This window comes from Tenacibaculum sp. MAR_2010_89, from assembly GCF_900105985.1.
Taxonomy (GTDB): domain Bacteria; phylum Bacteroidota; class Bacteroidia; order Flavobacteriales; family Flavobacteriaceae; genus Polaribacter; species Polaribacter halocynthiae.
Window position 1 is genome coordinate 57672 of record NZ_FNUB01000005.1, and the last position, 57671, is coordinate 115342.

The window sequence follows — 57671 nt, forward strand, 5'->3', positions numbered from 1 at the left end:
AGTTAAACAATGTAACTTCATTGAAACAAAAGGATTAAAAATTGAAGAAAGAAAAAAACTAAAACAAAAAGTATTTACCCTGACTTATAATGAATTAAAAAATGATAAGTTATATATGAAAGACACTAACAAATTAAATAATGAGTGAAAAATTAAATTACCGTTATAGTAAAAAAGAAGAGTGGTTAAATGTAGCTACTCATGGTTTCGGATTATTATTAAGCATAATAACATTTCCTATTTTAATTACTAAATCATTAAATTATACTAATTTTTGGGAATTAATAAGTTTCATCATTTATGGAGTTAGTTTAATCGTTTTATATAGCGCTTCTACCTTTTACCATGCTGCCAAAGATCCTAAAAAGAGAAGAAGCTTAAATATTTTTGATCATGCTGCCATATATATACTAATAGCAGGAAGTTATTCTCCTTTTTGCTTAATTACTCTTCCAAAAGAATTGGGTTGGTATATGTTTGGTTTTGTTTGGCTATTTGCTCTTACTGGAGTTATTTTAAAACTTTTTTTCACTGGTAAATTTGATAAATTATCTACTGCACTATATTTATTAATGGGCTGGCAAGTAATTTTTTTCATAAAACCTCTGGCTGCAAGCTTACCAGAAAATGGATTACTCTTTTTAATTTTAGGTGGTGCTTTTTATACAATAGGTGCCATACTGTATTCTATAAAAAAAATAAAATACAATCACGCAATATTTCATGTTTTCGTTCTTTTTGGTAGCATCAGTCATTTTGTAACAATATTTTATTATATTTAAGAACTTTCTTTTCATAAACACCTTATTAGACAAGTTGATTTGTTTAGTTTTTAACGACTAAACAAATAATTAATTAACTATACATCAATTTCTTCCCCCATTCAGAAATTGATACAAGAAGGGCATTATGATGAAAATTATTTTAATTGATGATGAAAAAGATGCATTAGAAGCATTGGAGTGGAAAATTAAAAAATGTATAGTAAATGACGATTTAAATATTGTAAAATGTAGTTCTCCTATTATTGGCGTAAACCTAGTTAAAGAATTAAACCCTGATTTAGTTTTTTTAGATATTCATATGCCAGAAATGGATGGTTTTACTTTCCTTGAAAAATTTCCTGAAAGAAACTTTAGAGTTGTATTTACAACTGCTCATGATGAATATGGCATTAAGGCAGTAAAGGCAAATGCAATTGACTATCTTCTAAAACCTATAGACATTGATGAATTACAACTTACTTTTGTTAAAGTTAGTAAACAATTGCATGAAAAAGCGATTGGGAACAACCTCATCAATAGGATTAATGTTTCTGCTGACAGAAAAGTGTATTTAATAGCTAAAGAAAATGTTATCTATTTAAAATCCGATAAAAGCTACACAACAATTTTTCTAAATACAGGAAAAAAAATTATAGTAACAAAAACATTAAAAGAAGTACAAAAAAAGTTCGACTACCCTGACTTTTACAGAGTTCATAATTCTTATGTAATAAATCTTAATTATGTAACAGAGTACAACAAAGGGGGAAATGAAATAACTTTAAGTAATGGAGTAGTTGTTAGTGTTAGCAGAAGAAAAAAAAATCTTTTAATCGATAAGTTGAGGCTAGACAAATAATGCTGTTAGATATTTCTTCTACATTTTATCAATGGATACGAGGTGGCTTAATTGTTCTTTTTGTATATCATATAATATTCTATGCACAAAACAAGGATAAAATCCATAAGTTTTATAGTGGATATCTCTTTTGCTTAACAGTTTATCTTTTAAGAGATATTTTTGAACATCAATCTGTTCAATACTGCTACCAATACATAAGTTTTTCAATTCAATACATAGGCTATGTCTTTTTTATTTATTTCTGTAGAGAGTTAACAAAAAGCAAAAAAAGATTTCCTAAACTAGATTATGGGGTTTTATTACTATCCAGAACACTTATACTGTTTTCTATCGTACTAATTATAATTGAATTTTTCTACGGATACGAAGCTCAAAAAATGGCAGTTGCTTATTCGTTACCCATAGCCACGCTATTTGCATTTTATGTGTTTTATTTACTATCAAAAATTAAAACAGCTCAAGTTTTATACTTACTCTTAGGTTCTATTTTGTTTTTAGTCTTTGCTAATATTAGTTCTTTAAAGATGATAAAAGGTGATCAGTACTTAATAAATCTCCCTGTTCATAGAATGTTCTATTATTTTGTTGGAGCAATTATTCAAAGCACATTTTTTGCTATTTTAATAGGAACACATTTTAGAAAAATCTTAGAAAAGAAAAGAGAAGTTGAAATAAATCTTCTTAAACAAAGTAATCAAATATCTCAATTAAAAATAATTGCATTAAAAAACCAAATGAACCCTCATTTTTTATTCAACTCTTTAAACTCAATAAACAACTTTGTTATTCAAAATAAAATAGATGAAGCCTCAAATTTTATAACCAAGTTTTCTTTTTTAATAAGAAAAGTTCTTGATGTTACAAACGAAAACGCTATAAGCCTAACTAAAGAACTTGAGATTCTATCAATATATGTGAAACTAGAACAAATGAGATTAAAAAAAGGATTTGAATTTAATGTTTTAATTAATAAAAATATAGATAGCTCAAAGCTAAAAGTAGTTCCTTTATTCTTACAACCTTTTATTGAAAACGCCATTTGGCATGGCTTACAATTAGAAGAGAAAGAAAAAAAAATATCACTTGAAATAACAGCTGTAAAAAACCACATAAAAGTATTAATTACTGATAATGGCATAGGAATTAAGAAAAGTAAGAGCATAAAAAACAAACAGATGCACATTAAAGAATCTTACGGAATAAACATTGTGAAAGAAAGAATGGAATTAATGTATGGAAACAAAATTCAAATTCAAATTAAAGATCTTTTAGATGAAGGAAAGAACGGAACTAAAGTTAGCTTAACTTTTCCTAAAACTGACTTATAAAACCAATCAATTTACCAGTTATTGTTAAATACACATGTTTTATTTACGTTTTTCTTCCAGTTGTTTAATAACGAAAAATAACACTATATACTTTTGTAAATTAGAAGTATGAAAAGAAAGGGATTGTGAATTTTTAAGGGGGGCTCACAATTTATTCATGAAAAGACCAAGTTATCTTGGTCTTTTTTTGTTAAAAAAATAAATTAAACATACTATTAAAGTTAATTTATTATTAATTGATAATTTATTACCTATTTTGGTTAGTATTGTATTAATTTAAAATATTTCATAAGTGTAATTTTGAGTAATCAATTAAACAACAACACATTATGAAACAAAAAACTATTTTTTTACCCTTCTTATGCTTATTATTTTTTTACACAACAAAGCTATCTGCACAAGATTGTAAGGTAACCCGAGAAAATCAAAAAGTATTCTTAAAATACCCAAAATCTAAAATAGAATACGACAACTTTAACGTTTTAACTCAAAAAATGGTTAAAGAAAAAAAACACCACAAACACAACAGAGCTGGCGAAACATATACCATACCAGTAGTTGTTCATGTATATGGAGCTGTACAAAATGGAAAAACAGTGACCTATGATAAGGTTAAAGTAGCATTAGATAAACTAAATGACGACTTTAATGGATTAAACGATGACTTTAATTCAATTGACCCAGTTTTTAACGGAAGAAAATCAACTTTAAGTATTCGTTTTGCATTAGCTAAAATAGACCCTAATGGAGGTAGTACTAACGGAGTTGTTTTTCATACAGAAAAATCTGGATACGGAAACGGAGGAGGATATGATGAACAAATAGCCGCTGACGCATGGGACAACTATAAATATATGAATGTATATATAATGGGCGACCTTTACGCTGATGGTAAAACAACTAACTCTGGAGTTGCATGGTATCCTAATACAACAATGTCAGACAACAACACAGCTAGAGTTGTTTACAATGGCCAATATATTCATGGAAATACTAATAAAGAGTTTGCTTCGGTTTTTACTCATGAATTTGGGCATTGGTTAAACTTAATTCACACATTTGAAGGTGGATGTAATGACCCTAATGGAGATTATGTAAGTGATACTCCTAAAGAAGATGAACAATCAGGTGATGATGGCTGTGTAGTTGGTGCAAGTGATTGTGGAAATTTAATAAACTACGAAAACTATATGGGATATGACGCTGCTGCTGGATGCGGAAAAATGTATACTCAAGGACAAGTAAATAGAATGCTTGCAGCATTAGAACACCCAGCTAGAAAACCTTTATGGCAGCCTGCAAATTTAACAGCAACTGGAGTAAATTTAAACGGAAACACTTTAGTTGTAGATACAGCAACTGTTGAAGAAGCTTTAGCAAATAATGGTTCAATAGCGAATGAATCAAGAACTATTACACTACAAGGAGGTACTTTTACTCAAAGTTCTGGAAACTTAAACTTAGGAACTCATTTTGACACAAACTTACCTCAAGGAATCTCAGCGCAAATAACAGTTACCAATAACAATACTCTAAGTATTAGTTTTACTGGGCAAGCTTCATCACATTCAGTAGCCAACAATACTAGCGGAGCAATTACATTTAAAAATGCTGCTATTTCAGGTGGAACCTCATCTTTAAATTCCGACAAAGTAACATTTAATTTTTCTTTCTACGACCCATATAAAGTTGTGTACACAGACAATCAAGACTATACTGCAAACTCAGGTAAAACATGGACATTTTTTAGAATTGAAGGAGCTTCTAATAATAGATTTGGGACCTTTTTTGAAAACAATTCACTTAAACTAGAAACCTATCAAAAAGCTTTAGTTTGCCAATCTGGAACCAGAAATGTAACTCCTATTCAGTCAAACGGAGTAATTGACCAACAAAGCTCATGGGTAGATGGAGGTGCTTATCCTGACTTGCATGTTATTAGAGACGCAAACCATACTACCTGGGACAATCAAACTGCTTATATAGGTTTTCAATTAGAACTTTATCCTGGAAAAACTAATTATGGCTGGTTCAGAGTTAGAGTTAACAACAACGGAACCTCTTATAGTTTGTTAGATTATGCATATAGTACAGAACCTTTTGGCGCTATTAAAGCTGGAAGCAAGGTGTGGGATGGAAACACTGGAGCAACTTGTTCAGACGGTATTCAAAATGGAGACGAAACCGGCATAGATTGTGGTGGTTCATGTGAACCTTGTGCAGTTGTAATAAACTATTGTAACTCTAATGGTAAAAGTGTAAATGATGAATTTATCAGCAAAGTTGAATTAAATACAATTAATAATAGTTCATCAGGATCAAATAACGGATATGAAGATTATACTGGAAGTATATCAACCTCTCTATCCAAAGAAGGTAATTATTCAATTACCATAACTCCAAGCTGGAGAAGTACAGTATACTCAGAGGGGTATAGTGTTTGGATAGATTACAATCAAAATGGTGATTTTACTGATAGTGGCGAACAAGTTTGGAGTAAAGCTGCTTCAAAAGACACTTCTGTCACAGGTCAATTCACAATACCTACATCTGCTAAATTAGGAAACACAAGAATGAGAGTTTCTATGAAATACAATGGTACTCCAACATCATGTGAATCTTTTAGTTATGGTGAAGTTGAAGATTATAAAATAATTATTAATGGTGATGTAGCTCCAAGTTGTAGTGATGGAATCCAAAATGGTGATGAAACTGGTATTGATTGTGGAGGTAGTTGTGCACCTTGTAGCACAAATAACGATATTGTATATGTTGATATTCCAGATTTAACTGTCAATTCAAGTAATACATGGAAATTTTTCAGAATAGAAACTGGAGATGATACTGGATATGGAGCATGGTACAGTAGTAATTCAGTTAGACTTGTTACTTACAATAAAGACATTGTTTGCGAAGGGAATACCAAAAACGTATCTCTTTTAGCAGAAGGTGTAACCGTTGGCTCTTCTAGTAATTTTGTAGCAGAATCTAATAGTTACGTGGTAAGCTCTAATGATTATTCGACTTCTAATGGAAAAACTGGGTTTATAGGTTTTACATTTAAAATAAATGGAAACACTCATTATGGATGGTTTCATATAAATGTAGCTAATGATGGAAAATCATATTCAATAACAGATTATGCATATAACAAAACTGCTAATGGAAATATCACTACAGAAACAAGAGGTAGTGTTGGGCCAAACTACAATGAAAACAGTTTTGATTCTAGCATAACATCTGTCGTACCAAACCCATTTAAAACAGAAGCTAAAATTAACATATCAAACTTCAAAAATCAAGGTGAAATAAAATTAGAGATTTATGATTTACTAGGAAGATTTATTTACGAGAAAGCAATTCCATCATCTTCTAATTCAATTATTATTGATGATACTGTAATTAAAGATAAAGGAATGTATTTATTAAAGATTTTTTCTAATAAACATTCAAAAACGATAAGTGTAATAAAAGAATAACGGGGATAGTTTCTTTTTATTTCAAAACCTGCTTGGCATTCAAGCAGGTTTTTTTACCACTTATTAAAAGGTAATTTACTTATATTAGAATTATAGTACTTAACTATTCCTGTTACTTCTTTACCCAGCCAATTAGGCTTTTTAAAGTTTTCATCTTCACTTTTTAATTCAATTTCAGCAACAATAAGTCCTAAATTATCACCTAAAAACTCATCTATCTCATAAGTATGCGCATCTATATCAACTAAAAATCGATACTTTTCAATAATTCCTTCTTCACACAAACTCAATAAGTTTTCAGCTTCACTTTTAGTTATTTCTTTCTCCCATTCAAAACGAGTAGTGCCACTTTTATTTGAGGGTCCTTTTATTGTTAAAAACCCAAGATCATCTTTTATCCTAACTCTAACCACCCGGTGTTTATCAGAATTTAAAAATCCTTGTTTTATATAATTCTTCTTACGTGCTATAAATTTATAATCATCAGAAGCAACCAAAAACTTACGCTCTATTTCTAAAACCATAAAAATTGAAATCAAATTTGTACGAATGTACCTTTTTTTATCGTTAATAATAAATATCTTTGAGTTCTATTATGAAGAAAATAACACTGTTTTTTCTATTATTTATAAGCGTTAAGCTAATTTCTCAAACTGATTACAGTAATCAATGGGAGGATTTATTTTCATACACTAATGTAAAAGATTTTATAAAATCTGGAATATTAATTTATGCAGTAACTGACAATGCTGTATTTGTATATAATACTCAAACGAAAGAAATTAATAAAATATCTTCAGTTCAAGGATTATCAGGAGGAACTACCTCTACAATATATTATAATGAAACCTTTAAAAGACTAGTAGTAGGTTATGAAGATGGTTTACTACAAATAATTGACGAAAAAGGGAAAATCACAACATCTCCAGAAATAACAAATTTTAATCAAACAGGAGAAAAACGAATAAATCACATATACGAATACAACAACAAACTATACCTCTCTACTTCATTTGCTATTGTTGTATACGATATTGAAAACTTAGAATTTGGAGACACTTACTTTATTGGAGCTGGGTCATCTGATGAAAAAATAAATCAAATAGCCGTTTTTGACAATAGAATTTACGCTGCCACTTCAAGTGGAATTTACATTGCTAATGCCAATAACCCTAATTTAATTGACTTTAACAATTGGACATTAAGATTTCCTGGCAATTATACCAATATTACTGTATTTAACAACCAGCTATTGGCATCTAGAAATAATGAATTGATATTAGTACAAGGACCAACTATTTCTACCCTGAGAACTTTTAGTGAAGAAATTCAAGGTTTAAAAAGCTCAACAAGTAGTTTATCAGTAGCTCTAAAAACAAGTGCAGTAATTTTAGACAAAAGATTAACTCAAATTACACAAGTAAACCAAACTAGTAGTTTCAGTTTTAATTTACATGAAGCGTTAGAAGAAAATAATGATATTTATTTGGCAACTAATAAATATGGAATTTTAAAAACAACTACTACCTCGACAACTACCCTAGAAGAAATACATCCTAATGGACCATTATTAAATGATATTTTTTCAATTGAAGCCCACAACAACAATTTATGGGTTGTATACGGAGGATATGATGCTGCCTATACTCCATTACAAAAAAGAAATGGTTTTTCTCATTTTAATGGTAAAGACTGGCTAAATACGCCTTTCAACCCTAGTTTTCCTTTAGGTGATTTAACATCTATAAGCATTGACAAAACAAAAGATAACTCAGTATTTATTAGCTCTTATGGTGATATATCAGGAACTCAAATAAACACTCCTTTAACTGGAGGTTTGCTACATGTTGAGGATGACAATATAAAAACTTTCTTCAATCAACTAAATAGCCCTTTAGAAGACATAGAAAAAAGTTTACCAAATAGAGTTACCATAAGAATTGGTGGAACAGCATTTGACAATCAAGGAAATTTATGGGTTACTAACCTAGGAGCTTCAAAAAGATTAAAAAAACTATCCCAAACTGGGCAATGGACTAATTTTGATATTCAATCTATAGTTACCCTAAATAATAAGTTAGGAATGAATGAAGTTGTTATTGATAAAACCAATACCGTTTGGATAGGTACGCGTAGAAATGGTGTTTATGCTTTTAATGAAACTGGAGATAGAAAAAAAGCGCTAACTACTGAAGCTACTAAAGGAAGTTTACCAAATTTAAATGTACGTACAGTTGCTGTAGATAGAAATAACAGAATTTGGCTAGGAACTTTAACAGGCTTAGTTGTATTCACAAATGCTTCTGGAATTTTTGATAGCACTATAAATGATGCAGCTCCAATCATTATTTTAGATGAAGGTATTCCTAAAAAATTACTAGGTGATCAAACCATTAATTCTATTAAAGTTGATGGAGCAGATAATAAATGGTTTGGAACTGAAGCTGGAGGTGTTTTATACACAAACCCTAGTGGACAAAAAACTTTAGCCAAATTTAATAAAGACAACTCTCCTTTACCTTCAAATAAAATTATAAAAATTAGTGTAGATAACACTACAGGGAAAGTATATTTTGCTACAAACAAAGGTATGGTTGCTTATAACAGTAAGGTATCTCCTTTTGGTGAAGAATTAGGAGAAGTATATGCCTATCCTAATCCTGTATTAAAAAACCATGATATCGTAACCATTGATGGCCGTAACGGATCTCATTTACCTAAAGGTACTAATGTAAAAATCTTAGATGTTGCTGGAAATTTAGTATATGAAACAAATGTGGTAGAAGGACAACAATTAAAAGGAGGTAAAGTAACCTGGAATAAACGAAATTTAGCTGGAGTTAGAGTAGCCTCTGGAGTATATATTGTATTACTATCTACAGATGATAATTCAGAAACGTCTTCTACAAAAATTGCAATTATAAACTAATGTCAGTTATATCCACAAGAGCAATAGTTTTCAATACTATTAAATATGGAGATACCAGTTTAATTGTTAAATGTTTTACCCTTGAAGAAGGAGTCAAATCTTATATGATTAAAGGGGTTCTAAAATCTAAAAAAGGAAAATTAAAAGCTGCCTATTTCCAGCCATTAACCCAATTACAAATAGTAGCCAATCACAATAATAAAAACACCCTCAACTCAATTAAAGAAGCACAAGTTGTGTTTCCATATAATACTATACATACTTCTATCATAAAACAATCTATCATTTTATTCTTATCAGAAGTATTATCAAATATCGTACAAGAAGAAGAAAAAAACGACGCTTTATATACCTATATAGAAACTGCTATAATTTGGCTTGATACACATACTGATGTAGCTAATTTCCATCTACTTTTTTTACTTAACTTATCTAAATTTTTAGGATTTTACCCAGAAACATCTCAATCTAATAAAGAGGCCTTTAGCTTAACTGAAGGTAGTTTTACAGATAGTACTTATGAAAAATTAACACTTACTGGCAAAGAATTAACACTCTTTAAAAAACTATTAGGCATAAATTTTGATGCAATTAATAGTATATCTTTCAATAAAAACGAAAGACAAGCTATCCTTCGAATTATAATTCAATATTTTGAACTACATTTGGAAGGATTTAGAAAACCAAAATCATTAGATATTTTAGAAACTGTGTTTAGTTGATCATGAAGCAAGTAATAGTAGTACTTTTCTTAATAATAATCACCCCAATATTTTCACAAACATTAACCGTTATTGATGCCGAAACTGGTAAACCAATCGACGCTGTTGCTGTTTTTAATAAAGAAAAAACTAAATCGTCAATTAGTAATGAAGACGGTGTTCTAAATATTTCAAATTTTTCAAAAAATGAAATACTTGTTTTTTCACACGTAGCCTATGCTGAATACCAGGTAAAAAAAGCTACTTTAAAATTAAACAACTATCAAGTATATCTATCTAAAGAATCTGAACAGTTAGATGAAGTTGTTTTATCCGTTTTTAAAAACAGTGAAAAAACAAATAGAATTGCTGAGCAAATAGCAGTTATAACCTCTAAAGATATAGCTAAAGTTTCTCCTCAAACATCAGCTGATTTATTAGCCAATGTTCCTGGTATAAAAGTGCAAAAATCTCAATTCGGTGGTGGTAGCCCAGTATTAAGAGGAATGGAGAGTAATCGTGTATTATTAGTTGTAGATGGAGTACGAATGAATAATGCAATTTATAGAAAAGGACATTTACAAAACGCTATTACTGTTTCTCCTAATTTATTAGACAGAACCGAAGTTGTTTTTGGACCTTCATCAGTAATTTATGGTTCAGATGCCTTAGGTGGAGTTATTCATTACTATACCAAAACACCTAAACTATCAGATAAAAACCAAGTTAAAAACTCTTTATTTTCACGTTACAGCACAGTAAATCACGAAACAACAAATACTATATCTACTGAATTACAATTCAAAAATTGGGCATCTTTTACTAGTGTTTCACATAGTAATTTTGATGATTTGACCATGGGGCAAAATCGTTCTCACGGATTTAAAGACTGGGGAAAAGTTCCATTTTATTCCGATAATTTAAACGGAAACTATAGCGAAAACCCTATTGCAAATACTAATCAAAACTTACAAAAAAATACAGGATATAATCAAACAGATATCCTTCAAAAATTTTATGTTCCGTTATCAAAAAAAACTGATTTAAAATTAAACTTACAATATTCTACCTCATCTGATGTACCTCGCTTTGATAAGTTAATGGAATTAAAATCTGGAAACTTAAAATTTGCTGAATGGTATTATGGACCTCAACAACGTTTATTAATTTCTCCTCAACTAGAGATTAACCCAAATAAAAAATGGTTAAACAAAGGAGTTTTTACTCTTGCTTATCAAAATATAAAAGAAAGTAGAATCCAACGAAAATTTGGAAGCCTTGACAGATCTTATAGAGAAGAAACTGTAAATGTTTATAGTTTTAATGGAGACTTTACTGTTCCTTTGGCAAAACAACGCAATTTAGGATATGGGTTTGAGGTTGCCTATAACGATGTTGGATCTAACTCTTATGGTAAAACTTTAAATATAGTAAATGGAGAAATTAATGGCTTCAAGGGTGATTTTGGTGTACAATCTCGCTACGCTGATGGAGGAAGTAGCTATTTAAGTTCAGCTTTATATATTGATTATCGACAAGATGTTACAAGTAAATCTACCTTAAACACAGGAATTCGTTTAACAAACACTAATTTAACTGCAAAATGGGTAGACGAACAATTTATCAAATTACCTAATAATGATATTAGTGTAAATAATACAGCTTTAACTGCTACCATAGGTTATGTATATAAACCTAGCAAAACATGGCAATTAAACACTGTAATATCTTCTGGTTTTCGTTCACCAAACATTGATGATGTAGGAAAAGTAAGAGAAAAAAGTGGAAAAATAACTGTTCCTAATATTAATTTGAAACCTGAACACGCTTATAATGCAGAAATTGGTGTTCAAAAGTATTTTAACAATCGTAAATTTAGAATAGGGGCAAATGTGTATTATACCTTATTACGTAACTATATATACAGAGAAGCTTTTCAACTAAATGGAAAATCAACAATTCAGTTTGATGGAGAAGACGGTGATATTGTAGCCAATGTAAATAAAGGCAATGCTTATATAACTGGATTTACTGTAAGCTATCAAGGAAAACTTCACAACAACTGGAAAACTTCTGGATTTATAACGTATACAAAAGGAGAAAGCTACGACTTAAACGAGCCTATGTCTTCAATACCTCCTCTTTTTGGTAATTTCGAAATAAACTACACCAATAAGAAGTTTGAAGGTGGTGCTAACTTACGATTCAATGCTAAAAAAGACATTAAAGATTATAACATTAATGAAGGTATTGATAACCATAATCAAACACCTATAATAAATGCAAACGCTCAAGAAGATATTGATAAATATTATGGCACACCAAGCTGGATGACTATTGGCTTATATGGTAAATACACATTAAATTCAATTGCATCTATACAAGCAAGCATTAGCAACTTGTTTGATGAACATTATAAAGAATTCGCATCTGGTGTTTCTTCTCCTGGAAGAAACCTTTCAATAGCATTACAATTAAACTTATAAATTAAAAATGATAAACATATTTAAAATAGTTAGTTTTTTAGAAGGAATATCTTACATATTATTACTAGGACTAGGAATGTATTATAAATATTTTTTAGACGACCCAACGTATGTTAAAATGTTTGGTATGCCACATGGAGTATTGTTTATAGCATATATAATTTTAGCTATATTATTGAAATACAAATTAAAATGGAGCGGAGTAACTTTTGGTATTGTTTGCTTACTTTCTTTACTTCCTTTTGGAACTTTTTTTGTTGGTAAATATTTGAAAAACTAATTACCCTCCACTTACTGGAGGAATAATAGCTACCACATCATTCTCTTTTAAAACAAGAGAGTCATTTGCGTATTCTTCATTAACAGCTATTGCATAAGAACTTACACTAGCGATTTTAGGAAACTGCTTTAATATTATTTTTTTAAAGCTTTCAATAGAGGTTTCGTTAGGAATTTCTATCTCTATAGAAGAACTGCCCAATAAATCTCTAGCTATACCAAAACTAAGTAATTGAATTTTCATAAAACAAAAATACAAAATATCAATAGCGGACTATTTTTATAACTCGTATTTTTTCAAAATGCTTAACTCATTTTTAAAAAAGCAACCATTTTATCAGGAAAATCGGTAAAAGCACCATCAATATTTGCTTCATAAAACAATAATTGCATCATTTCTTCAAAAGAAGAGAATTCACTTAATTGATCGGCTCTAAAAGTATAAGGATGTACTTTTAACCCAAACTCATGTGCATCATTAACCAATGATGTAAATTTCCATTTTTCATTTTCTTTTACATCTAAGATCTGTTTATACCAAGGCCCAATTCCATCTGCATACTTTGCATAAGAATATAGTTTTTCTACCTCCTCTTCATTTTCTATAAGTTGTACTAAAAACAAATTAGACTGCAAGTCTATTCTAATACGCTCAAGTTCTCTAGCGTCAAAACATTGAAGAATGCACTTATCTTCCTTAGTTTTATACCCATAGTCAAAAAGAATATCTATAACTATTTTAGCTATATCTTTTTGATTTTCATAGTGAAATTCAGGGTTTTTAATTTCAGGATAAATCCCAATACTATTTCCTGTACTGTAATTCAACCCTTGAATTAATTCAATTTCTTGCTGAAAAGAATGAAGTTTAAAATTACTTTTCCCTTTTGGAAAACGTTTCGGGTAAAACTGCTTTCCACTTTTTGGATTAAAACGTTCTGTTACTTTTAAACATTGAAGCTCATCAAAAGTAAAATCAACAACATAATATCTGCCATCTTTCCGTTTTCTATTTGAATAAACAGAGGCTACATTAGTAACATCGTCTAAATAAATATCATGAATTACAATTGGAACATCATCTTTACTAAGTACTAAATCTTGCTCAATAAAATCAGGTTTCATAGCATAGGCCATAGCCTTAGCTTCCATAGTATGTTCTGGCAAATACCCTGAGGCTCCTCTATGCGCAATAACAAGTTTTGAATTCACTATTATAATTTATTAAAATTGCTGTGAAAAGATAGTGAGAATATCTGTTTGCAGCTTGATTTTTATTAAAAGCTATAATAACTCTTGCCAATAATCACTATAAAAGTTAGACGTTTCTAATAGTTTTTGATGGTTACCATTTATGCTAGTCTCTCCATTTTCTAATACATAAATAGTATCGGCATATTTTTTTAAAGTTTCTAAACGATGAGAAATAAATAGTATACCCATTTTATCTTTAAGTTGTGAAATTAATTCAATGCTAAATTTTTCTGTTTTTCTATCCATAGCTGCAGTAGCTTCATCTAAAATTAACAATTGAGGTTGTTTATATAAAACTCTTGCCAATGCTATGATTTGTTTTTGACCACCTGATAAATTAACCCCTTCTTCACCTAAAATAGTAGCATATCCTTGCGGAAAATATTTAATAAACTCTTCGAAACCATGCTCTTGACAAAACCGCATGACATCTTCAGGTTTATCTTCTTTTCCTAATAATATATTATCTAGCACATTTCCATTGAAAATAGTGATTTCTTGAGGCACAACACCTACTAAATCTCTCCAATAAGACACATTAATTTCTTTAAATGAAACTTTATTATTAATAGTTATTGTTCCACCTTCAAAGGAATAAAATTTTTGCAATATTTGGCCTAGAGTACTTTTACCACTTCCACTTTCACCAACAACCGCAGTAATTTTTCCTTTTTTAATAATTAAATCTAGATCTTTTAAAAGTTGACTTCTTCCTGCAAATCGAAATGATAAGTTCTTAATAGCTAACAAATCAAAGCTTTCAATTTCAATACCACCCTGTTCTTCCTTTTCAATTGAAGTAAATTCAAACATTCGATTGAATGCTATTTTTGCTTCATTAATAGGAATAGAAACTAAAGCTAAATTTGTTATAGAAGGCAGCAGAGAACCTGCAATACCCAATATTGCCATTAATTCACCTAATAGCATTTGCTTATGATAAACTTGGTATGACGTGTATGATAAAATCGACATTAAAAACAATACCCCAGCTATTCCTGCCAATAATGATAAACGTACATTTATTTTCCCTAAATCAGCAATTTTATTTTGTAAATTACCAAAAACCAGTTGATTTATTTTTTGAAAAAAAGATTGACGATTAAAGTTCTTTACAGTAGCAATACCTTGCATAGAACTAATATAATTACTTTCACTCAATGCGTAACTTTGCATTACCTCTTTTTGTGATTTAATAATTTTAGCATTAAACCTATAAATTATTAAAAAATAGATAGGCAAGCTTATCAAAGAAATAACACCTACCTGCCATGAATAAGAGAATAAAAAAACAAAAGACACCAAAACAACCAAGGCATCAATAACAAAATTACTAGCAATAAACTTAATTACTTTTTGCACCCTATTAGTATCGTTTAAACGTGCTACTAATTCTCCTATTTTACGAGTATCAAAAAAAGGTTTAGGTAAATGTAATAGCGATGTATAAAATGAATCTATAATTCGATTGTTGAAGTCTTTAGACTGACGTATTAATAAAACTTCACGCAAAGCAGTAAAACCCACTCGAACTAACAATAAAAAAGTTAGTAAACCAATACCAAAAAACAATTTTTTAGTATTTTGTGAAGGTAAAATATCATCTATCAATTTTTGTGAAAACACCGACATTGCCATTCCCAACAAAGCAATTCCAATACCCAATAGAATACTTATAAGCAACAATTGCCTATCTTCTTTTAATAGTTTTAAAAACCATTCTTTTTTTGATTTTTTGGTATCAATAGCTTTTACAAAGTTAGTGTTTGGACCTAGTGTTAAACAAGTTTTAGAAATCCATACTTTTTCTAATTCGTCTTTGGTATAGGTTAATATTCCTTTTCCAGGATCACCAATTATAAATTTATTGTTTTCAAAACCATAACATACTATATAGTGTTGTAGTTTGTTTTCTATTAAAACATGTAAAATAACAGGCTCTTTATGAACTATTAAAGCTTGAATATCTGCCTCGTTCCCTTGAGCTGTAAATCCAAGTTGGTTGGCAGTTTGATACAACCCTAACAAAGTAGTTCCTTGTTTAGTAGTACCGCTTAATTCACGTAATTTTTCTAATGAATTACTACCTCCATAATACTGTATTAGTGATAATAAGCAAGCCACTCCACAATCTGACTGGTCATGCTGTAAAACGTGCGTTTTTTGTAGCTTCTTTAAATTCATGTTTTTATTTTCTCTTCTCATTAATTTTAGCATTAAGTATAGTATACAATTTTTTACTATCTTCTTTTTTTTATAGCTGTGGTACTAAAAACCAACGTTTCATTTTTTTATAAAAAATTAATGATTTATCAGTTAATTCTACTTTAGTAAGTTCATGAAACCTTATTGACTTCCCCCTGTACGACTGAATTTTAAGTACCATACCTAAATTGTTATAGCTCACATAATTTTTATAGCGAAAATCTTTCAAAAAATAACCTAATTGAGTAAAATGAGCAAACACCATTAAAACAAAATTCAATGTGTAAAGAAACCAGCTAACTCAATTATCAAAATAATTATAGATATGATTTCCCTAAACAAAAACTAACTTATCATAGTGTGATAATAGATTATTTGTTACTATTTACAGGTAGTTTTTGGGTGAAAATTTTAACTAATTTAAAAGATTAAATAAAACTATTTTATTAATTCTAAAATAGCATTAACTTTTGTAACTCCTTTAAACTTTTTAAGCAACTCTCGGTTTGCATCGTATACTACAATGTAAGGAATTGAATTTACATCAAATAATTTTGAAAACTCACCTTTTACATCTTCTAAAAACGTTATATTTTCTTGATTATGTAGCTTGTAGTCTTGAGCAAATTTTTTTATCCCTTCTTTTTTTTCAAACGACACAAAAATTAACTGTGTATGCTTAAAATCTGCTAACCGCTGTTGTATTTTAGAAGCTTCTGACTGACAATAATCACAATCAGAGTTAAAATAAACAAAAACAATAGGTTTAGAAGCTAAACTATCCTGTGTAAATAGGGTATCTTCTATCGTTTTAAAACTAAAATCAGGAATAGTTTTAGTGCGCTCAGCTACCTCTTTTTTATAACTAAGTTTACTACTTATTTTATACCCTAAAAAACCAATAATACCAAGTAATACAATAGAAATACAAAGTTTCTTTTTCATTTTTTTTATATTTTTAAGCACAGCCCATTGCGAACTTTGGTGAAGTAATCTACTATTTCAAAAAAAACAACTATAAAAGTGTTTTAATGATTACTTTTTTAATATTGCTTATATAATTCGTTATTTTACACGATATAAAGATTACTTCAGTCATAACCTCCTTAGTAATAATAAATTTGTTTATAATTAAGGTTTTTAACAACGTAACAGCTTAACTCATATTTAATGTTAAAAACATTACTAAACCAATCCAAATTGTCAAACCTGTTCCATAACTTATAGCAGTAATTTCAAAGCTTTTCAAGTATTTGTTTTTTAATAACTTATACACCCCATACACCAATACAAAAAAGTACCCTATTTCAAATAAATTAATTGTTTGTAATGGGTATATTAACCAAGGTTCTATATTTTCAATATCTAAAAAACTAGTATAACTTAATGGATAATATTGTTGAATATCCTGCAAAGTATAATCTGTTTTAATGAATAAAAAGTAAACTATTTTAAAACCCCCTACTAATACTAAAACAAATTCACCTGTTAATGCTACATTAAATAACTTCTTATAACTTATTTTACTCTCCATATCATAAAAAAACACCCCTATATTCAAAGATAGAGCGACTAAAGAATTTCTTAACATGATAATTAAAGGTAAAATAACGAAAGGTAACCATTTCAATTTTTTTTGATTTTCTATTAAATTATATATTTCTTTATCAGACAATTTATCTGAATAAAAATCATAAACCAAAGTTTCAGTATCCAACAAAAAATTTGACATCATCGTGATTAGAGTATATAAAAATATTATCAGCACAATTTTTTTCAACATTTTCTTTTTTTTTAGCACTTAATTAAAAACACCTAAGAGGTATAAAACCCACTACCTCTTAGATGTATAATCTAAAAATATTAATGCTTTATTTTTTCATCTTTTTACTAATAAAAAACATAAGTAATATTATAATTACTGTGAATTTATCAAAAATTGAAAAATTGAAAAAAGTAATTTTAATGGTTATATAAACAACTAGTAATAGCAAAAAAACATTAATTTTCTTATTCATTATAATTAGTAATTTAACTTGTTAAAATACGCACAAAACCCCATCCAGCACAAAAACCATAAACGCCCGCTCCAACAGGATTTGTAAGCCCTAAAGCTAAAGTCAATAATCCACCAGCTGCAACTGCTGTACACGTTCCATCAACAACATCTCCCCAGTCACCTCCTTGAATAACTGATAATTCATTTAATTTTAATTCCTTCATAATATATTATTTTTTTAACCAAAAATTGAGTCCGCAACATTATAACCACAAGCCGTACCAGAGCCAATCATTATAGCTCCTCCAATAGCAGTTCCTATCCCAAGGGTACTAATAGATATAGCTGCTGCTGAAATTAGAGCAAGGGTACAAAAGTAACCAGCTGCTTTATCTCCTTCGCCTTGAATCATTTCCATTTGATTTAATTCTAAACTTTTCATATTAAATTGTTTTTAAAACAAACACTATTAAAACTAGTATAATTTTAATCATCTTAATAGTATTTGAAAGTGTTTATCTTTTTCTACGATTTTTTTTAGGTCACTCATAGCTTTATGACCATTTTTGCGCAAAAATATTTTCATCCCCATAGAAGGTTTTTCTTTTCAATATTAATTCTTATGAAGTATATAAACATAGACCTCAATCATAATTTTCTTTTTTCAAAAATAGATACTTTAAAATGAACATCGGTAAGTCAGCGACTTACTTTTAGTAGGTCATTGACTTACTTTTTATCTAATTATTAAGAAAAACTTAATGCATAACAAAATAAGTTTCAAAACAATTTAAAAACATCAATTTTCTACTCTTCAATTATAGTAAAAATGCTTAGCCCTGTAGTATTACAAAAGTGAATGATTTTGATGTATTTTTTTTAGGTCTATTATTCATAAAAATCAGTAAATTTGTAGGTACAAAAACTAACAAAACAAGCTGTAATTTTACTATAGCTTTATTAAATTCATACATCATGATGAAAACTATTCATTCTTATTGGGCATATATTGTATTAGCAGTATTAATTTATACAGTAGTAAACGCTATTATAGGAATAATCCAGAAAAAAGAATTTACACACAAAGAATTCCGTTTAGGTTTATTCACATTAATAACAACTCATATCCAATTAATTATAGGATTAGGCTGGTATTTTATGTCACCTTGGTTTAAAGCATTAAAATCTAACGGAGGAGAAGTTATGAAAGATTCTGGAGCAAGATTATTAGCAATTGAACATCCACTTACTATGATTATCGCTATTGTTTTAATTACAATGGGATGGTCAAAACATAAGAAACGCGTTAAAAGTGAAGCTAAATTTAAAAGTTTTGCTATTTTTTATGGTATCGCACTTTTACTTATATTATCAAGAATTCCATGGAGTAATTGGTTTTAAAACAAATAAATAGTCCCGCTTTCGCGGGATTTTTTATTTTTGCACTTTATAAAAATAAAACAATGAAATTTTTAAGCTACATACTATCATCTATTTTTGGGCTAGTATTCTTTTCTTTATTATTAATATTTCATCCTTTACAATGGTTAGGGCTTAAACTTTTTGGTCAAAACGGTCACCAAAAAGTAGTTGATATTATGAATTGGTTTTTAATAAAATCACTTTTATTACTAGGAATCAGAACTAAAGTTGAAAACAAACATGAACTACCAGAAAACACAAGTTTAATTTTTGTAGCGAATCATCAAAGTACTTTTGACATACCTCCAATTATATGGCATTTTAGAAAGCATTGGCCTAAATTTGTTGCAAAAAAAGAACTTGGAAAAGGAATACCAAGTATCTCTTTTAACTTAAAGCATGGAGGTGCGGCATTGATTGACAGAAAAGACGGAAAACAGGCTATTGTAGAATTAGCTAAATTTGCAAAACAAATAAATAAAAACAAATGGTCGGCAGTAATATTTCCTGAAGGTACAAGAAGTAAAACCGGGAAACCAAAAAGCTTTGCGCCTAACGGACTAAAAATGCTTACTAAATACAACAAAGAGTCGTACGTTGTACCTTTAACAATTAACAACTCGTGGAAGGTTTTTAAATATGGGAAATTCCCTTTAGGAATTGGAAGTCCTATTAAAATAACCACTCACAAACCAATAAAAGTAAGTAGCCTTCCGTTTGATGAATTATTAGAAAGTGTAGAAACGACTATTAAAGCATCAATTCAATAAGAACAAACAACAATAAAATAAATATAATGTCAATACAAAACATACGAAAAGAAGTAATGCAAACGCTGGAAAAAAACATTGACAGTTTTGTAGACAAATTTTTAGTACCTATAGAAAAGATTTGGCAGCCAACCGATTTTTTACCTAATTCACAAAAAGACACTTTTATTGATGAGGTTAAAGAAATTCAAGAGATTTCAAAAGAATTAGATGATGATTTTTGGGTTGTATTAGTAGGAGATACTATTACAGAAGAAGCTTTACCTACTTATGAATCTTGGTTACTTGATTTAGATGGTATAACGCAACAACCTGACAATGGATGGGCTAAATGGATACGTGCATGGACAGCTGAAGAAAATCGCCATGGAGATGTACTTAATAAATACCTATATTTATCAGGACGTGTAAATATGCGTGAAGTTGAAATCACGACACAGCACCTAATTTCTGACGGATTTGATATTGGTACAGCTACTGATCCTTATAAAAACTTTGTGTATACAAGTTTTCAAGAATTAGCTACCTACATTTCTCATTTAAACGTAGCTAAAATAGCTAAGAAAAAAGGGCATAAAGCTTTAGCTAAAATGTCAAAAATTATTGCTGGTGATGAAATGCGTCATCACTTAGCCTATTCTGAATTTGTAAAAGAAATTTTTAAAATAGATCCTAGTGAAATGATGTTAGCATTTCAACAAATGATGAAACATAAAATAGTAATGCCTGCTATGCACTTACGTGAATCATTTGGCACAAAAGGTAGTTTATTTGATGATTTCTCAACAGTAGCTCAACGTGTAGGAGTATACACAGGTTTTGACTATGTTGATATTTTAAAGAAGTTAAACACTACATGGGAAATTGATAAAATAACCAACTTAACACCTGAAGCAGAGAAAGCAAGAGATTATTTAATGAAGTTACCAGACAGAATGTATAGAATCACGGAACGTATTGTAGTGCCAGATACTAAATTCAATTTTAAATGGATGATTCCATCATAAAAACAAAAAGGTCAGAAGAAATTCTGACCTTTTTTTTATGTTTTTTTTAGTTTACAATCCTCTTATTACTTAATTTTTTGTTTACTTACTCATACACCTACAAGTTATAAAAACTAGCAGCTGACCTACGCTAACAAACTAGTACCATCAGATTTTTTTCTGAAAAATTAATCTATAAGATAGTTTTATAGCAAAAAAGCCATAACATATTACTGTTATGACTTTTTATTTTATTACTCTTACCGCTTACTCATATACGCCACTAGTTGCAAACTAGCGGCCAACATTTTTAGTTTTACTTAATTATACTAATTAATAAAACTTATTTTAGGAGAATTCTTATTCATAGCCTTTTATTTTTCTCTAAAATAATGAAATTAATTGGTAAGATAGTTTTATAGCAAAAAAGTCATAACAATAAAGTAATATGTTATGACTTTTTATTTTATTGACTTTATCATATACTCGTAACCTATTATAAAACAGAATAAACGAATATAAAACGTATACTTCTTATTATAAAACATGTTTTTCCTTATACAGAAACCATATTGTTTTCTTCCAATACTCCAACCTCTAACATACATGTTTTCATCATTTTATAAGTACGCTCAATATCGTTATCTAACCCAATAGAAAAACGAATTAAACCATCAGTCAATCCCATTTCTTCTTGTTCTTCTTCCGGTATTTCTGATGATGTTGATGTTCCTGGAGCAGAAAACAATGTTTTATAAAAACCTAAACTCACTGCTAAATATCCTAAATTACGCTCTTGCATTAATTCCATTAAAGCATTTGCTTTTTCTAATGATCCTGCATCAATAGTTAACATTCCACCAAAACCATACTCTTCATTCATCATTGACTTAAAAACCTCATGAGAAGGATGAGATTTTAATCCTGGATAAACAGTTTTTACTCCATCAGCTTCAAATCTACCAGCTAAAAAACTAGCATTTTTACTATGCTGTTTCATACGAATATGTAACGTCCTCATATTTTTTAAAATAGAAGCAGAGCGCAAAGAGTCCATTGAAGCTCCTAATAACATACTTGCTCCATCTATTACACTTTTTTGCGAGTTTACAAAATCAGAAGTACCACAAACAACACCACCCATAGTATCTGAAGAACCATTAATAAATTTTGTTAAACTATGAATTACTACATCAGCCCCTAATTGAACAGGTGAAATAGACAATGGTGAAAAAGTATTATCCACCACCAATTTTAAATTATATTTTTTAGCTAATGCTGACAGTGCTTTAAGGTCAGCCACCTCCAATAATGGGTTACTTACTGTTTCACAATAAATCACCTTGGTTTTATCATTTATAGATGCTTCAACAACATCTAACTTAGTGATATCAACAAAAGATGTTGAAATATTCATTCGAGGGGTGAAATTCTTTAAAAAAGCATACGTACCTCCATAAATAGTTCTACTAGATACTACATGATCACCAGCGCCACAAATCTGTAATATTGTCGCCGTAATTGCTCCCATTCCTGAACCTGCTACATTTGCAGTTTCTGTTCCCTCCATAGCTGCTAAAGCCTCTCCTAAATATAAATTTGAAGGTGAAGTATGTCGTGAATATAAATAACATCCATCGGTATTACCTTCAAAAGTATCAAACATTGTTTTTGCTTCTAAAAAAGTATACGTAGAAGAATCAGAAATAGAAGGGTTCACGCCTCCGAATTCTCCAAAATATTGTAGGTCTTGTATATTATTTGCTGGTTTAAAATTCATGTATAATTGTATTTAGTTGTTTTATTACCAAGCTAAATACCAGTTTTTTTGATAAAAAATCAATACTTTAGTAGTTATATAGATTTTTTTTCTGTTTTAATGTTTATTTTTAAATACCAGATTAAAAAAACACCTCTTTTAATATTAAAATTTAGATTTTTTTTCAGATGAAATTAGATATTATTGACAAAAAACTTTTAGCCCTACTACAAAAAGACAGCAAACAAACTAACAAAAGCTTATCATTACAACTTGGGCTATCAGTTACTGCTGTTTATGAACGAATAAAAAAACTTGAACGAGAAGACGTTATTACACAGTATGTAGCTATTGTTGACAAAAATAAAATAGACAAATCTTTATTAGTATTTTGTCATATAAAACTTGAAAAACACACTAAAGAATATATTGCCGAATTCGAAAAAGAAATCAATAAATTACAAGAAGTAACAGAATGCTTTCATTTAAGTGGAGAGTATGACTACCTTTTAAAAATTTACATTAAAAACATGGACTCTTACAGAGAATTTATGGTAAACAAAGTAACTGGCTTAAAACACATAGGGAGTACTCATAGTGTTTTTACAATAGGAGAAGTTAAAAACACCATTGCTATTGCTTTATAATTTTTAAAAAGGAAGCTTTATTACCTTTTTCTTTTTTGGCTTTTTTAAATATAAATATTTTTTATCATAATCTATAAAAGCCTTTCCACTTTCTAAAATATCAGCTCCTATAATACCATGCACCTCTTCAGCATCATGCTGAGTTAAAGCTGCGTTTACATGTGACAAATCAAAAAGTACTAGATCACACTTTTTAGTTTTCCAATCACCAATTTTAAGTAAATTATTTTCTGATTTTTGAGTCTCCATATCAGTAGCACCCGCACCGGCTGCTTTAATTTCACTTTCTTCAGAAATCAATTTAAAAAAACTAATTAAATCAAGTCCAACACATGAGTTTGACGCACCAGTATCTAAAATAAAACGCCCTTTAACTCCATTAATCGAAGCCTTTAACTCCAAATGATTCGTAACCATCTTCTTAAGCTTTATTTTAATATATTTCTTTTTCTTTAATACTTTTTTCAAACTTGCCATTTCTTGTACTTTTGCCTACGAATACAAAAATACGTCATTACAAGTAAATGTAATAATCTCATTTAAAATATTGATTTTTTCATGCTACTTGAGTACAACTAAAGAAAACAACTACAATGATTACTGATACTCACACCCATTTATATTCTGATCAATTTGATGAAGATAGAAACGAAATGATATTACGAGCAAAAGAAGCAGGAGTTTCTCGTTTTTTCATCCCAGCAATTGATAGCACTTACACTGAAAGAATGCTTGATTTAGAAAAAAAATATTCTGAAGATGTTTTTTTAATGATGGGATTACATCCTACATCTGTTAAAGAAAACTACAAAGACGAATTAGCACATGTAAAAGAATGGATTGACACTCGAGATTTTTGTGCAATTGGTGAAATAGGTATTGATTTATATTGGGACAAAACATTTTTAAAAGAGCAACAAAAGTCTTTTAAAACACAAATACAATGGGCTAAAGAAAAAAAACTTCCTATTGTAATACACTGTAGAGAAGCTTTCGATGAAATTTTCGAAGTATTAGAAAGCGAGAAAGGAGAAGGATTATTTGGAATTTTTCATTGCTTTACAGGAAATCTAGAGCAAGCAAAAAAAGCTATTTCTTACAATATGAAATTAGGTATTGGAGGAGTTGCTACTTTTAAAAATGGAAAAATTGATAAGTTTTTAAATCAAATAGACATAAAACATATAGTATTAGAAACTGATTCTCCATACTTAGCCCCAACTCCATATAGAGGTAAAAGAAATGAAAGTTCATTCATAACACAGGTAATTGATAAATTAGTTGATATTTACGGACTAACTTTCAACGAAATTTCCGAAATTACAACTCAGAATTCTAAAGATATTTTTAGCATTTAATTTATTCTTTTATGAAGAAAACATTCCTTTTTTATTTCTTTTCACTAACCATACTATTAAGTTTTGGGCAACAAAAACAATTTAGTTTACAAGATTTTCACACTTATAATATTGCTTTAGATAATAAAGTAAATGCTATATTTAAATCTCTAACCGATTCTGAAAGAGTCGTTCAAATGATTGTAACATCAGCAGGAGAACTTGGCAACTCTAACAAGGTTGTTAAAAAGCTAGTAAAACAAAATAAAGTTGGTGGTGTTATTTACCTAAAAGGAACGAAAAAGAATCATAAAAAATTAATCTCTGAACTAAATCAAATAGCTATTAAAAATAAGCAACTCCCTCTTTTACATAGTATGGATGCTGAACCTGGCTTATTGAAAGGTAGAATTAAAGGATCACAAAAACTTCCAAATGCTATCAAAATTAAAAACCCAAAACAATGTGATAGTGTTGTAAAAATTATTAACAAAGAATTACTTAATATTGGAGTTCGTCAAAATTTTGCTCCTGTTGTAGATATTAGCCCTAACAACGAAGCAATAAAAAGTAGAAGTTTTGGAAACGATAAAAATAAAGTTATTCAATTGAGTAAAACTTTTATTGAAACCTCACAAAAAGAACAAATAATTGCCACTGCTAAACATTTTCCAGGGCATGGATTAGTGAAAGGAGACACTCACAAACAATCAGTTTATATTGATGGAGAATTAAAAGAATTAGACATATACAAACCACTTATAAACGCTGGTGTTTTATCAATAATGGTAGCTCACATTACAGTAAAAAACAATACCAAATACACAACGAATGGTTTACCCGCTAGTTGCTCTAGGAATATTGTTACTGATTTACTGAAAAAGGAATTAAACTTTAAAGGCTTGATTGTAACCGATGCCATGAATATAATGAAAGCGGTAACCATTATAAAAGATGCTCCTTTACAAGCTGCTAAAGCTGGATGTGATATGATTTTAATGCCCATTAATGAAACTTCAACCAGAAATCAGATATTAAAAGAAATGCAAATTAATAAAGATTTCAAACAACAAGTATATCAATCTATAAAGAAAATTATTCGATTAAAAGTTTGTCTTGGCTTACTTTAAACAAGTGACTATTTTGAATTTAGAAACAATACATTATAAAACTCCTATAGGAATTGCAGAAATTATTGGAAATAAAGATGGCATACAGTCAGTTTCTGTAATAAACAACGACTTATTAACTTCACTAATTGCTGTTAGCTCTAACACATCGAAAACTCTACAAAATTGTGCTATTCAATTAGATGAATTTTTTAAAGGAGAACGCACTAAATTTGACTTAAAACTAAACCCACAAGGAACAATATTTCAACAAAAAGTTTGGAAAGAGTTATTAGAAATTCCTTTTGGAAAAACTAGATCTTACCTACAACAAACAAAACAAATTGGAGATGTAAAAGCTATTAGAGCGGTAGCTTCAGCAAATGGGAAAAACCCCATTTGGATTATTATTCCCTGCCATAGAGTTATAGGTTCTGACGGTTCTTTAACAGGATATGCTGGTGGTGTATGGCGAAAAAAATGGTTATTAGAACACGAAAGTGGTTGCAAGCAACAAACTCTTTTTTAAAACTACCTAACAAAAAAATTAATTTAAATTACGCTTTTCTATAAAAAATTTCTTTAATAAAAAACTACATTCTTCCTCTAATACTCCTGATATTACTTTTGTTTTTGGATGTATTTTAGTACCTAAAACACTAAACCCAAGTTTAGGTTCATTAGCTCCATAAACTATTTTCCCTATTTGCGTCCAATAACTAGCTCCCGCGCACATTTGACAAGGTTCTAACGTAACATACAATACACAATCTTTTAAATACTTACCACCTAAAAAATCTGCAGCAGCAGTAAAAGCTTGCATTTCTGCATGAGCAGTAACATCGTTTAATGTTTCTGTTAAATTATGACCTCTAGCTATTATTTGCTCTTTAAATACCACAACCGCACCAACTGGCACTTCTCCTTTATCAAAAGCAAATTCTGCCTCCTGTAAGGCTTTTCTCATAAAATAAACATCATCAAACGGATTCATTACAGCAGTTTTAAAACAGTATTAAACAAAAGTAACCAAAAATTAAATGAGCTAGCTCTATTCAAATTACTTATTTTTGTGAAAATTCTTAAGTTTGATATCTATTCATATTCCTGAAAATAAAAAAGTTTACTTTGCTTCTGATCAACATTTAGGAGCCCCAACACAAGAGGCAAGTTTTCCTCGTGAACAGAAATTTGTTAACTGGTTAAATCAAATTAAAGATGATGCTGAAGCTATTTTCTTATTAGGTGATTTATTTGACTTTTGGTTTGAATACAAAACTGTAGTACCTAAAGGGTTTGTTCGTGTTTTAGGTAAACTTGCAGAAATACGAGATAGCGGAATTCCTATTTATTTTTTTGTAGGAAACCATGACTTATGGATGCATGATTATTTTGAAAAAGAATTAAATATTCCTGTATATCACTCTCCTCAAAAGTTTATATTAAATAATAAAACTCTTTTAATTGGTCATGGAGATGGTTTAGGCCCGCATGACAAGGGATATAAAAGAATGAAGAAAGTATTTACTTTTCCTTTGTTTAAATGGATGTTTAAATGGTTACACCCTGATTTAGGAGTTCGATTAGGCCAATATATGTCTGTAAAAAACAAACTTATTTCTGGTGATGAAGATGCTAAATTTTTAGGAGAAGAAAATGAATGGTTAGTTCAATATTGTAAAAGAAAATTAGAAACTGCTCACTACGATTATTTTGTTTTTGGACATCGTCATCTTCCACTTGACATACAACTACAAGAAAACAGTAAATATATTAATCTTGGTGATTGGATACAATATTACACCTATGGTTCTTTTGAAAAAGACAAACTCACTCTTAAAAAGTATTAAACAAAAAAAACTGCCATTTCTGACAGCCTTTTCATAGTTTAATTCAAAAAAAAATATTAAAACTTAAATGTTAGTCCCGCTTTAAAAGAGGTACCGTTAAAACCAAACTGGTTAACTTCCCATGGATATCTAAATCTTCCTCCTAAATCGGTAACTGGATCCCCTTTCGGATCAATTTCATCTGGAAAAACATCAAATAAATTATTTACTTGTGCTCTGAAAGAAATCTTATCAGTAAAGTCATATGCTACTGATAAATCAGTAACTACCTTACCACCAAACGTCTGATCTTTAAAAGAATCAGAAGCATGCCTCCAAGTAACTTCTCCAAAATATGTATTATTTAAATTTGCTGTAAAATCTCCAATTTTATAATCTGCTCCAAATAAAAATTTCATATTTGGTCTAGCACTTGTAATTCTAGACTGCTCTTTTCTATTGAAAATTTTATTTTTATAGTTATTCAGTTTAGTTGGTGTTTTTACTTCTCCTTCTAAATTAGTTTTATTTACATTTAAACCTGCATTTAATCCTAATTTACCAGAAGCAAAATTTATATTTTTATGGCGCAATGTAAAGTCATACCCTTGAGTTATTGTACTAGCTGCATTAATAAAGAACTTAATACTTGTTACATTATTCGCAGTTAATATTTGCTGAACATCAGCATTTGGATTTCCATTATCGTCTGTACCGTTAATTTCACCAGTAAATAATACTCTATCATCAACTCTAACATTATAATAATCAAATGATATGGTAAAATCTCTTGATGCTTTAACTGTTAAACCTGCAGATATATTTTTTGAAGTTTCTGCAAATAATGAAGCAACTCCTAAATCTTTAATTACTGGACTCACATTGTTAAATGTACCTTGATTAGAAATAGTACCTCCAGAAACTAAAGTTTGAACATTACTCAAATACACTTGGTGTAAAGACGGTGCCCTAAAACCTGTACTATAAGACGCTCTTAAAACTCCAGCCTCACCTATTTTGTATCTTGAGTTTATTTTCCAAGAAGTATTTCCTCCAAAATCAGAATAGTTTTCATAACGTGCTGCTCCACCAATTAAAAAATTATCGTTAACATCCCAATCAAGCGTAGCATAAGCACCTACATTTACTCTTGTTTCATTCAAAGCATTCCCTGGCTGTAACCCTGGAAAAGACTGTGCTCCTCCATTTACATATGATTCTTGTTGTCCAGCAGTAACTTCAAAGCGTTCTTGACGACCTTCAACCCCTAAACCAATACTTACTTCTCCAAAAGATCTATTTACATCAAAATTACCAATTATATTACTAAATGCATAAGCACCAGCATCAAAGCTAGTAGGACTATTTCCTCCTAAACTAGGGTTTATTGTGTTCCCTATTGTATAATCAACAGAATTACCTCCATAGGTAGCACTCAAATCTGCATTAAAACCACCAAGTTTAAATCTACTACCTGCAGTAAATAAGATATCTTTTATATTAGTTTCAAAAGTAGGCTGAAAACCATTATAAGTTTGACCTGAAGGTGTTAACAACCCAAAATCATCAGTAATCCAATAAGGTGGTCTGTACAAAGCAAAACTTTTTCCTTTTCTTAAATTACCACCACCAAAAGCATATATAACTGTATCATCATTTAACGGATACTCTGCATTTATATATAAATCTCCTTTTTTCATCTCTGGTTGTCCAACAATCATTCCTAAACCAGGATTATCTTTAGTCCATTGATTATTTACACCAAATAAATCATCTTTTCCAGGTTGTCCTGCTCTATTAGTATAATCTTGATAACCAAAACCAAGAGTTGCATTTAGAAAACCTCCATTACCAAATGTAAGTGTATGATTTACATCTGCATCCATATTAAATCCATCACCTCTTGAAGTAACTCCTGAATTAATATTTACTTGTGTAAAATCTACATTTTTCTTTAATATTATATTTACAACACCCGCAACCGCATCAGATCCATACTGAGCAGAAGCTCCATCACGTAAAATTTCAACTCTTTCAATAGCTGCAGTTGGAATACTTTTCATGTCTGTTCCAACCTCACCTTTTCCTGGTGTATCATTTACATATACTAAGGCACTTTGATTTTTTCGCTTACCATTAACCAAAACTAACGTTCTACTTGGCCCTAACCCTCTTAAATCTGCAGGGTCAAAATGCGCAGTTGCATCTGAAATTGTTTGGTTAGTTGAGTTGTATGATGGTACAGTATAGGTTAACATTTGATCGATATTTGTTTGACCAGTAGCTTGTAATTCCCCTACAGAAATATTATCAATTGGCACAGCAGAATCTAGAATTGTTCTAGGCTTTGCTCTATTACCAGTTAAAACCACCTCGTCTAACACACCACTATCTTCTTTCATTACTATAGAAAGATTAGCAGCTCCATTTACATTTTTCTCAATAGTAGCATATCCCAATGAAGAAAACACAAGTACTGAAGGCACTTTATTTAATTGAATTGTGAATTCACCATTATCATTAGTACTAACTCCATTTGTAGTACCTTTTTCTATAACATCTATAAAAGGAATACCTTGTCCAGTTTCATCTGTTACCTTACCTTTTACAGTTTGTGCAATCATAGAAGAAAAGCACAATAATGTAAAAATAGTAATCAGTTTAGTTATTTGTCTCATAATCAACAGTTATTAAGTAATAATATTTTTAAGATAATTTTTTAACAAAATTAACCACTCATTAACAAAAGACTTAAATTTTAATTATATACTCTCTAAAAATCATAAAATTTTATTTTTTTACAATTTTTATCACTTTTTTAGGTTTAACCATACTTTAACAATTGTTAAATTCATAATATTGTAGTTTTGTTTCACAGAAAAGCTAATATAATTCAAACACATATGGATGTAGATGTACGAGTAATTAATGAAAAAATAGAGCAAGAGAGTGCTTTTGTAGATTTATTAACTACAGAAATGAATAAAGTAATTGTTGGTCAAAAAGACATGATTGAACGATTACTTATTGGTCTTTTAGGTAATGGACACATTTTATTAGAAGGTGTTCCTGGTTTAGCTAAAACACTTGCTATTAACACTCTTTCTAAAGCTGTTCAAGGTAGTTTTAGTCGTGTTCAGTTTACTCCTGACTTGCTTCCTGCTGATGTTGTAGGAACTATGATATACAATGTAAAAGAAAATGATTTCTCTATAAAGAAAGGACCAATTTTCGCCAACTTTGTATTAGCAGATGAAATTAACCGTGCTCCTGCAAAGGTGCAGTCTGCATTACTTGAAGCAATGCAAGAACGTCAAATTACAATTGGTGATGAGACTTTTAAACTTGACGAACCTTTTTTAGTAATGGCTACACAAAATCCAGTTGAGCAAGAAGGAACGTACCCTTTACCTGAAGCTCAAGTTGACCGTTTTATGCTTAAAACTGTAATTGATTATCCGAAATTACAAGACGAGCAATTAATTTTACGTCAAAACTTAAGCGGTAATTACGAAAAAGTAAATCCAGTTGTATCAATTGATCAAATAATTAAAGCTCGTAAAGTAGTAAACGAGGTTTATATGGATGAAAAGATTGAAAAATATATTTTAGATATCGTTTTTGCAACTAGATACCCAGAAAAATACAATTTAGAAAAAATACAACCATTAATTAGTTTTGGTTCTTCCCCTAGAGGTAGTATTGCACTAGCAAAAGCTGCCAAATGTTATGCTTTTATAAAAAGAAGAGGTTATGTTATACCTGAAGACGTTAGAGCTATTGCTTATGATGTGTTAAGACATAGAATAGGAATAACATACGAAGCTGAAGCTGAAAACGTTTCATCTATAGATATTATTAACACAATTATTAACGAAATTCAAGTTCCATAATTTCCCAATTATATTTTAGCTAACCATACTCTAGTAAGAAAAAATATTAACCCCCTTAAATTATAGCTAGAAATGACTTACAAATTAACAACGTACAAAACATTAACAGGAACAAAAGAAATTTTAGAATTAAAAAAGAGAAAAAGAACTGAAGCCATTGTTTACAAAGACAACAAACCTGCTTTTCATATAGACTGTTTTGATTTACAAACTGAATCAAATGTTATAATGAACAGTTTGGTACTTTGTCAGAAAAGAACCATTGGTGAGGTAGTTAAAGAAATTGCCAAAAAGAACAATGTAGATTTATCAATAAAAGAGGCTCCATTATTTTCAATTGAAAAATCATTTGAATTTAAAGAAGTAGAATTGCCTCCTTTACCTGAAAATTGGTTAAACTAATTAATGGATACAAAAGAGTTACTTAAAAAAGTTCGTAAAATAGAAATTAAGACACGTAGATTGTCTAATCATATTTTTGGAGGAGAATACCACTCAACCTTTAAGGGGCGTGGTATGACCTTCTCTGAAGTTAGACAATACCAATATGGTGATGATATTCGTGCTATTGATTGGAATGTTACTGCAAGGTACAACGAACCTTATATTAAAGTATTTGAAGAAGAACGAGAATTAACCATGATGTTAATGGTTGATATTTCTGGTTCTGAATTTTTTGGTACTAACCAACAATTTAAAAAAGACACAATTACTGAGATAGCAGCTACTCTTGCTTTCTCAGCTATTCAAAATAATGATAAAGTAGGCTTAATTTTATTTTCTGATCAAGTAGAATTATTTATTCCTCCTAAAAAAGGAAAAACTCATGTATTACGAATCATTAGAGAACTCATAGAGTTTGAACCCAAAAGCAAAGAAACTAGTATTGACGAGGCATTAAAGTTCTTATCGAACATTATGAAGAAAAAAGCTATTGTTTTTATGCTTTCTGACTTTTTAGATGAAGGGTACGAACGTACTCTTAAAATAGCTGGTAATAAACACGATGTTACTGGTATTAAAGTATATGACAAACATGATCAAGAAATTCCAAATCTTGGAATGGTACCAATGATGGATGCTGAAACTGGCAACATACAACTTGTTAATACAAGTTCTTCATCAGTTAGGTCTCTATACAAAGCTAATGCATTACGATTAGCTGATTATTTTAAAACTACATTTAGAAAAAGTGGCGCAGGTATTATAAATATTAGAGCTGATGAAAGCTATGTTAAAAAACTATTAGCCTATTTTAAACAAAAAGGATAATTGTCAAAAAATGACACTGAACAATGAAGCATAAATTATTTTACATATTTTTCTTACTTACGCTATCTATTAGTTATGCTCAATCTTCAATGGTTAAAATTGAAGCAGATACTACTAACATACGAATTGGAGAACAATTTGAATATAAAATAACTATTAGTGAAACAGAAAATGTTATTATTCCTAAGCTAGGAAATTTAAAAGGCCTAGAGGTAATTGACTCCTTAAAGATAGATACGATTAATAGTAAACTTATTAAAAAATATAAGTTAACTGGTTTTGATAGTGGTGCATTTTACATTCCAAGACAACAAATATTTATCAAAAATCAAGCTTATTTAACAGATAGTTTATTAATAAATGTTACTACAGTAGCTATTGATACTACAAAAATTAAAAAGTTTCCTATAAAAGGTATTAAAGGAGAACCTTATCAATTTGATGATTTTAAAATTTATGTTTATTGGGCTTTAGCTATATTATTAATAGCTATTTCAACTTTATATTTTGCTTTAAAAAGGTCAGACAATAGTACATCAAAAACATTAATTCCTAAACTAGCACCTTATCAGGAAGCCCTAAGAAACTTAAAACTACTTGATGAAAAGTTACTATGGCAAAACAACAAAACAAAAGCTTATTATAGTGAGTTAACTGATATTGTTAGAAACTATATTGAGAGAGAATTAAATGTACCTGCCCTAGAACAAACAACAAATGAACTGGTAGAAAGTTTAATAGATTTCAGTAACTCAAAATCTATTGTAACAGATAAAGAAACTATAAAAAAGTTAAAGAATCTTTTACAACAATCAGACCTTGTAAAATTTGCAAAGTCGAAACCAATGGCTCATGAAATTGAAGCCGACAGAAACACAACTACACATATTATTAACAATCTGAAACCTTCTACTACAGAAGAAAACACAGAAACTAGTTATAGCAAACCTGTAGTTATTGTTCAAAAACCCGAAATCAAGAATCCTAACACAATTACCAAACTATTATTAATTACAGTAACACTTCTTATTGTTACATTAATTTCATTTGGAATTTATAAAGCAATCTCATTGTCTAACTCTATAAAACAACCAGTAGAAAATGTTCAATAATTTTGAATTTCATAGTCCAGAATTTTTATGGCTACTGTTGTTAATTCCATTATTAGCTCTATGGAATTTTTTTACAAGAAAAAAAGACAGTGCTAAATTAAAAATAGCAAGTATAAAAGGGTTTAATGTAAAAAGTTCTTTTTTACCTAAATTAAAACCAATAGTATATGCATTAAGACTTTTTGCATTAGCCTCTATTATTATAGCTTTAGCTAGACCCAGAAATGTTTCCATAAGTAAGAAAACAAAATCAAATAGAGGTATTGATATTGTTATGGCGATTGATGTTTCTGCTAGTATGCTAGCCAAGGATTTAAAGCCAAACCGTTTGGAAGCCTTGAAAAGAGTTGCTACTGATTTTGTAAACAGAAGACCAAATGATCGAATAGGAATTGTTGTTTATGCAGGTGAAAGTTTCACTCAAACTCCAATAACAAGTGATAAATCGATAGTTAAAAGAACTATTTCAGAAATTAAATGGGGACAACTAGAAGGAGGAACTGCTATTGGAATGGGACTTGGATCAGCCGTGAATAGGTTAAAAGAAAGTAAAGCTAAAAGTAAAGTTATTATTTTACTTACCGACGGAGTAAATAATGCTGGCTTTGTAGATCCAAAAACTGCTACAGAACTAGCGAAAGGAAATAATATTAAAGTATACACCATAGGTATTGGAACTAATGGAATGGCTGCTTTTCCTTGGGCTAAAGACCCAAGAACTGGTCAAATAACTTTTAAAAATCAGCAAGTAGAAATTGACGAAACACTACTAAAGCACATAGCCAAAGAAACAGAAGGGAAATACTTTAGAGCAACTAACAACACAAAATTAAAAGCAATCTATGATGAAATAGATAAACTTGAAAAGACAAAAATAGAAGAATTTAAATACTATAATTACACTGAGAAATATCGCTTTTGGGTATTCTTAGGAGGATTATTACTAGTATTCGAATTTCTATTAAAAAACACAATTTTTAAAAGCTTTATATAATTACCCTATAATTATGTATAAAATAGAAGAACCTATATATTTTTACTTTTTTGCAATTATTCCAATAATAATTGTCTTTTTTCTACTGGTTTTATGGTGGAAAAAAAGAACGCAAAAAAAATTTTCTTCTCCTGAATTACTTGCAAAGCTTGCTCCAAACTCTTCACGTTTTAAATCTATATTAAAACTAATATTTTTTTTAATAGGTATTTCTTTATTAATTATCTCTTTAACAAACCCAAAAATGGGTACTAAACTTAAAACAGTTAAGAGAGAAGGAGTTGATGTGGTATTTGCATTAGATGTTTCTAAAAGTATGCTTGCTGAAGATATAGCTCCTAATCGACTAGAAAAATCAAAACAAATAATATCAAAAATAATAGATAAGTTAGGAAGTGATAGAGTGGGTATAATAATTTATGCGGGGAATTCTTACCCTCTTTTACCCATCACTACTGATCATGCTGCTGGTAAAATGTTTTTACAAAACGCAAACCCAGATATGGTTTCAAGCCAAGGAACAGCAATTAATGAAGCCTTGAACCTAGCCAAAACATACTATAATAACGACGAGCAAACTAATCGTTTTTTAATTATTATTTCTGATGGTGAAGATCATCAGGAAGAAACTAAGCAAATAGCTCAGAATATAGCCAATGAAGGTGTAAAAGTTTACACCGTTGGTGTTGGTACTGAAAAAGGTGGACCAATTCCAATAAAATTAAATGGCTCACTTATTGGTTATAAGAAGGATAGAAAAGGGGAAACCGTTATTACACAAAGAAAAGCAACTATATTACAAGAAATTGCTGATATAGCTAATGGAAGTTATATTGATGGTAACAAAACCGATAAACCTGTAAATTCTATTGCAGACATTATTGCAAATGCACAAAAAAGTGAATTTGAAACTAAGCAATTTTCTGATTACAAAGATCAATTTCAATGGTTTTTAGGTATTGGTTTATTATTTTTAATTCTTGACATCTTTTTATTTGATAGAAAGACAAAATGGTTAAAGAAAATAGATTTATTTAATGAAGAAGTTAAAAAATAAAAAGGTGAACAATTTAATAAAAATACTATTCAGCTTGTTTTTTATAACTATTTCAACAATAGTTAATGCACAACAAGACACTTTACAACTTCAAAGAGAAGCTCGTTCTTTAGTTCGTCAAGGAAACAAACTTTATAACAAACAAAAATTTGACGAGGCTTCAATTGCCTATAGAAAATCTTTAAGCAAAAACAGTAAGTACGATAAAGCTAGCTATAACTTTGGCAATACTTTATATCAAAGTAAAAAATATAAAGAGGCAGTTTCACAATTTGAATTAACAGCAAAAACTACAAAAAATAAAATTTCAAAAGCAGAGGCTTACCATAACATTGGTAACTCTATGATGGAACAAAAGCAATATCAACAAGCAGTAGATGCTTACAAAAATTCTTTAAGAAATAACCCTAACGATGATGAAACACGTTATAATTTAGCTGTTGCTCAAAAAAAATTAAAAAAAGAGCAACAAAATAAAAAGAACGATAAGGATAAGAATAAAAAAAATAAAAAGGACAAGAAGGACAAAGACAAGAAGGATAAAAACAAAGACAAGAAAGAAGGAGACGATAAGGATAAAAAAGATGACAAAAAAGATCCTAAAAAGGATCAAAATAAAGATCAGCAAAACAAAAAAAATAAAGATAAAAAAGATAAGCAAAAGCAAAAACCCCAACAAGGTAAAATGACTCCTCAGCAAATGAAACAATTGCTAGAAAGTTTAAACAATGAGGAGAAGAAGACACAGAAAAAAATGAATGTAAAAAAATCAAAAGGAAGAAAAGTTAAGCAAGAAAAGGACTGGTAATCAAATGATAAGATTTTTTGTATTAAATAGTTAAAATATTATTTTTACGCACATTAAAAATGAACAGGGATTTGAAATTTTACATATTAATACTTATAAGTGTTTTTTCACTTACTATTAACGCTCAAGATAGTGTTTTAAAGGTAAGTGTCAGTAAAAATAAACTAGGCGTAAATCAACGATTTAGAGTCCAGTATATAATAAATAAGCAAGGAGCTGATAACTTTAAAGCTCCAAACTTCCGAAATTTTAAAATAGTTGGTGGCCCTAGTCAATCTGTTAGCCAATCATACATAAATGGAAAGAGATCCTTTTCTCAATCTTATACCTATATCTTACAACCAAAAAGAAAAGGAGAATTTGATTTACCTCCAGCTTCAATAGAGATCGACGATAAAACTATTAAATCCGAGACTGCAAAAATTATAGTTTTAGCTGCTGTTGACATTCCTAAAAACCCAAATGACCCTGATTATATAGCTTCTCAAAACATTCATTTAGTCGCTGAAATATCTAAATCAAAACCCTATGTAGGTGAAGGTATTTATGTAGAATATCGTTTATATTTTAGTGAAAATGTTGGTATTTATGACAATGCAATAACACAATCTCCTCAATATAATGGCTTTTGGAACCAAGAAATCAAAAGAAATGGAACTCCTGTAAAAGAAGGTACATATAATGGTGAAAAATATAGGTATGCCGTTTTACATAAAGCTTTATTAATTCCAACTAAAGCTGGAAAGCTAACTATTGACCCCATGAAAATGGATATTATAGTTGCTGTTCCTACAGGACGTGCTGACTTTTTTGGTAATGTAATTACACGTCAGGTGCGAAAAGAATTTTCTTCTGCTAAAAAAACAATTCAAACAAAAGCATTACCTACTTTAAATAAACCAGAAAACTTTACTGGTGCTGTTGGGGAATTTTCTTTTGATGTATCATTAAGCAAAGAAATTTTAAAAGCCAATGAATCATCACAAATAAAAATATCAGTTAAAGGAAAAGGAAACTTAAAACTCTTTGAGCTTCCAAAAATCGAAACTCCAAAAGAATTAGAAGTATACCAACCTGAAAGAAAAGAAAAAGTAAGTGTTGCTTCAAGTGGATTAAGAGGAAATGTTTCAGACAGCTATACTGTTGTACCACAATATAAAGGTAAGTATAAAATTCCTTCAACTAGCTTCTCTTATTTCAACCCTAAAGAAAAAGTATACCAAACAATTACCTCTGAAGATTTATATGTAGATGTTTTAGAAGGAAAAGAGTTAGTAACTAATTCAGACAATAGAAATAATGTTGAAAAACAAGATGTGAAAATGACTGATACTAGCTTTAGATATATTCAAACTTCATCAAGTTTTCATTCAAAACAACAATCAGATTTTTTCAAGTCCATTTTGTTTTATATTCTGTTAATATTTCCAGCTATAGCAATTCCTTTAATTATTTTAATTTACAAAAAGAAAGAGGAAAGAGATGGCGATGTGCTAGGTAACAAACAACGAAAAGCTGATAGATTAGCAAAAAAATATTTATCTGAAGCATCTAAGAAATTAGGAAATAAAGAAGCGTTTTATGAAGCCTTAGAAAGAGCTTTACATAATTATTTGAAAGCAAAATTAAAAGTAGAAACTTCAGATATAAGTAGAGAAAAAATAACACAATTGCTAGAAGGTAAAAATGTTAACTCAACTTCAATAAAAGAATTCATTGAAGTATTGAATGATTGTGATTTTGCACGCTATACACCAATAGATAATACGCAAATGAATCAAGAGTATGAAAAAGCAAAACAAGTAATTACTCAATTAGATAAACAGTTATAATGAAGAATATTATTATACTATTAGTATTCATTACAAACATTGTATCTGCACAAAATGCTGATGCTTTATTTTCTAATGCTAATACTTTATACAAAACAGGGAAATACCAAAAAGCAATTGAGGTTTATAATAAAATTGAAGCCTCAGAAGAAACCTCTTCAGAACTATACTTCAATATAGGGAACTGTTATTATAAATTAAATCAAGTTGCGCCAAGTATCTATAATTATGAAAAAGCATTATTAATAAACCCTTCCAATGAAGATGCAAAAAATAATTTAATCATAGCAAAAAGATTAACGCTAGATAGAATTGAAGAATTACCTAAATCTTTATTTCAAAAACTAAATATAAACTATCTTCAAAAACTACATTATAACTCATGGGCATTAGTTGTAATAGTATTTTCAATAATCGCTAGTGTTCTTTTTTTATTATTTTACTTCTCAACAAATTCAGTAAAAAAACGTTTTTATTTTGTAACAAGTATTCTTTCTTTTTTATTATTGTTAAGTTCTTTAATAATAACATACCAACAATATGATACAGCTAAAAAGACTATAGAAGCAATTGTTTTTACTAAAGAAGTTTCTATAAAAAATTCTCCTACACAAGATTCAGAAGAAATTTTCACTTTACATGAAGGAACCAAAATTAAAGTTTTAGACACTGTTGATGATTGGAAAAAAATTAAGTTAATTGATGGAAAAATTGGCTGGTTATTATCAAAAGATATTAAAATAATAACTATTTTTTAATTTTATTAACAAAAACACATAGTTATAAATACTATCTTTGTTAGTTGTTAAAATTATGAGCAAACAATTATTAATTTATTTTCTAACAATTAGTTTAATTACTTCTGTGGTAGTTCCCACATATATAACGTTGTCTGAAAAAAAATGTGAGAGCTCTTTAGTTAATGACACCTCTGATAATGATGAAAACATTGAAGAGTTTAAAATAAAACTATATTATAGCAACGACATACTTGCTTCTTATCAAGTTACAGAAATAGTTAGAAAGGTATTATATCTTTCTAAAACATATACTTCAATAAGTAGAAAACTTGAATCTCCACCACCTGAACTTTTAGGATAACATACTAAAAAAATCAATCAAAAAAAACTAAACACTCATTTAAAGTGACTTATTCTTGGTTTTATCTAGGAAATGCTAATGAATAAAACTGAGTAAAAATCTTTTGATTGAATTAATTTATCTTAAATAATTTATAATTCGTCAATTCTTAAAATATAAAAAGAGTTGACTAAAAAAATATTTCATGTTCAAAACAATTAAAAATGATTTGCCCGCTAGTGTAGTGGTGTTTTTTGTCGCTTTACCTTTATGTTTAGGTATAGCATTAGCTAGTGGAGCTCCTTTATTTGCTGGTCTTATAGCAGGAATAATTGGAGGTACTATTGTAGGAGGCTTAAGTGGGTCTAAAATTGGGGTAAGTGGTCCTGCTGCAGGATTGGCTGCTATTGTATTATCTGCCATTGGTACATTAGGTGGTTACGAAAACTTTCTTGTAGCCGTAGTATTAGGAGGTGTAATACAAGTTTTACTAGGTGTTCTTAAAGCTGGGGTAATTGGTTATTATTTTCCTTCTTCAGTTATTAAAGGAATGCTAACTGGTATAGGAATTATAATTATAATAAAACAAATACCTTTCTTTTTTGGGTATGATAAATCTGCAGAAAGCATATCTCTAGATGCTATCAATTTAGGATCTACATTAATTGGTGTTCTAGGTTTAGCTATATTATTACTTTGGGATAAAGTATTATCAAAAAAAGGAAAAATATTTCAAATAATTCAAGGACCTCTAGTTGCTGTTGTTGTAGGTATTATTTTTTACGTAATCACTCAAGGTAATGATCAAATTGGTATCAATGCTGCTCAATTAGTAAGTGTACCTGTACCTGATAGTTTTGATACTTTTTTAGGTCAATTTAGTTTTCCTAATTTTGATGCAATTACAAATAAAGATGTTTGGGTTATAGCATTTACCATTGCTTTGGTTGCAAGTTTAGAAACCTTATTATGTGTTGAGGCAACTGATAAATTAGATCCAGATAAAAATGTTACTCCTACTAATAGAGAATTACTTGCACAAGGTACTGGAAATATCATTTCTGGTTTAATTGGAGGTTTACCAATTACTCAAGTAATTGTTAGAAGTTCTGCTAATATTCAATCTGGAGGTAAAAGTAAATTATCTGCCATTATTCATGGTTTCCTTTTACTTATTTCAGTAATATTAATCCCTACTCTTTTAAATAAAATACCATTATCAGTTTTAGCTGCAGTTTTATTAATTGTTGGTTTTAAATTAGCAAAACCAGCGTTATTCTTTAAAATCTACAAACAAGGACTAAAACAATTTTTACCTTTTATTGTAACGGTTTTAGGTATTGTTTTTGCTGATTTACTTATTGGAATTGGATTAGGTTTATCGGTTGGTATTGTTGTTATTTTATATAAAAGTTACCAAAACTCTCATTTCTTACATATTGAAGATAAAAGTAATGGTTTACATAAAATAAAAATGTCATTTGCTGAAGAAGTTACTTTCTTTAATAAAGGTGCAATATTAAAAGAATTAGATAGCTTGCCAGAAGACACTTATTTAGAGTTAGATGTAAGAAAAACAAGGTATTTAGATAATGATATTATTGAAATTTTAGAAGACTTTGCTTTTAAAGCTAAAGAGAAAAATATTGATATTAAATTAATTTCTGAACGAGGTGTTGTTGAAAATCCTTCAAGTTTTATTGAATTTTTTAAGTTAAGACCAAAAGCCTCATAAGTATGAATACATCAAAACATAAGATTGTCGTACTATCTAATTTAAAAGATAGTACGGCAACATCTTTAAATACGGCTATTAGCTTAGCAAAGAAAACTAATGCTAGCATTCATTTATTTCACGTAAAAAAACCTAGTGATATAGTAAGTACTGATAATCAATTATCAGCAAACAGAGCTATTAACACTAACTTTACTAAAATTAACAAGGATATAAATGAGTTAGTTTCTACTTATTCAAAAAAGTATAATATCGATATCACTTCTTCCTTTACTTTTGGTAATATTAAAAATGAAATTGATACTTTTTTAGAAAACTCGAATCCAAACATTATTGTAATTGGAAAACGTAGAAATAAAAGTATAGTTGCTTTAGGTGATAAGATTAGTAGACATCTATTAAAGAAAAAAGGCAAAACAATTATTATAGCCTCTTCAGAAAATAATCTTACACCTGAAAATGAAATTTCTTTAGGTATTTATAATGAGTTAGAACAAAGAAGCAATGATTTTATTACTGAAATCATTGAAAACTCTAATAAACCTTTAAAAAACCTTAAAGTAGATAAAAAAGATATTAAATCTTTAGAAACAAAAGACATTAACTTATTACTAGTAGATAGAGAAAATGTAAAACCTAAATCTACAAAATCATTTAATAAACTACTTAGAAAAATAGACATTTCTTTAGTAGTGGCTAATTAAAAATGTTAATTTCAAAATAACCCAAATTAATAAATCGGTTTTGAACACGAGTATTAATAAATTACAGTTTTTTTAGTATATTTATTCCTACTCAACTCGAGAAATATGAAAAAACTATTTTCAAATCTTAAAGGAGATCTCTTTGGAGGGATTACAGCAGGAATTGTAGCATTACCACTAGCCTTAGCTTTTGGTGTTTCTTCAGGACTAGGACCAAGTGCTGGTTTATATGGAGCTATTTTTATTTCCTTTTTTGCAGCTCTGTTTGGAGGAACAGACACACAAATATCTGGACCAACTGCTCCTATGACAGCTGTAAGTATGGTTGTTATTGCTAGTATTCTTGCATCAAATGATGGTGATATAAATAAAGCTTTACCAACTATCTTGATTGTTTTTCTACTTGCAGGTTTCTTCCAAATTGGTTTAGGAATATTAGGTTTGGGTAAATACATCCGCTATATTCCTTATCCCGTTGTGTCTGGTTTTATGACTGCAATTGGAGTTATCATTTTAGTAACACAAGTATTACCTTCTGTAGGGTATTATGCAAAAGAAGATACTCAATTTGTTGAGAAATTTAAACCTTTAGCTGAAGAAATAATATTAGAAAATATTTTAAAAGATGAAGCAGGTGAAGGAGTATTAGTGTTAGAAAATTTTAAAGAAACAATAAATAGAGCTCAGAAAACTACACAAGCTGACATTTTAAAAGAAAGTAAAACATTAGCAGGTAAAGAGGCTTCTGGCGTTTTAGGAACCTTAAAAGTATTACCAAGAGCCTTAAAAAATATTAATTGGTTAGAATTAATTTTAGCTTTAGGTACTATTTTCATTATTTATGGTTTTAAACGAATTACAACTGCAGTTCCTAGTACGTTAGTTGCATTAGTAGTTATGACCTCTATAGCTTTAGGTTTTAGTTTAAACTACAGGCCTATTGAAGAAATACCTGGAGGATTTCCTTTACCAAATCTAGAAATATTTACTAACTTTAGTTTAGGTAGCATAACTCCATATATATTTACGGCATTAACACTTTCTTTATTAGGTGCAATTGATTCTTTGTTAACATCAGTTGTAGCTGATAATATGACCAAAACTAAACATAAACCAAATAAAGAATTAATCGGTCAAGGAATTGGTAATACAATTGCTGCTGTTTTTGGAGGAATTCCTGGGGCTGGTGCAACTATTCGTACCGTTGTTAATATTAACTCAGGTGGTAAAACCAAACTATCTGGTATGATAGCAGGTATAATGCTTCTTGTAATTTTATTAGGCTTAGGGCCTATTGCTTCAAAAATACCAGCTGCTGTTTTAGCCGGTATTTTAATAACAGTAGGTATTGGAGTTATGGATTATAAAGGATTGAAAGCAATTCCAAACCTTCCTAAAGATGCTAAAATTGGTCCTTTTAAGGTGAGCTCGGAAGTAATTATTATGATCGTAGTATTACTTTTATCTACCTTTTGGAATTTAGTTTATGCCGTTGGTATTGGTTTAGTAATTGCTTCTTTAATGTTTATGAAAAAAATAGGAGATTTAACGGGTAAATATTCTGATGTTAAACCTTTAAAAGAAGAATCGTGGGCAGATGAAAAAGATTTTCCAAAAAACTTATCTGAAGAAGTATTTATTAAACATATAAAGGGTCCTTTGTTTTTTGGGTCAACTAGTGATTTTCAACAATTAGTTAAGCAAATTCCTAATACAGCATCCACCATTATTATAAGGATGGAAAAAATGCAGTATATAGATCAATCTGGACTTTACGCACTTGAAGATATTTTGGTTGATTTGAAAAAAGATGAGAAAAATGTACTTTTAGTTGATCTACTTGATCAACCCCGCTATATGATGGAACGTATTGATATTATTCCTGATTTAATATCAGAAGAATCAATATTTACAACATTTGAAGATTGTTTAACATGGGTAAAACAAAACGTAAAAGATAAATTTTAAAAAATATTTAAAAATGAGAAATACAGCTATTACAAAAAGCAAACAAGATACGTTAACTCCAAATGGAGTATTACAAGATTTATTAGAAGGAAATAAAAGATATACTGAAAATAACTTAACAGCATCTAATGTAACTGAATTAGTTAAGCAAACAACAGGTGGACAATTTCCTAAAGCAGTTATTTTATCATGCATCGATTCAAGAGTGCCAGTAGAGATGGCTTTTGATCAAACTATAGGTGACGTTTTTGTTGCTCGTGTTGCAGGTAATTTTGAAAATACTGATATTTTAGGTAGTATGGAATACTCATGCGCTGTTGCTGGAAGCAAGTTAGTTTTAGTATTAGGTCATGAAAGCTGTGGAGCTGTTAAAGCTGCTTGTGATGGAGTAGAACTTGGAAATATTACTGCAATGCTTGATAATATTGCTCCAGCTGCTAAAATGGCTTCGGATCAAGTTGAAGGTGTTACTAACTCATCAAATGATGAATTTGTAGCAAAAACTGTAGAAAATAATGTAAAATTAACCATTGAAAGAATCCGTGAAAAAAGTAAGATTTTACAAGAAATGGAAGATAATGGTGAAATTGCAATTGTTGGTGGAGTATACTCTTTAAAAACAGGAGCTGTTACAATGCTTTAAACAATAAATACATATTTCTTTTTGTAGAGATTTTAAATTCGAATGGTTTTTCAAATAAAAACCATTCGAATTTTATTTTAAACTAATTATTAGTAAAGAATGACTTTCTTTCAAAGAAAAAGCGACTTCAGTATATTTTACAGAAGTCGCTCTTTTTATTTATGTTAACTTAAAATTATTTAAGTTTCTTTTTAACTGCTATTTCAGTATATGCTTCAATAGTGTCACCTTCTTTGATATCATTATATCCTTTAATTTGAAGACCACAGTCATAACCTTTCTTAACTTCTTTCACATCGTCTTTAAAACGTTTTAATGAAGTTAATAAACCATCATGAACAACTATTCCTTCTCTAATGATACGTATTTTAGCATCTCTTGTTATTTTACCAGACATCACCATACATCCAGCAATATTTCCAACTTTAGAAATTTTATAAACCTCTCTTATTTCAATATTACCAAGAACTTCTTCTTTCATTTCCGGAGATAACATTCCTTCCATTGCGTCTTTCAAGTCATTAATAGCATCATAGATGATAGAATAAGTTCTAATATCTACCTCTTCTCTATCAGCAACTAAACGAGCATTACCTTGAGGACGTACATTAAACCCAACAATAATTGCATCTGAAGCAGTTGCTAATAATACATCAGATTCAGTAATTGCACCTACTCCTTTATGTAAAATATTAACTTGAATTTCTTCAGTTGATAATTTTTGGAATGAATCTGTTAAGGCTTCAACAGAACCATCAACATCACCTTTTAAGATTATATTTAACTCTTTAAAGTCACCTAATGCAATACGACGTCCAATCTCAGCTAACGTTAATGTTTTTTGAGTTCTTACAGATTGCTCACGTTGTAATTGAGATCTCTTAGCAGCAATTTGTTTTGCTTCACGTTCATCATCAAATACATTAAACTTATCACCAGCTTGTGGTGCACCATCAAGACCTAATATTGATATTGGTGTAGATGGTCCAGCTACTTTAACTTTATTTCCTTTATCATCAAACATAGCTCTTACTTTACCACTATGCTTACCTGCTAATAAATAATCTCCAATTTTAAGTGTTCCTGCTTGTACTAAAATAGTAGATACATATCCTCTACCTTTATCTAATAGAGCTTCTACTACAGCACCGTTTGCATTTTTATCAGGGTTAGCTTTTAACTCTAATACTTCAGCTTCTAACAATACCTTTTCTAATAACTCATCAACTCCTTGACCAGTTTTTGCAGAAATTTCTTGTGATTGAATATTACCACCCCAATCCTCAACTAATAAATTCATCGCAGATAATTGCGTTTTAATATTATCAGGATTAGCGTTCTGTTTATCTATTTTATTTATTGCAAAAATGATAGGTACTCCAGCTGCTTGCGCATGCGAGATTGCTTCTTTTGTTTGCGGCATTACATCATCATCAGCTGCTACAACAATAATAACTAAATCGGTAACTTGAGCCCCACGAGCACGCATCGCTGTAAAAGCCTCGTGACCAGGTGTATCTAAAAATGCTATTTTTTGATCTCCAACATTTACTGAATAAGCACCAATATGTTGTGTAATTCCTCCAGATTCTCCATCAATAACATTCGCTTTACGAATATAATCTAATAATGAAGTTTTACCATGATCTACGTGACCCATAACAGTAATGATTGGTGCACGCGTTATTAAATCTTCTGGTTTATCTTCAATTTCTTCAATTGATTCTTCTACCTCAGCTCCAACAAACTCAACTGTATAATTAAATTCTTCTGCTACTATAGATAGTGTTTCTGCATCTAAACGTTGATTCATTGTAACCATCATACCAAGCATCATACAAGATGATATAATGTTTGTTACTGGAACATCCATCATTGTAGCTACTTCACTAACTGTAACAAACTCTGTTACTTTTAGTATTTTACTATCTGCTTGTGCAGCTTCTAACTCTGCTTCACTTTGTTGACGGTGAGCATCTCTTTTATCTCTACGATATTTAGCTCCTTTTCCTTTTTTAGATTTACCTTGAAGTTTTTCAAGAGTTTCTCTAACTTGTTTTTGAATTTGAGCTTCAGTAAGTTCTTCTTTTTGAACAACAGGGCGTCTTCCTCTTTGGCCTCCTCTGTTAGGACCTCCAGTTCTTGCTCCACCTCTATTAGGACCTCCAGTTCTATTTGGTGTTCCTGGTCTGTTAGGACCTCCTCCACGGTTGTTTCCTTGTCCTTGCGTTCTAGTATTTCCAGTTCCAGTACCTCCAGCGTTAGGTTTACTTATCCTCTTACGCTTTTTCTTATCTCCATCTTTAGCTTTAGGATCTGGTTTTTTCTTTTTAGGTCTTTCAAATTGTTTTAAATCAATTTTTTGACCAGTTATTTTAGGACCATCAAGTTTTTTATACTGAGTTTTAATTTTTTCAGCATTTTCAGTATTAACCTCTACTGGTTGTTCAGTTGATTTTGGTTTATCTGCTTTTCTTGCTCGGTCTGTTTTAATTTGCTCAACAGCTTTATCAATACCTTTTTTAGTAAAAGTAGTTGTACTTTTAGGTTCTTCTACTTTCTTAACGGGTTGTGCAACCTTAACAGGTTCTTCTACCTTTTTCTCTACAACAGGCTTCTCTTCTTTTTTAGGCTCTTCAACTTTTATTTCTTTAGGTTGAACAACTTCTTTTTTTGGAGTTTCAATAACTTCTTCAACTTTATTCTCTGTTGATTCAGCAACTGGCTTTGGTTCTTCTTTTTGAACTTTAGGTTCTAAACTTTTACCAGTTTCAATATTTATTTTACCAACAGTTTTAAGTTCTAATTTTGCTGCCTTGGCTTTTAAAACTTCTTGTTTTTTAGCTTCGTCTTCTATACGTTTCTTCTCTTGCTCTACTTCTACTTGTTGACGAATTGCTTCCTTTTCTTTTCTCTTTTCTTCGCTTACCTCTTTAGAAGCAACCTTTTTAGATTTATCTGTTTGAAAACCATCAAGTAATATTTGATACTCTGCATCAGAAATCTTTGTCGTAGGACGCCCCTCAACCTCATAACCTTTTTTAGCTAAGTGTTCTACAGCTCTATCTAAAGAAATGTTTAATTCCCTTAAAACCTTGTTTAGTCTTAATTTGTTGCCTTCAGCCATAAATTATTTTATACTTTTTATTAAAGAACACACTTTATAATATTGCAATAGTTACGCTCTCTTTCTTAATTTTGCTAGTTTTAAACTTAAAAGTAAGGTAACTAACATCCTTATAATATTTTACTCTTCGAATTCTTCTCTTAAAACTCGTTGAACATCTAAAATTGTTTCTTCTTCAAGGTCTGTTCTTTGAACTAACATTGAAACATCTTTCTCAAGAACACTCTTAGCAGTATCTAAACCAATTTTCTTGAATTCAGCTATTACCCATGCTTCTATTTCATCAGAGAATTCTGTTAACTCAACATCTTCTTCTTCAATACCTTCTCTTTGAACATCTATTTCATAACCAGTTAATTCACTAGCTAAACGAATATTTACACCAGATCGTCCAATTGCTTTTGACACTTCCTCTGGTTTTAATAATACATTTACTCGACCTTTTTTACCTCCTTTTTCTTCTTCATAAGCTTCTATAGTAACAGAAAGAACTTTCGCAGGACTTAGCGCTCTAGAAATGAATAATTGCTCATTTTTAGTATAATTAATAACGTCAATATTTTCATTCCCTAATTCACGAACAATACCGTGAATACGTGATCCTTTAACACCAACACAAGCTCCTACAGGATCAATACGATCATCGTAAGAATCTACAGCGATTTTTGCCTTATCACCAGGTATTCTTGCAACTCTTTCAATAGTAATTAAACCATCAAAAACCTCAGGTATTTCTTGTTCGAATAATTTAACTAAGAATTGAGGTGCAGTTCTTGACAAAATAATTACTGGTTTATTTCCTCTTAATTCAACCGTTTTAATTACTCCTCTAACAGTATCTCCTTTTCTAAAAAAATCAGAACGTATTTGTTCACTTTTAGGTAATACAATTTCATTACCTTCATCATCAAGCAAAATTACCGCATTATGACGAATATGGTGCACTTCAGCACTATAAACATCTCCTTCTAACTCTTTAAATTGTTTAAAGATATTAGTACTATCATGCTCATGGATTTTAGATATTAAATTTTGACGTAAAGCTAAAATAGCTCTTCTTCCTAGGTCAACTAATTTAACTTCTTCAGATACATCTTCTCCTATCTCAAAATCAGGTTCTATTTTTCTTGCTTCAGTTAATTCAATCTCTTCATTATCATCTTCCGACATTTCATCTGCAACAACAACTCTGTTTCTCCAAATTTCTAAATCACCTTTATCAGGGTTTATAATAATATCAAAGTTTTCATCAGACCCAAATCTACGTTTTAAAGCAGCTCTAAAAACTTCTTCTAAAATAGACATTAGTGTTACTCTGTCAATACTTTTATTATCTTTAAATTCTGAAAACGACTCAATTAACGCAATATTTTCCATCTCATTATCTTAATTAAAATATAATCTTCACTTTTGCACTTTTAATATCTTCATAAAGTAGAGTTTTTACCTTTTCTACTGTATGCTTACCTTTACCTATAGGTTTTGGCTCTCTAACTTTCCAATGTAACGTTATCTCTTCATCTGTTACATTTGTTAATGTACCTTCAAACTCTTCGGTTTCAGTTTTTACTTTTAATATTCTATTAATATTTTTCTTATACTGTCTTTTAACCAATAAAGGGTGTGCTATATCTGGTGTTGTTACTTCTAAAGAAAAATCTTCTTCTTCTCTATCAAGGTTATGCTCAATATTTCTACTAATACGAACACATTCACTCAACGGCACTCCTTCATCTCCATCAACTATTACTTTTATTTTACTATTAGCAAGAAACTCTAACTCTATTAAAAATAGCGATTCATTCTCACTTAATGCTTCCTGTAATAATTCTTTAACTCTCTCTTTATTCATTCTAGGTATAAAAAGAGGGGACAAACGTCCCCTACATCACTTAACTCTTTTAAATTCCCTGCAAATATACTAACTTATTAGTTAATACACAAGTAGCTTTTATCTAAAAAAATTGGTATATTTAAAGAGTATTTGTTTCTCTTAAATCCCCAAGAAAATTATGAAAAAAATATTAATACCCATTGATTTCTCTAAACACTCAGAATACGCATGTGTACTTGCTTCTAAAATAGCAAAAAAATCTAATAGCGAAGTTCACTTACTTCACATGGTCGAACTCCCCTCAGGTATAGTTGACATGGGAGCTGGTAATAATTTCAGTATTCCTGAAAGCATGCTTTATATTAGAAAAGTTAAAGACAAATTAATGAATCTAAAAAGTGCTTTCTTTTCAAAAATACCAAATGTTCACCACGCTATAAGATTTCAAAATCCTTATGAAGGGATTAGAGATTATTCAAAAAAAATAGATGCCGATTTAGTTATCATGGGTTCAAAGGGACACACTGCTTTAGAAGAGATTTTGATTGGATCTAACACGGAAAAAACAGTTAGAAGCCTTGATATACCTGTTTTAATAACCAAAAAGGAAAGTGATAATTTTAAATTTAAAAAATTAGTTTTCGCATCAACCTTTGAGAAAGATGAAGCTAGAGCTTTTGAAGGGTTTCTTGATTTCTCCACTAATTTTAAAGCCAAAATACACTTACTTAAAATAAACACTCCTCAAAAGTTCGAAAACACTTCTAGCTCTAAGAAAAAAGTTGAAACATTCATAGAAAAATACAATCTCGACAATTATTCAATTCACATATACAACGACAATTCTGTTGAAGAAGGAATTTTAAATTTTTCAGACGAAAAGGACGTAGATTTAATCTCTTTAGCAACTCACGGAAGAAGTGGACTTTCCAGATTTTTTAACGGTAGTGTTTCTTTAAACCTATCTAAGAATGTATTAAAACCTGTCTTAACTTTTAAAGTATAAAAAAACAAAAGCGCAACTTAAATGTTACGCTTTTTGTACGGGCGGAGAGACTCGAACTCTCACACCTCGCGGCACTAGATCCTAAGTCTAGCGTGTCTACCAATTCCACCACGCCCGCTTATTTTTAATTTGTGCCTGCAAATATACACAAAGTATTCAATATACAAGCTCAAATTTTTATTTTTTCATTTTTTTAATTAACTAAATTTATCATTTAAAATTTATGAAAAATATTACTATATAGATTAAGAGCTCTCCGAAGAGAGCTCACAATTAATCATCCTATGTTAAAACCCTTCTAAAAATTCTAAATAGAACACAAATGAGCGGCAAAAATCAACATTTTTTACCAATTTTTAAGTTAATAAATTATTAATTATTATTAAAAATAAACAACTGTTTGATTTTAAACAGAAACCGTTATTTTATAGATAAATCTAAACAATTAAAAAACATATTCTTATTAAGGTTAATTAACAAACAATCAATAATACTTAACAACACTCTTAGTTTGTGTTAAAAAAAATAAATTTTACGAAAAATAGTTAACTTAGCGTACTTAATTATTTTTCAATGCAAACTATTCAAGAATATATAGCTCAACACAAAGAGCGTTTTTTAAATGAACTTATTGATTTATTAAAAATACCATCAGTTAGCGCTGATCCAGCATACAATCAAGATGTATTAAATACAGCTGACATGGTAAAACTACAGCTAGAAAAAGCTGGGTGTGATAAAATAGAAATTTGTGAAACTCCTGGATATCCAATTGTTTATGGTGAAAAGATCATTGACCCAAAATTACCTACAGTTTTAGTATATGGACACTACGATGTGCAACCAGCTGACCCAATTGATTTATGGGATTCTCCACCATTTGAACCAATTATTAAAAAAACAGAGACTCATCCAGAAGGAGCTATTTTTGCTCGGGGTGCTTGTGACGATAAAGGTCAAATGTATATGCACGTAAAAGCATTAGAATACATGACTAACACTGGTAATTTACCTTGTAATGTAAAATTCATGATAGAAGGTGAAGAAGAAGTTGGCTCAGAAAGTTTAGCCTGGTTTGTACCTAGAAACAAAGAAAAATTAGCTAATGATGTTATTTTAATTTCTGATACTGGTATGATAGCTAACTCTATTCCTTCTATAACAACGGGACTTAGAGGATTGAGCTATGTAGAAGTTGAAGTAACTGGACCAAACAGAGATTTACATTCTGGTTTGTATGGTGGAGCTGTTGCAAATCCTATTAATGTATTAACAAAAATGATTGCTTCTTTACATGATGAAAACAATCATATAACCATTCCAGGTTTTTATGATAAGGTAGAAAACCTTTCTAGAGAAGAACGTGATGAAATGGCAAAGGCTCCGTTTTCTTTAGAAAATTATAAAAAATCTCTAGAAATCGATGCTATTTACGGTGAAAAAGGATACACTACTAACGAACGAAACTCTATTCGTCCAACTTTAGATGTAAATGGTATTTGGGGAGGATATACTGGAGAAGGGGCTAAAACAGTGATTGCAAGTAAAGCTTATGCTAAGATATCAATGCGACTGGTACCAAACCAAGAATGGAGAGAAATTACTGAGTTATTTAAAAAACATTTCGAAAGCATTGCTCCTAAAGGAGTTCAAGTAAAAGTTACACCTCATCATGGTGGACAAGGATATGTTACACCTATTGATAATATTGGATACCAAGCAGCAAGCAAAGCATATCAAGAAACATTTGGTGTTACTCCAATACCTCAACGAAGTGGAGGAAGTATACCTATTGTAGCTTTGTTTGAGGAAGAACTGAAAAGTAAAACTATTTTAATGGGATTTGGGTTAGATAGCGATGCTATTCATTCACCAAACGAACATTTTGGTGTATGGAATTATTTAAAAGGTATTGAAACTATACCATTTTTTTACAAATATTTTACTGAATTATCAAAATAAGATAAACCATGCAAACATATTCAAGTAAAATAGTTTTAGCCATAATAATACTGTTTATTAGTTGTTCAAAAAACCAAAAACCAAAACAACGAACCGCTGAAGAATATAAACAAGCCTCTATACTTATGGATAGAGGTTTGTCTAATTTAGTTTATAATCAAGTTTTTGGAAGTACTTTTGTTAATCAAGACTATTTAATATACGCTACTAAAACTAAAAATGGCAAAAAATTTATTTTAGTTGACATAACTACTAAAACTAAAAAAGAAGCTTTTAATCATATTAAACTTGCTAAAAGTTTAGCAAATGAACTTGGTCGAGAAATAGAACAAAACAACTTGCCTATTTCTAAAGTCTCTCTATCTGATGATTTAAAAACTGTTCAATTTATTATAAATAAACAAAGATATTCTTGCAATTTAGAAAACTATTCTATTTCTAAAGTTACTTCACAAAATGCAGAAGTTACTAGAAACGAACATGTTTCTCCAAATAGAAAATTAGCGGCTTACATAGATAATCATAACCTTTGGGTAAGAGATTTAATTACTAACAAAAAAACACAACTTACATTTGATGGTAAAAAAAACTATGGATACGCAACAAACAATGCTGGTTGGACTAAAAGCAATGGAGCTGTTTTAAAATGGTCTCCTAATTCTGATAAAATTGCTACTTTTCAACAAGACTCACGTGAAGTAGGAATGATATACTTAACCTCAACTAATGTTGGACATCCTAAACTTGAAGCTTGGAAACACCCATTACCTGGAGACAAAACCATTTTTACAATTGAACGTGTAATTATTCATCTAGGAACAAAACCTAAAACTGTTCGTCTAAAAATGGATAAGGATTATCAAAGAGGGACTACTACCGATCACATAGCTGACCGGAACAATGAACTACTAGATGCGCAGTGGAAAAAGGATGGATCTCAATTTGCTTTTGTTTCAGGCTCTAGAGATCATAAAATAGCCCATTTACAAATTGCTGACACGAATACTGGTGAAGTAAAATCTATTTATAAAGAAGAAGTTGACACCTATTATGAATCTGGTGTAAATGTTGAAAACTGGAAAGTTTTATTTGATTCAAACGAGTTTATATGGTACTCTGAAAAAACAAACTGGGGACATATTTACTTATATGATTTATCTACAAAACAATTAAAAAGTCAAATCACTTCAGGAAACTGGATTGTAAAACAAGTAAAAAAAGTAGATAAAATTAATAAGAAGGTTTATTTTACTGCTGGAGGAAAAGAAACAGGAAACCCGTATCACAATTATTATTATAGTGTTAATTTTGATGGATCAAACCTAAAAAACTTAACTCCTAGTAAAGGAACTCATTCAGCTACCTTCTCAAGTGATTACTCATATTTAGTAGACACATATTCAACAACCACATCTCCGCCTGTTTCTGTTTTAAGAAATAATAAAGGAGAAAGTATATTAGAATTAGAAACTGCAGACATTACTGCTTTAAAAGAAAAAAATTGGCAAGAGCCTATTGAATTTTCAGTAAAAGCTCGTGACGGGAAAACTGATATTTACGGAATCATGTGCACACCAAGCCATTATGATGAACATAAAAAATACCCTGTATTAAACTACATATATCCTGGACCTCAATCTGGAAGTATTGGTAATTATAAATTCAGGTCTGTTTGGAGAGATTTTCAAGCAGTAGCAGAATTAGGTTTCGTAGTGGTTGCTGTTGATGCAATGGGAACACCAATGAGATCTAAATCTTTTCATGATGCCTATTACGGAAACATGGGAGACAATGGTTTACCAGATAATATTGCAGCTATTAAACAGTTAGCTAAAAAATATAAAGGTATGGATATTGAGCGCGTAGGTATTTGGGGTCATTCTGGAGGTGGATTTGCCTCAACTCGTGCTGTATTTGCTTATCCTGATTTTTATGATGTAGCAGTTTCAGGTGCTGGAAACCATGACAATAGGAATTATGAAGCTGATTGGGGTGAAAAATGGCAAGGCCTTTTAAAGAAAGGAAAAATAGAAGAAAAGGGAGATGGAACTACAAATTATGACAACCAAGCAAATCAATTAATTGCTCATAATTTAAAAGGTAAACTATTAATAACTCATGGAAGCATGGATAATAATGTTTCTCCTTCAAACACAATGTTAGTTGTTGAAGCCTTAATTAAGGCTAATAAAGACTTTGATATGATTATATTTCCAAACAAAAGACATGGTTACGGAAATATGACGAAGTATATGACTCGAAAAAGGTGGGATTATTTTGTAACTCATTTACGAAAAGAAATCCCTCCAAAAGAATTTGATCTATCTAACTTCTAAAAAAAACGCTCGTTATGAGCGTTTTTTTAGTTTAAAACACAAAAAAAACACTTCTACATTTGTAGAATCAAAAAAATACCTCTACATTTGTAGAGTTAATTATAATTAAAAGATTATGCAATTATCAAAAACCGAAGAACAAGTAATGCAATATTTATGGAAGTTAGAAAAAGCTTTTATGAAAGATATATTAGCTGAATTTCCAGAACCTAAACCAGCCAATACAACAGTTGCAACACTATTGAAAAGAATGTATGATAAAGGTTTTGTTAATTACAAATTACATGGGAAATCGAGAGAATATTTTCCTTTAGTTAAAAAATCAGATTATTTCTCGAAACATGTAAATGGGCTAATCAAAAACTTTTTTAACAACTCTGCAAGTCAATTTGCTTCATTTTTTACTTCCGAAACAAATCTTTCTGTTTCTGAATTAGAAAATTTAAAAAAACTGATAGACAACCAAATTAAAGAGCAGAAAAAATGATAAGCTATTTACTAAAATCTACAAGCTGTTTAGCATTATTACTTCTCTTTTATCATATCATATTAGAAAGAGAGAAAATGCATAATTTCAATCGTTTTTACCTGTTAGGAAGTATCTTATTTTCTTTTCTTGTTCCACTAACAACGATAACTGTAGCTAGCACAGCAAAAATTATAGAAGCTACACAGAATTCTCATCAATTAACAATAGCACAAAATAATACACCAATATTAGTTGAAAACAGCTTTAGCTATACTCAATTACTTGTTGTAGTATACCTCATTATATCAACTCTATTTCTGTTTAGGTTTTGCATAAACTTATACAAGATTACTCAAAAAATAAGCTCTAATAATAAAATAAAATATCAAAAAGCAATATTAGTTTTAGTAAATGATGAAATTCTTCCTCATACTTTTTGGAACTATATATTCATCAACAAAAAAGAATATTTAAATGGTAAAATTGAAGAAGAACTATTTACTCATGAACTAACACATGTAACACAAAGACACACACTTGATGTTATTATAATTGAACTACTACAAATTTTATTTTGGGTAAACCCATTATTTATTTTCTTAAAAAAAGCAATACAATTAAACCATGAATTTTTAGCTGATGAAAAGGTTATTAATCAACATAAAAATACATTCCAATACCAGCATTTATTACTAAATAAAGCTGCATGGAGAAACGAATATTACTTGGCCAGTAATTTGAATTACTCACTTACAAAAAAAAGATTAAAAATGATGACAACAAAAAGTTCGTACGCAAAAATCTTGTTAAAAAAACTGGCGGTAATTCCGCTAATAACAGGATTCGTTCTTCTCTTTGCAGAAAGAATTGAAGCACAAGAAAATGATCCTAAAAAAAATTCGACTGTAACTATTACAAAAAATGATGGCGAACAGTATCGAGATTTCACCTATCAGAATGCTAAACTTACTTACACCAACGAAAATGGAAAGAAAATAACAAAAAAGTTTTCAGAATTAACACGTGAAGAAAAACAAAAATTTTTACCACCACCTCCTCCTCCAATGGTTGCTAAAAGAAATACTCCTTCAAAAAAACTGATTGAAGACTTAAAGAATTCAAAAAAATATGCACTTTGGATTGATGGAAAGGTTGTAAACAATAAAGTTCTCAACAATTACAAAAACTCTGACTTTTCAAACTTCTTTGTAAGCTTAGTTTACAAAAATGCAAGAAGCAAACGATTCCCTCAAAAGTACCAAGCTACTTTAAACACACGTGAATATTTTGATTATTTACAAAAAAAGAAAATAGCTAGGTTTAACAAATGGAAGAAAGGTAAAAATATGTTACCACCACCTCCTCCAACTAGTAAAGTTATTAAAAAAGGTGAAAAATCGGTTATTCCACCTCCTCCACCTAAAAAAACAATGGCTGAAAATGTTATAATTGAAGAAGATAATGAAATTGAAACAATTAGAGAAATTGAAACAGTTCATGAATCTAGCAATAACGCTTTAATAGAAGTAATTGAAGAAACTCCTAATATTCATTCTGCTCCAGGAGAAATCGAAATCATAGAAGAGATTTCTAACATTGAAAGAGTAGCACAAAAAAACGAAGAAAAACCAAAAACTGGATGGATTAACATTAAAGGAAAAACTTACTATTTTGTTAAATACAAAACCAAAACA

At 29.8% G+C, this 57671-nt stretch carries 52 protein-coding genes and 1 tRNA gene (2 of these 53 cut by a window edge); 36 read left to right on the forward strand and 17 right to left on the reverse strand.

Annotated elements, in window-relative coordinates:
• The 5 genes from BLV71_RS03935 to BLV71_RS03955 form a co-directional block, all read left to right on the forward strand.
• On the forward strand, positions 1–148 hold the final stretch of the coding sequence (locus BLV71_RS03935; RefSeq protein ID WP_255405109.1) for a lysophospholipid acyltransferase family protein. 680 nt of this gene lie to the left of the window's left edge; only the last 148 of its 828 coding nucleotides appear in the window; its start codon lies off the left edge, out of view; it ends in the stop codon at positions 146–148.
• Positions 141–782, forward strand: coding sequence for a PAQR family membrane homeostasis protein TrhA (locus BLV71_RS03940; RefSeq protein ID WP_093869291.1), 642 nt, complete (start codon positions 141–143; stop codon positions 780–782). Before BLV71_RS03935 ends, BLV71_RS03940 begins: the two co-directional genes overlap by 8 nt.
• A gap of 127 nt (positions 783–909) precedes the next feature.
• Positions 910–1623 carry a LytR/AlgR family response regulator transcription factor gene (locus BLV71_RS03945; protein WP_093869292.1) on the forward strand — a complete coding sequence of 238 codons (714 nt, stop codon included), beginning with the start codon at positions 910–912 and terminating at the stop codon, positions 1621–1623.
• Complete coding sequence (locus BLV71_RS03950) at positions 1623–2954, forward strand: sensor histidine kinase (protein ID WP_093869293.1); 1332 nt, start codon at positions 1623–1625, stop codon at positions 2952–2954. The genes BLV71_RS03945 and BLV71_RS03950 overlap by 1 nt, the downstream gene beginning before the upstream one ends.
• A 329-nt stretch (positions 2955–3283) precedes the next feature.
• Positions 3284–6433, forward strand: coding sequence for a M43 family zinc metalloprotease (locus BLV71_RS03955; RefSeq protein WP_093869294.1), 3150 nt, complete (start codon positions 3284–3286; stop codon positions 6431–6433).
• A 53-nt stretch (positions 6434–6486) separates the two neighbouring features.
• Here BLV71_RS03955 and BLV71_RS03960 read toward each other — a convergent pair whose 3' ends face one another.
• Positions 6487–6957, reverse strand: a complete 471-nt coding sequence (locus BLV71_RS03960; RefSeq protein ID WP_093869295.1) for a CYTH domain-containing protein — start codon at positions 6955–6957, stop codon at positions 6487–6489.
• Positions 6958–7028: 71 nt separating this feature from the next.
• Here BLV71_RS03960 and BLV71_RS03965 point away from each other — a divergent pair, with 71 nt between their 5' ends.
• Genes BLV71_RS03965 through BLV71_RS03980 form a run of 4 tightly spaced genes read left to right on the forward strand, consistent with a single transcriptional unit; the run spans position 7029 to position 12829 of the window.
• Positions 7029–9362 carry a type IX secretion system anionic LPS delivery protein PorZ gene (locus BLV71_RS03965; protein WP_093869296.1) on the forward strand — a complete coding sequence of 778 codons (2334 nt, stop codon included), beginning with the start codon at positions 7029–7031 and terminating at the stop codon, positions 9360–9362.
• Positions 9362–10084: a DNA repair protein RecO gene (recO, locus tag BLV71_RS03970; protein WP_093869297.1), complete on the forward strand. Its 723-nt coding sequence runs from the start codon at positions 9362–9364 to the stop codon at positions 10082–10084. The genes BLV71_RS03965 and recO overlap by 1 nt, the downstream gene beginning before the upstream one ends.
• Before the next feature lie 2 nt (positions 10085–10086).
• A complete protein-coding gene (locus BLV71_RS03975) occupies positions 10087–12549 on the forward strand; it encodes a TonB-dependent receptor (RefSeq protein WP_093869298.1) in 2463 nt (820 codons plus the stop codon).
• Positions 12550–12556: 7 nt separating this feature from the next.
• The gene (locus BLV71_RS03980) at positions 12557–12829 is read left to right on the forward strand and encodes a DUF3817 domain-containing protein (protein ID WP_093869299.1); all 273 of its coding nucleotides are present in this window, start codon (positions 12557–12559) and stop codon (positions 12827–12829) included.
• On the opposite strand, the gene BLV71_RS03985 is transcribed toward BLV71_RS03980, so the two are convergent.
• The 8 genes from BLV71_RS03985 to BLV71_RS18475 form a co-directional block, all read right to left on the reverse strand.
• Entirely contained in the window at positions 12830–13072 is a 243-nt protein-coding gene (locus BLV71_RS03985; protein ID WP_093869300.1) for a MoaD/ThiS family protein, read from the reverse strand. It lies immediately after the preceding gene.
• A 62-nt stretch (positions 13073–13134) separates the two neighbouring features.
• Complete coding sequence (gene glpQ / locus BLV71_RS03990; RefSeq protein ID WP_255405111.1) at positions 13135–14040, reverse strand: glycerophosphodiester phosphodiesterase; 906 nt, start codon at positions 14038–14040, stop codon at positions 13135–13137.
• A 72-nt stretch (positions 14041–14112) separates the two neighbouring features.
• Positions 14113–16287: a peptidase domain-containing ABC transporter gene (locus BLV71_RS03995; protein ID WP_255405112.1), complete on the reverse strand. Its 2175-nt coding sequence runs from the start codon at positions 16285–16287 to the stop codon at positions 14113–14115.
• 49 nt (positions 16288–16336) lie between these two features.
• Positions 16337–16468, reverse strand: a complete 132-nt coding sequence (locus tag BLV71_RS18805; RefSeq protein ID WP_255405113.1) for a hypothetical protein — start codon at positions 16466–16468, stop codon at positions 16337–16339.
• A gap of 257 nt (positions 16469–16725) precedes the next feature.
• Entirely contained in the window at positions 16726–17232 is a 507-nt protein-coding gene (locus tag BLV71_RS04005) for a peroxiredoxin family protein (protein ID WP_093869303.1), read from the reverse strand.
• Positions 17233–17443: 211 nt separating this feature from the next.
• The gene (locus BLV71_RS04010; RefSeq protein WP_143032753.1) at positions 17444–18022 is read right to left on the reverse strand and encodes a hypothetical protein; all 579 of its coding nucleotides are present in this window, start codon (positions 18020–18022) and stop codon (positions 17444–17446) included.
• 296 nt (positions 18023–18318) lie between these two features.
• Positions 18319–18510 (reverse strand): hypothetical protein, encoded by a 192-nt coding sequence (locus tag BLV71_RS04015; protein ID WP_093869305.1) that lies wholly within the window; start codon positions 18508–18510, stop codon positions 18319–18321.
• Between the two features lie 14 nt (positions 18511–18524).
• A complete protein-coding gene (locus BLV71_RS18475) occupies positions 18525–18698 on the reverse strand; it encodes a hypothetical protein (RefSeq protein WP_176974347.1) in 174 nt (57 codons plus the stop codon).
• A 566-nt stretch (positions 18699–19264) separates the two neighbouring features.
• Between BLV71_RS18475 and BLV71_RS04025 the strand changes: the two genes are divergently transcribed.
• From BLV71_RS04025 to BLV71_RS04035, 3 genes are all read left to right on the forward strand, one after another.
• Positions 19265–19687 (forward strand): hypothetical protein, encoded by a 423-nt coding sequence (locus BLV71_RS04025; RefSeq protein WP_093871952.1) that lies wholly within the window; start codon positions 19265–19267, stop codon positions 19685–19687.
• A 62-nt stretch (positions 19688–19749) separates the two neighbouring features.
• Positions 19750–20478, forward strand: a complete 729-nt coding sequence (locus tag BLV71_RS04030; protein ID WP_093871953.1) for a lysophospholipid acyltransferase family protein — start codon at positions 19750–19752, stop codon at positions 20476–20478.
• A 26-nt stretch (positions 20479–20504) separates the two neighbouring features.
• Positions 20505–21485, forward strand: a complete 981-nt coding sequence (locus tag BLV71_RS04035) for an acyl-ACP desaturase (RefSeq protein ID WP_093869307.1) — start codon at positions 20505–20507, stop codon at positions 21483–21485.
• A gap of 535 nt (positions 21486–22020) precedes the next feature.
• Here the strand turns inward: BLV71_RS04035 and BLV71_RS04040 are convergent.
• Positions 22021–23244 carry an aminotransferase class I/II-fold pyridoxal phosphate-dependent enzyme gene (locus BLV71_RS04040; RefSeq protein ID WP_093869308.1) on the reverse strand — a complete coding sequence of 408 codons (1224 nt, stop codon included), beginning with the start codon at positions 23242–23244 and terminating at the stop codon, positions 22021–22023.
• A gap of 167 nt (positions 23245–23411) precedes the next feature.
• On the opposite strand from BLV71_RS04040, the gene BLV71_RS04045 reads away from it, so the two are divergent.
• A complete protein-coding gene (locus BLV71_RS04045; RefSeq protein WP_093869309.1) occupies positions 23412–23870 on the forward strand; it encodes an Lrp/AsnC family transcriptional regulator in 459 nt (152 codons plus the stop codon).
• Between the two features lie 3 nt (positions 23871–23873).
• Here BLV71_RS04045 and BLV71_RS04050 read toward each other — a convergent pair whose 3' ends face one another.
• A complete protein-coding gene (locus BLV71_RS04050; RefSeq protein WP_093869310.1) occupies positions 23874–24347 on the reverse strand; it encodes a retropepsin-like aspartic protease in 474 nt (157 codons plus the stop codon).
• Positions 24348–24463: 116 nt separating this feature from the next.
• Between BLV71_RS04050 and BLV71_RS04055 the strand changes: the two genes are divergently transcribed.
• The 3 genes from BLV71_RS04055 to BLV71_RS04065 are packed head-to-tail and all read left to right on the forward strand — an operon-like array spanning position 24464 to position 26845.
• The gene (locus BLV71_RS04055; protein WP_093869311.1) at positions 24464–25228 is read left to right on the forward strand and encodes a TatD family hydrolase; all 765 of its coding nucleotides are present in this window, start codon (positions 24464–24466) and stop codon (positions 25226–25228) included.
• 11 nt (positions 25229–25239) lie between these two features.
• On the forward strand, positions 25240–26337 hold the full coding sequence (locus BLV71_RS04060) for a glycoside hydrolase family 3 N-terminal domain-containing protein (RefSeq protein WP_093869312.1): 1098 nt from the start codon (positions 25240–25242) through the stop codon (positions 26335–26337).
• 13 nt (positions 26338–26350) lie between these two features.
• A complete protein-coding gene (locus tag BLV71_RS04065) occupies positions 26351–26845 on the forward strand; it encodes a methylated-DNA--[protein]-cysteine S-methyltransferase (protein WP_093871954.1) in 495 nt (164 codons plus the stop codon).
• Between the two features lie 18 nt (positions 26846–26863).
• Here BLV71_RS04065 and BLV71_RS04070 read toward each other — a convergent pair whose 3' ends face one another.
• On the reverse strand, positions 26864–27310 hold the full coding sequence (locus BLV71_RS04070) for a nucleoside deaminase (protein WP_093869313.1): 447 nt from the start codon (positions 27308–27310) through the stop codon (positions 26864–26866).
• Between the two features lie 103 nt (positions 27311–27413).
• Here BLV71_RS04070 and BLV71_RS04075 point away from each other — a divergent pair, with 103 nt between their 5' ends.
• Positions 27414–28166: a UDP-2,3-diacylglucosamine diphosphatase gene (locus BLV71_RS04075; RefSeq protein ID WP_093871955.1), complete on the forward strand. Its 753-nt coding sequence runs from the start codon at positions 27414–27416 to the stop codon at positions 28164–28166.
• Positions 28167–28222: 56 nt separating this feature from the next.
• Here the strand turns inward: BLV71_RS04075 and BLV71_RS04080 are convergent, their stop codons facing one another.
• Positions 28223–30823 carry a TonB-dependent receptor gene (locus tag BLV71_RS04080; protein WP_093869314.1) on the reverse strand — a complete coding sequence of 867 codons (2601 nt, stop codon included), beginning with the start codon at positions 30821–30823 and terminating at the stop codon, positions 28223–28225.
• Between the two features lie 225 nt (positions 30824–31048).
• On the opposite strand from BLV71_RS04080, the gene BLV71_RS04085 reads away from it, so the two are divergent.
• The 14 genes from BLV71_RS04085 (at position 31049) to BLV71_RS04150 (ending at position 45243) form a co-directional block, all read left to right on the forward strand.
• Positions 31049–32038, forward strand: a complete 990-nt coding sequence (locus BLV71_RS04085) for an AAA family ATPase (RefSeq protein ID WP_093869315.1) — start codon at positions 31049–31051, stop codon at positions 32036–32038.
• Positions 32039–32110: 72 nt separating this feature from the next.
• Positions 32111–32440, forward strand: a complete 330-nt coding sequence (locus BLV71_RS04090; RefSeq protein ID WP_093869316.1) for a hypothetical protein — start codon at positions 32111–32113, stop codon at positions 32438–32440.
• 3 nt (positions 32441–32443) lie between these two features.
• Positions 32444–33310 (forward strand): DUF58 domain-containing protein, encoded by an 867-nt coding sequence (locus BLV71_RS04095; protein ID WP_093869317.1) that lies wholly within the window; start codon positions 32444–32446, stop codon positions 33308–33310.
• A 23-nt stretch (positions 33311–33333) separates the two neighbouring features.
• On the forward strand, positions 33334–34422 hold the full coding sequence (locus BLV71_RS04100; RefSeq protein ID WP_176974348.1) for a hypothetical protein: 1089 nt from the start codon (positions 33334–33336) through the stop codon (positions 34420–34422).
• On the forward strand, positions 34412–35416 hold the full coding sequence (locus BLV71_RS04105) for a vWA domain-containing protein (protein ID WP_093869318.1): 1005 nt from the start codon (positions 34412–34414) through the stop codon (positions 35414–35416). Before BLV71_RS04100 ends, BLV71_RS04105 begins: the two co-directional genes overlap by 11 nt.
• 13 nt (positions 35417–35429) lie before the next feature.
• A complete protein-coding gene (locus BLV71_RS04110; RefSeq protein WP_113786445.1) occupies positions 35430–36473 on the forward strand; it encodes a VWA domain-containing protein in 1044 nt (347 codons plus the stop codon).
• The gene (locus BLV71_RS04115; protein WP_093869319.1) at positions 36454–37281 is read left to right on the forward strand and encodes a tetratricopeptide repeat protein; all 828 of its coding nucleotides are present in this window, start codon (positions 36454–36456) and stop codon (positions 37279–37281) included. The genes BLV71_RS04110 and BLV71_RS04115 overlap by 20 nt, the downstream gene beginning before the upstream one ends.
• Before the next feature lie 71 nt (positions 37282–37352).
• The gene (locus BLV71_RS04120; RefSeq protein WP_255405114.1) at positions 37353–39113 is read left to right on the forward strand and encodes a BatD family protein; all 1761 of its coding nucleotides are present in this window, start codon (positions 37353–37355) and stop codon (positions 39111–39113) included.
• Positions 39113–39871 (forward strand): tetratricopeptide repeat protein, encoded by a 759-nt coding sequence (locus BLV71_RS04125; RefSeq protein ID WP_093869321.1) that lies wholly within the window; start codon positions 39113–39115, stop codon positions 39869–39871. Before BLV71_RS04120 ends, BLV71_RS04125 begins: the two co-directional genes overlap by 1 nt.
• 55 nt (positions 39872–39926) lie before the next feature.
• Positions 39927–40214 carry a hypothetical protein gene (locus BLV71_RS04130; RefSeq protein ID WP_093869322.1) on the forward strand — a complete coding sequence of 96 codons (288 nt, stop codon included), beginning with the start codon at positions 39927–39929 and terminating at the stop codon, positions 40212–40214.
• A gap of 184 nt (positions 40215–40398) precedes the next feature.
• Positions 40399–41928 carry a SulP family inorganic anion transporter gene (locus tag BLV71_RS04135; protein WP_093869323.1) on the forward strand — a complete coding sequence of 510 codons (1530 nt, stop codon included), beginning with the start codon at positions 40399–40401 and terminating at the stop codon, positions 41926–41928.
• 2 nt (positions 41929–41930) lie between these two features.
• Positions 41931–42632 (forward strand): universal stress protein, encoded by a 702-nt coding sequence (locus tag BLV71_RS04140; protein ID WP_093869324.1) that lies wholly within the window; start codon positions 41931–41933, stop codon positions 42630–42632.
• A 105-nt stretch (positions 42633–42737) separates the two neighbouring features.
• The gene (locus BLV71_RS04145) at positions 42738–44600 is read left to right on the forward strand and encodes a SulP family inorganic anion transporter (protein ID WP_093869325.1); all 1863 of its coding nucleotides are present in this window, start codon (positions 42738–42740) and stop codon (positions 44598–44600) included.
• Between the two features lie 13 nt (positions 44601–44613).
• On the forward strand, positions 44614–45243 hold the full coding sequence (locus BLV71_RS04150; protein ID WP_093869326.1) for a carbonic anhydrase family protein: 630 nt from the start codon (positions 44614–44616) through the stop codon (positions 45241–45243).
• Positions 45244–45418: 175 nt separating this feature from the next.
• Here the strand turns inward: BLV71_RS04150 and infB are convergent, their stop codons facing one another.
• From infB to rimP, 3 genes are all read right to left on the reverse strand, one after another.
• Positions 45419–48370 carry a translation initiation factor IF-2 gene (gene infB, locus BLV71_RS04155; protein ID WP_093869327.1) on the reverse strand — a complete coding sequence of 984 codons (2952 nt, stop codon included), beginning with the start codon at positions 48368–48370 and terminating at the stop codon, positions 45419–45421.
• A 120-nt stretch (positions 48371–48490) separates the two neighbouring features.
• Positions 48491–49747 carry a transcription termination factor NusA gene (gene nusA, locus BLV71_RS04160; protein WP_093869328.1) on the reverse strand — a complete coding sequence of 419 codons (1257 nt, stop codon included), beginning with the start codon at positions 49745–49747 and terminating at the stop codon, positions 48491–48493.
• 13 nt (positions 49748–49760) lie between these two features.
• A complete protein-coding gene (gene rimP / locus BLV71_RS04165) occupies positions 49761–50222 on the reverse strand; it encodes a ribosome assembly cofactor RimP (RefSeq protein ID WP_093869329.1) in 462 nt (153 codons plus the stop codon).
• A gap of 160 nt (positions 50223–50382) precedes the next feature.
• Here rimP and BLV71_RS04170 point away from each other — a divergent pair, with 160 nt between their 5' ends.
• The gene (locus tag BLV71_RS04170; RefSeq protein ID WP_093869330.1) at positions 50383–51210 is read left to right on the forward strand and encodes a universal stress protein; all 828 of its coding nucleotides are present in this window, start codon (positions 50383–50385) and stop codon (positions 51208–51210) included.
• A 36-nt stretch (positions 51211–51246) separates the two neighbouring features.
• Here the strand turns inward: BLV71_RS04170 and BLV71_RS04175 are convergent.
• Positions 51247–51328 (reverse strand) — tRNA-Leu (locus BLV71_RS04175).
• Between the two features lie 455 nt (positions 51329–51783).
• On the opposite strand from BLV71_RS04175, the gene BLV71_RS04180 reads away from it, so the two are divergent.
• The 4 genes from BLV71_RS04180 to BLV71_RS04195 all read left to right on the forward strand — a co-directional run.
• Entirely contained in the window at positions 51784–53172 is a 1389-nt protein-coding gene (locus BLV71_RS04180) for a dipeptidase (protein WP_093869331.1), read from the forward strand.
• A gap of 8 nt (positions 53173–53180) precedes the next feature.
• Entirely contained in the window at positions 53181–55508 is a 2328-nt protein-coding gene (locus tag BLV71_RS04185; RefSeq protein ID WP_093869332.1) for a S9 family peptidase, read from the forward strand.
• A gap of 115 nt (positions 55509–55623) precedes the next feature.
• A complete protein-coding gene (locus BLV71_RS04190) occupies positions 55624–55995 on the forward strand; it encodes a BlaI/MecI/CopY family transcriptional regulator (RefSeq protein ID WP_176974349.1) in 372 nt (123 codons plus the stop codon).
• A protein-coding gene (locus BLV71_RS04195) for a M56 family metallopeptidase (protein WP_093869334.1) crosses the window boundary here: on the forward strand, positions 55992–57671 show its 5' portion. Its footprint extends 558 nt past the window's final position; the window shows 1680 of its 2238 coding nt (coding positions 1–1680); the start codon lies at positions 55992–55994; its stop codon lies off the right edge, out of view. Before BLV71_RS04190 ends, BLV71_RS04195 begins: the two co-directional genes overlap by 4 nt.

Coding starts and splice junctions, on each gene's coding strand:
- BLV71_RS03940 (WP_093869291.1), top strand. CDS start 141: ATGAGTGAAAAATTAAATTACCGTTATAGTAAAAAAGAAGAGTGGTTA.
- BLV71_RS03945 (WP_093869292.1), top strand. CDS start 910: ATGATGAAAATTATTTTAATTGATGATGAAAAAGATGCATTAGAAGCA.
- BLV71_RS03950 (WP_093869293.1), top strand. CDS start 1,623: ATGCTGTTAGATATTTCTTCTACATTTTATCAATGGATACGAGGTGGC.
- BLV71_RS03955 (WP_093869294.1), top strand. CDS start 3,284: ATGAAACAAAAAACTATTTTTTTACCCTTCTTATGCTTATTATTTTTT.
- BLV71_RS03960 (WP_093869295.1), bottom strand. CDS start 6,957: ATGGTTTTAGAAATAGAGCGTAAGTTTTTGGTTGCTTCTGATGATTAT.
- BLV71_RS03965 (WP_093869296.1), top strand. CDS start 7,029: ATGAAGAAAATAACACTGTTTTTTCTATTATTTATAAGCGTTAAGCTA.
- recO (WP_093869297.1), top strand. CDS start 9,362: ATGTCAGTTATATCCACAAGAGCAATAGTTTTCAATACTATTAAATAT.
- BLV71_RS03975 (WP_093869298.1), top strand. CDS start 10,087: ATGAAGCAAGTAATAGTAGTACTTTTCTTAATAATAATCACCCCAATA.
- BLV71_RS03980 (WP_093869299.1), top strand. CDS start 12,557: ATGATAAACATATTTAAAATAGTTAGTTTTTTAGAAGGAATATCTTAC.
- BLV71_RS03985 (WP_093869300.1), bottom strand. CDS start 13,072: ATGAAAATTCAATTACTTAGTTTTGGTATAGCTAGAGATTTATTGGGC.
- BLV71_RS03995 (WP_255405112.1), bottom strand. CDS start 16,287: ATGAGAAGAGAAAATAAAAACATGAATTTAAAGAAGCTACAAAAAACG.
- BLV71_RS18805 (WP_255405113.1), bottom strand. CDS start 16,468: ATGGTACTTAAAATTCAGTCGTACAGGGGGAAGTCAATAAGGTTTCAT.
- BLV71_RS04005 (WP_093869303.1), bottom strand. CDS start 17,232: ATGAAAAAGAAACTTTGTATTTCTATTGTATTACTTGGTATTATTGGT.
- BLV71_RS04010 (WP_143032753.1), bottom strand. CDS start 18,022: ATGATGTCAAATTTTTTGTTGGATACTGAAACTTTGGTTTATGATTTT.
- BLV71_RS04015 (WP_093869305.1), bottom strand. CDS start 18,510: ATGAAGGAATTAAAATTAAATGAATTATCAGTTATTCAAGGAGGTGAC.
- BLV71_RS18475 (WP_176974347.1), bottom strand. CDS start 18,698: ATGATTCAAGGCGAAGGAGATAAAGCAGCTGGTTACTTTTGTACCCTT.
- BLV71_RS04025 (WP_093871952.1), top strand. CDS start 19,265: ATGAAAACTATTCATTCTTATTGGGCATATATTGTATTAGCAGTATTA.
- BLV71_RS04030 (WP_093871953.1), top strand. CDS start 19,750: ATGAAATTTTTAAGCTACATACTATCATCTATTTTTGGGCTAGTATTC.
- BLV71_RS04035 (WP_093869307.1), top strand. CDS start 20,505: ATGTCAATACAAAACATACGAAAAGAAGTAATGCAAACGCTGGAAAAA.
- BLV71_RS04040 (WP_093869308.1), bottom strand. CDS start 23,244: ATGAATTTTAAACCAGCAAATAATATACAAGACCTACAATATTTTGGA.
- BLV71_RS04045 (WP_093869309.1), top strand. CDS start 23,412: ATGAAATTAGATATTATTGACAAAAAACTTTTAGCCCTACTACAAAAA.
- BLV71_RS04050 (WP_093869310.1), bottom strand. CDS start 24,347: ATGGCAAGTTTGAAAAAAGTATTAAAGAAAAAGAAATATATTAAAATA.
- BLV71_RS04055 (WP_093869311.1), top strand. CDS start 24,464: ATGATTACTGATACTCACACCCATTTATATTCTGATCAATTTGATGAA.
- BLV71_RS04060 (WP_093869312.1), top strand. CDS start 25,240: ATGAAGAAAACATTCCTTTTTTATTTCTTTTCACTAACCATACTATTA.
- BLV71_RS04070 (WP_093869313.1), bottom strand. CDS start 27,310: ATGAATCCGTTTGATGATGTTTATTTTATGAGAAAAGCCTTACAGGAG.
- BLV71_RS04080 (WP_093869314.1), bottom strand. CDS start 30,823: ATGAGACAAATAACTAAACTGATTACTATTTTTACATTATTGTGCTTT.
- BLV71_RS04085 (WP_093869315.1), top strand. CDS start 31,049: ATGGATGTAGATGTACGAGTAATTAATGAAAAAATAGAGCAAGAGAGT.
- BLV71_RS04090 (WP_093869316.1), top strand. CDS start 32,111: ATGACTTACAAATTAACAACGTACAAAACATTAACAGGAACAAAAGAA.
- BLV71_RS04095 (WP_093869317.1), top strand. CDS start 32,444: ATGGATACAAAAGAGTTACTTAAAAAAGTTCGTAAAATAGAAATTAAG.
- BLV71_RS04100 (WP_176974348.1), top strand. CDS start 33,334: ATGAAGCATAAATTATTTTACATATTTTTCTTACTTACGCTATCTATT.
- BLV71_RS04105 (WP_093869318.1), top strand. CDS start 34,412: ATGTTCAATAATTTTGAATTTCATAGTCCAGAATTTTTATGGCTACTG.
- BLV71_RS04110 (WP_113786445.1), top strand. CDS start 35,430: ATGTATAAAATAGAAGAACCTATATATTTTTACTTTTTTGCAATTATT.
- BLV71_RS04115 (WP_093869319.1), top strand. CDS start 36,454: ATGAAGAAGTTAAAAAATAAAAAGGTGAACAATTTAATAAAAATACTA.
- BLV71_RS04125 (WP_093869321.1), top strand. CDS start 39,113: ATGAAGAATATTATTATACTATTAGTATTCATTACAAACATTGTATCT.
- BLV71_RS04130 (WP_093869322.1), top strand. CDS start 39,927: ATGAGCAAACAATTATTAATTTATTTTCTAACAATTAGTTTAATTACT.
- BLV71_RS04135 (WP_093869323.1), top strand. CDS start 40,399: ATGTTCAAAACAATTAAAAATGATTTGCCCGCTAGTGTAGTGGTGTTT.
- BLV71_RS04140 (WP_093869324.1), top strand. CDS start 41,931: ATGAATACATCAAAACATAAGATTGTCGTACTATCTAATTTAAAAGAT.
- BLV71_RS04145 (WP_093869325.1), top strand. CDS start 42,738: ATGAAAAAACTATTTTCAAATCTTAAAGGAGATCTCTTTGGAGGGATT.
- BLV71_RS04150 (WP_093869326.1), top strand. CDS start 44,614: ATGAGAAATACAGCTATTACAAAAAGCAAACAAGATACGTTAACTCCA.
- infB (WP_093869327.1), bottom strand. CDS start 48,370: ATGGCTGAAGGCAACAAATTAAGACTAAACAAGGTTTTAAGGGAATTA.
- nusA (WP_093869328.1), bottom strand. CDS start 49,747: ATGGAAAATATTGCGTTAATTGAGTCGTTTTCAGAATTTAAAGATAAT.
- rimP (WP_093869329.1), bottom strand. CDS start 50,222: ATGAATAAAGAGAGAGTTAAAGAATTATTACAGGAAGCATTAAGTGAG.
- BLV71_RS04170 (WP_093869330.1), top strand. CDS start 50,383: ATGAAAAAAATATTAATACCCATTGATTTCTCTAAACACTCAGAATAC.
- BLV71_RS04180 (WP_093869331.1), top strand. CDS start 51,784: ATGCAAACTATTCAAGAATATATAGCTCAACACAAAGAGCGTTTTTTA.
- BLV71_RS04185 (WP_093869332.1), top strand. CDS start 53,181: ATGCAAACATATTCAAGTAAAATAGTTTTAGCCATAATAATACTGTTT.
- BLV71_RS04190 (WP_176974349.1), top strand. CDS start 55,624: ATGCAATTATCAAAAACCGAAGAACAAGTAATGCAATATTTATGGAAG.